The sequence below is a fragment of the Nonomuraea jiangxiensis genome, from assembly GCF_900099965.1.
Taxonomy (GTDB): domain Bacteria; phylum Actinomycetota; class Actinomycetes; order Streptosporangiales; family Streptosporangiaceae; genus Nonomuraea; species Nonomuraea jiangxiensis.
In genome coordinates this window covers 344243-399456 of record NZ_FNDJ01000008.1, presented here as the reverse complement: position 1 = coordinate 399456, position 55214 = coordinate 344243, and the positions used below count along the sequence as shown (strand labels likewise).

Here is a 55214-nt window from a genome sequence, read left to right as displayed (position 1 = left end):
CCGAATACTCCTCGTCGCTGAAGTTCGCCCTGATCATGATGGGTGAATACCTGCACACGTTCACGGCCTCCGGGATCGCGGTGACGTTGTTCCTGGGCGGCTGGCGGCCTCCGTTCCCGATGTCGTGGGAGTGGGCGTTCACGGGCTACTGGCCGGTGCTCTGGTTCTTCATCAAGTTCGCGCTGACCTTCAGCTTCATCATCTGGGTGCGGGCCTCGCTGCCGCGCGTGCGTTACGACCAGTTGATGTCGCTGGGCTGGAAGGTGCTGATCCCGGTCAACCTGGGCTGGATCCTCCTGGTCGCCGCGGTGCGCAACGTGATGGTCAACGAGGGCGACAGGGTGCTGGGCATCGCGGTCGGCGTCGTCATCGTGATCGGGGTGCTGGCCATCTGGATGCGGTTCGACACCGTCAACCAGCGGCGCAAGGAGGACAGGAAGGCGCAGGTGGAGGCCGAGTTCGAGGAACTGACCAACGAGCCGGCGGCCGGCGGCTTCCCGGTGCCGCCACTCGATCTTCCGCACTACCACGGCGTCCCCCGGTCCTGAAGGGGTGGTCGTGGTTCCCCTCATGGCGTTCGTGTGGGAGTTCGCCGTGGTGCGCCGCAAGCGGCTCGGCTACCGGGTGCAGATGGACACGCAGGGCTGGATGGAGATCGTCGAGTCCGACTACCTGACCCACGAGAGCGACAAGACCGGCATCCGGGTCAGGTTCCCGAACCGCAGGGTCGTCGGCATGGCGGTGACCGAGCCCGAGGAACTGAGCCACTTCTTCGTCACGGACACCGGCGACGGCACCAAGGAGACCGAGGGCTACGGGATGGGCGAGGAGAAGGACGCGGGAGTCCTCAAGTTACCCAAGGTGAAGCTGAACCCCGGCGCCCACTACAAGGTCCTGGCCGTGCTGGAACGCAAGTCGGGAACGCCGGGGAAGGGCTTCGACGAGCCGGTGTTCCGCGCCGAGGTGACCGGGCGTCCCGCCCGCTGGCTCGGCTGGCTGGCCCGGCTCAAGCTGGCGCGGACCGAGAGCCACACCTTCGCCTCCCAACCGGCGCTGGTGGGCATGGTCCTGCTGGTGGTGGCGGTCCTCACCCAGTCGGGCCTCACGCTGTTCTGGCGCGAGGATCCGACACGCTGACGGTCGGCGAGGTGCTCGCGGTGAGCGCCATCGGGCGGGTCACCCAGCTGGGCGGCCCGCCACCGGCGGACGGTACGGAGCTCGACACCCGTGACTTCGTCCGTCCGCGGTGGCAGGACGGTGTGCTGACCCTGGTCACGATGCCGGTGGCGGGTGGCCGGGTGGCCCCGTTCGAGGTGCCGAACCCGACCCCCTGCTGCGCCGACCACTAGCGCCCGCCTCGTTAGGGTGTGGTGGTATGACATCCTTCGACGAGGCGGCGGCACTGGGGCGTGCCGAGAGCGGGCTGGCGGTCGTCTCCACACTGCGGGCTGACGCGACGATCCAGACGTCCCTGGTGAACGTCGCCTTCATGGCGCATCCGCTGACAGGAGCGCAGGTCGCGGCATTCGTGACGTACGGCAAGGTGAAGCTGGCCAACCTCCGGCTGCGCCCGCAGATCACCGTGACCGTGCGCTCGGGATGGCAGTGGGCGGCCGTCGAGGGCAGCGCGGAGCTCGTCGGGCCGGATGACCCGCACCCTGCGGTCGACGCCGAGCGGCTGCGGGTCATCCTGCGCGAGATCTTCACGGCCGCGGGCGGCACGCACGACGACTGGGACACCTACGACCGGGTGATGCGGGAGCAGCGCCGCACCGCCGTGTTCGTGACACCGGCACGGATCTACAGCAACTGACTCACCCGTCCACGAGCAGCGGGAGAGGGCGGTCCTCGACCTGGAAGGGGCCGTCGCGCAGGACGCCCCGCACCCGGTCCAGGGTCACGTCCGGCGGGAAGTCGGGCATCCACCACGTGGCGCCCGCCGTGACGTACGGCTCCGGGTCGGCGCCGGGAGGCAGGGCGACGGCCAGGTCGTACGGCGTGGCCGCCGGGCCACGCAGGCCGGTGAGCGTGGCGGCGATCTCGGCCAACTGGTCGGCGTGTTCGAGGTCGATGGGGAAGAACCCGTCGTGGCGGGCGGCCCGGCGCAGCGGCCGGACCCGGCCGGGATACCCGGCGACCCACACCGGCACCCGAGGCCGCTGCACCGGCCGGGGGAGGAACCGCAGGCCGTCGATGGTGTAGTGCTCGCCGCGATGGTGCACCGGCTCACCGGACCACGCGGCGGTGAGGACCCCCATCGCCTCGTCGAGCATCTGGCCGCGCAGCCGGTCGTCGGGTTGCTCGCCGGTCCTGGTGAACTCGCGGCCGTAACGGTCGCTGCCCAGGCCGACGCCGAGGGTGAGACGGCCGCCGCTGAGCCGGTCGAGCGTGACGGTCTCCCGGGCCAGCTTGGCGGGCCGGCGGCGGGCGACGGGCGTGACCATGGGACCGATGCGCAGGCGTTCGGTGGCGGAGGCGACCGCGGCGAGCGTGATCCACGGGTCGGCGACCTGCCGGACCGGCCGCGGCCAGCTCAGGCGGTCCCACACGAAGAACCCGTGCCACCCGGCCGCCTCCGCCTCACCGGCCAGGCGCGCGGCCACCACCGGGTCGGCGAGATCGTCGAAGAGCGGCACCCAGAGGGCGGAGCGCACCGGCGGACGCGCGGACTCGGTCATCGTGGCCTCCCGCTCATGACCGCTGGGCCGGGCGTGACACGAGTACGGAGGATCGACAGGACGGTGGCGGCCACGAGGGCCACGCACACCGTCGCCAGGAGTCGATAGCCGCCAAGGGCCAGGAGCTGGCTCGACATGAGGGCCGCCAGCGCGGCGGCACCCCACACCCATGCCTCGACGCGGCCCTGGACGCGGAGCCGCTCGGCCGGTGGCACATCACGCACCAGCAGGGCGCTGCCCGCCACCATGGACATGCTCCAGCCGTAGCCGAGCGCGAACAGGGCCACCGCGAACCACGGTTCGCTCAGGTGGGCGGCGCCCACCAGCACGACCGCCGAGGCGCCGATCGTCGCCACGCCGGCGACCAGCACGCGACGGCTGCCGTACCGGTCGGTGAGCCGGCCGCTGAGCGGGGCCAGGGCGTACATCCCGAGGACGTGCAGGCTGATGACCGCCCCCACGGCGCCCAGGCCGTGGCCGTGGTGGTCCAGGTGCAGCGGGGCGGCGACCATGAGCGCGACCATCACCACATGGGAGGCGACCATCGCGACCAGCGCGATCCGGATCGCGGGGGCGGCGAGCAACCGTGGCGGAGCCGTCGCCTGCCCGCCGCGGCGGACCGGCGTGGCCGAGCGGTGCACGCCCGTCGTGACCAGACCGGCCACAGCGGCGGCGGCCAGCGCGAGCAGGAACACTCCGGCCATCGCCGGCAGCCCGGCCGCGTCGGCGACGGCGGTCGCGGGGGCCAGCATCGCCGGCCCGCCCACCGCGCCGATGGTCCCCGCCCACGCCACGGCACTGAGGGCGAAACCCTGGCGGGCAGCCGGATAGAGGTCGGCGCCCGCGTAACGTGCCAGCTGCGAACCGGCGTTGCCGACTCCGAGCAGGAAGAGCCCGGCCACCACGAGCAGGGGCTCGAACAGGACGCCCGCGACGGCCACCCCGGCGCCCGCCGCGGCGACGGCGTAGGCCGTGATCAGACCGGACCTGCGGCCGGTCAGGCGCATCAGCCAGGTGAGGCCGATCGACCCGGCGGCCACGCCCGCCACGCCGGCGGTGGGCGGCAGGCCGCCCCAGCGATCGCCGAAGGCGCCGGCGAACATCAACGTACTGGCCGTGCTCGCGACCATGACGGCCGCCTGCATCGTCGCCGCCCCCAGGGTCAGCACCGCCAAGGAGCGGCCCCGGCGGACGACCCGGCAGGTGCCGGGCACGGCGTGCGCCGGTACGGCGCTCATCGGCCGGCCGCCCGATGGCCCGGCTCCCGGAACCGCCAGCGGGTCGCCACGACGGGGTCGCCGGTGCCGATGCCGTAGGCGGTCGCCGGGATCACCTGGTAGACGTCGTAGGGCGGCGGGCCCGCGGTCGTCGCCCCACCGCCGGTGTCCAGCGCCCCGTCGCGGACGGTGACCCGCCAGCCGTAGGTCTCGTCGTACGCCCGCGCCACCCGGCGCAGCGTGTCCTCGTCACGCACCTTCGCGGCGGTGCCCTCGACGACGAGGTCGAGGGGTTCGTGCTCCACCGTGACCACGCAGCGGGCGTCGCGGGCGAGGTTGCGTGCCTTGCGGGTGCCCGGACCCATGCAGACGTACGGCCGGCCCTCGACCCAGACGGCCAGCACGGGCATGACATGCGGCGCGCCGCCGGGCCGCACCGTCGCCAGCCAGTAGGTCGCCGCCGATCGCCGTAGGTGCCCGCGTACCCAGTCCCATGGGGTGGGCTCCGCCCACCCGTTCATCGGCTCGGCGGACACCGGTTCGTGGCCCGCCGAGCAGGGGCTTGTGGTCATGTCCAGCCTCCTCTCGCTCGCGTACGGCCCCGATGCTACGGTCGAACTGGTGCAGTGAAGGGATCCAGTTCTTCCGCAATGGACGAGACCAGTCAGCCGATAGAGGTGCTGCTGTCCGTCTCCCGGGACGACCGCCGGGGGCTGGGCACGCAGATCGAGGCGCAGTTGCGCGGAGCCATCCGCGAGGGAAGGTTGCGGGCGGGCGCGCGCGTGCCCTCGACCAGGGACCTGGCGCGTCAGCTCGGCGTCTCGCGCCGGGTCGTGGTCGGGGCATACGAGCAGCTGGCCGCCGAGGGATACCTGACGCTGCGGCAGGGCGCCCGGCCGTGCGTCGCCGAGACGGCCCGGGCGCGCGTGTTCCCCACGCCAGCGGCGAGCGCTCCGGCCGCGGCGCCCCGGTTCGACCTGCGTCCGCGCGCACCGGACGTGTCGGCGTTCCCGCGCTCGGAGTGGCTGCGGTGCCTGCGCGACGCGCTGCAGGCCATGACCAACGCCGAGCTCGGCTATGGCGACCCGCGCGGGGTCGAGGCGCTGCGCTCGGCCCTGGCCGACTACCTCGGCCGGGTGCGCGGTGTGGTCGCCGCGCCGGAGCGGGTCGTCATCACCAACGGGTACTCCCAGGGTCAGGGGATCATCTGCCGGGTGCTGGCCGCCCGGGGTGCCCGACGGATCGGGTTCGAGAACCCCAGCCACCCTGACCAGCGTCGCATCGCCGAGAGAGCCGGCCTGGAGATCGTGCCGATCGCCACGGACGACGCCGGCATCCGGGTCGACCAGCTCGACCGGGCAGCCGTGGACGCGCTGGTGCTCACCCCCGCTCACCAGCACCCGACCGGCGCGGTGCTCACCGGCGAACGGCGGCGGGGCCTGCTGACCTGGCTGAGGCAGCGCGACGCCATCGTCATCGAGGACGACTACGACGCCGAATACCGCTACGACCGCGCGGCCGTCGGCGCCCTCCAGGGGCTGGAACCCGACCGGATCGTCTATGCCGGCTCGGCCAGCAAGACGCTCGCGCCGGCACTGAGGCTGGGCTGGCTGGTCGTCCCGGCGCGGCTGCTCGCCGCGGTCACCGACGAGAAGGACCTCGCCGACTGCGGCACCGCCCGCATCGAGCAGCACGCGTTCGCGACGTTCCTCGCGCGGGGCGAGCTCGACCGCCACCTGCGCCGCATGCGTGCCCGGTACCGCCGCCGCCGCGACCTCCTCCTCGACGAACTGGCCCACGCCCTGCCCGAGGCCACCGTCCGGGGCATCGCCGCCGGGCTGCACGCCACCGTCGAGCTGCCCGGCGACCACGACGAGCGAGCTATCCTCGACCAGGCCCGCCGCCGGGGGATCAACCTGATGACCACGTACGACTTCTGGATCCCGCCCGGCACCGGAGCCCCGACCCTGCTGCTCGGCTACGCGCAGATCCCCGTCCCCGCCATCCCCACCGCGATCCGGGCCCTGGCCGACGCCGTCCGATCCACCCGTGAACGCTGAGGCGAGACCTCCACCGTCCGGTGGGCGATGCGGGAACGCCGGTCAGATCTGCCATTCGTCGTCGCGGAGCAGCTCGATCGCGCCCCCATCGTGGCCGATCCCGGTGACGGTGACCTCGGGACCGCCCACCATGAAGTCGACGTGGACACCGGAGGTGTTGACCCCGGCCGCGTCGAGCCCGGCGGGATCCTCGGTGCGCAGACGCTCGGGCACGCCGGGAGGCAGTCCGGCGCCCCAGGCGAGATGGCAGGTGGCGTTCTCGTCCAGCAGCGTGTCGAGGTAGGTGAGGCCCGAGCGTCCCACCGGCGACGAACCGTCCACGAGCGCCAGCTCACCGAGCCGGGCCGCACCGGCGTCGGTCGCCTGGTGGGTCCGGACGATGTCGGCGCCGCTGGACGCCCGTACCTCGCTGACCACGCCCGCGGTGAAGGTCAGCTCCAGGTCGCGGATGACGCTTCCGTTGAGGGCGAGCGGTCTGGTCGAGCGAACGGTGCCCTCGACCCGGCGGTAGTCAGGAGTGGTGAACACCTCCTCCGTGGGGATGTTGGCCTGGAAGACGTGCCCCTTCACCGATTCCAGCCGCGCCGCCGTCCAGTGCGCGCCGGGCAGCAGCCCGATGGTCAGATCGGTGCCGGGCCCTTCCAGCCGTACGGCGTCCAGGCGCAGCTCGGTCAGCGTCTTCGCGCGGCCGAGCAGTTCGGCGATCCGCTGCTCCCAGGCGGCTCTGGGGTCGGGCCGGTCGAGCCGGAGAATGGGCCGCAGATACTGCCACAGCCGGGTCTCGTCGGGCTCCCCGAAGATCGCGCGAGCCCACTCCGCCGTGGGGCAGGGCACCATGACCCAGCGGACCAGGTTGCCGAGCTGCAACCGCTGCCTCGACGTGAGGTACGGCATACGATCGAGGCCCGCCCGGACCGGGTCGGACCCGGCCAGCAGATCGGGTGCCGCGGCGCCGCGGATGTTGACCAGGACGCCGCAGTGACGGGCCAGCTCCTCGTTGCGTGCGTCCAGCCAGGCCGGGACCTCGCTCAGCGTCGCCGCGTCCGCGTGCTGGACCCGGGACCGTTTGGCGTGGGGGTCGTAGTACCAGATGTCCACATAGCGGGCGCCCCGGGCGTATGCCGCCTCCGTCAGGGCGCGGGCGAGCGGCGCGTGCTCGATCTCGGCGTTGATCAGCACGCGGTCGTCGTCGAGGACCGGAACGGCGACGTCGAAGACGACATCGGCGTAGCCGGCGAGCTCAGCGGCGGGAATGGTCATGATCGTCGTCTCCTTGGGGTGACTTGTCATGCGCTTGGCGGTGACGAGCAAGGAACAGCAGCGGCGCCAGGGCCGCCACGCAGCCCGCGACGGCGAAGCCGTGGGCCAGGCCGAAGGACTGCGCGACGAAGCCGAGCGCGAGCGCGGCGGTCAGGAATCCGAGGTCGAAGAACGCCGTCGTGGTGGCCACCGCCGAGCCGCGCTGTTCGGCGGGCAGGCCGGCCACCGCCATCGTCAGGAACGCGGGCAGGCCCAGCGCCTGTCCCGTGCCGAGCACCGCGGCGGCGACCAACGCCCCGGTCACGGTGGGCCAGACGGCCAGCATGATCAGCCCCGCGGCGGTGAGCAGCAGGGCGGCGGCCGCCGTTCCGCGCGGGTGGACCCTGGACAGCAGCCTCTCGCCGCCGATCCGGACGGCGAGCAGCACGCAGCCGTAGAGGAGGAAGTGCGTGCCGCTGCCGCCGCCGCCCAGCGCGGCGACGTGCAGCGGGAGGAAGGCGCTGAAGGCGGTGTATCCCCACACCGACGCCCAGTACGCCAGACCAGGCAGCAGTCCTGCCCGGTGGACGAGCGGCGTGGCGGTTCCGGCCCGGGAGGCGGTGCGATCGGCGGTTCTGGTCCGGGAGGGGCTGTCACCGGCGGTTTCGGCTCGGGAGGGAGTGCCACTGGCGAAGGCTTTCGCCGTGACGCTGCCGGGGAACAGGCCGGCGACCAGGACTGCGACGGCCGCCGCCGCGGACAGGGCCCAGACGGCCGGCAGGCCGGCGGCGGAGCGGACGGCCTCGGCGAGCGGCGGTCCGGCGAGCAGCCCGGCGTTGACCGCGACGGAGAACCGGTTGATCGACTGGCCGGGACGGTCGTGGTCACTGGCCGCGGCGGCCAGGCCGACGTACATCAGCGCTTCCCCGGCCCCCGCGACGGCCCGGCACGTCAGGAACAGCGGCAGGGAGTCGGCGAGCAGCACCGCTGCGGAGGCGGCCGCCAGCAGCGCGGCGCCGGCACAGACGGCGGCTCGGCGACCCCGCCGGTCGGCCAGCCGGCCCGCGAAGGGGCGGGCGAGCAGGGCGCACACCGACGTGATCGCCAAGCAGGCGCCGACCATGCCCGGCCCCTGCCCGAGAGGACCGGTCACGTGTCCGGGAATCGCGGGGACGAGCAGCCCCAACGACAGGAAGCCCGCCCCGGTCCATAACAGGGGGAGGCGCGTCATCGCACGTCGTCGAGTTCCAGCAGCAGCGTGGTCATGCTCACCTTGACCCGGTCACCCGAACGGGGCGGCCCCGCCTTGTCGTGGACCAGCGCGACCGCCTGGTCGACCAGCCCGATGACCTCCTCCCACACGGACCGGTCCAGCCACACCTCGGCATCCATGGACAGGCGCTGGGTCCGGGCCTGCGCGAGACGTCGCTCCAGGTCCGCGTTCAGTGCCTCATGCAGGAGCCGGCGACCGTTCGCGCGATCCAGCCGGGCGCCGCTGGAGGGGTCGTAGCGGTAGCGCCGCCGGGGCCTGCCCCTGCCTCCTTGCGACGGCCGCTCCTCCACCATCTCGAGGAACCCCGCCTCAGCCAGCTGGCGCAGATGGTAACTGGCCGAGGCATGGGCGATGCCCAGCTCCTCGGCGACCTCCGTGGCCGACATGGACACGCCGGTGAGCAGCGACACCATGCGGATCCGGAGCGGATTGGCCAGCGCCCGCAGCGGCACCAGACCGTCATCGGATTCCCAAGACATGTTGGGATAATAACTTTCCCAACAGGCCTTGGGAATAGGTCTTCGCGTGCCGCCGACAGGTCAGGCGTTCGTGGCCAGGCGCGCGACGTGGACGGTGATGTCGGCGTTGACCTCGACCGTCGCGGGGAGAACCCGCATGATCCTGCTGAGCACCTGCTCCTGCTCCGAGGCGGGCAGGACAAGATACGCGGAGACGGTGGAGAGGTGGCCGACATAGGCGCGTGCGCTCATCGTCAGCCGCCGCTCGATCACGGACTGCCGAACGTCGGTGAACCATGCGGATCGCTGGAGCTCCGTACCCGGCCACTGCATGTCATGCTCCGGGGGCGTCCCGTCCGGAGACGGAATCTCGTCGCTGGCCAGGAACGGTGACCGTGCCGCGCGAACGGCCTCCCGCACGGCCTGGTCGGTCGGCTGTATCGGCCCGCCGAAGGAGGCGAACACGCCACCCGGCTCCAGCAGCGCGGCCATGCGTGTCCACCGCCCCTCCGGGTTCGTCCAGTGCAACGCCGCCGCCGCATAGACCAGCCCGTACCTCGTGCCCGGCCGCAGGTCCTCGAACGCGGCCCGCACGGTCCGGACGTTCGCCGGGACGTGCTTGCGCAGCTCGGCGAGCATGGCCCCGTCAGGGTCGGTGGCGGTGATCGTGACCCCTCGTTCGGCGAACAGGCGGGTCGCCTTGCCCGTCCCCGCCCCGATTTCGAGTGCCGTCCTGACCGGCTGAGCCGCGTACGCCATCACCAGGTCGTAGAGCTCCACGGGATAGCCTGGCCGGAACCGCTCGTATGCTTCCGCCATCGCTCCGAAGCTCAGTGCGCGCTCAGACATGCCGAGCATCCTGCGGCAGGCACGCTCGACGGTCAACTCGGCGTCGGTCGTTCCGGGTCTTCCGCTCGCGAGGCGGGGTTCTTTCAGCGGGGCGGGGTCACCCCGTTGAACCAGTTCTGAGTGGCGACGGCGGTGTCGTGTTCGCGCTCTCCGGTCACGGTGATGCGTTCGAGGGCGGCGATGTGGTCCTCGGTGAGGGTGAGGCCGGCGGCGAGGGTGTTCTCCTCGAAGAAGGCCGGCCGGCGGGTGCCGGGGATCGGGACGACGTCGGGTGCCTTGGCGAGCAGCCAGGCCAGGGCGACCTGGCCGGGGGTGGCGTCCAGGTCGGCGGCGATGGCGCGGACGACGTGGAGGGTCGACAGGTTTCCGTCGAGGTGCTCCTCGGAGTACCAGGGCAGGCCGCGCCGGTGGTCCTCCCCTTTCAGGTCGTCGCGGGAGGTGATGGCGCCGGTGAGGGCGCCGCGGCCCAGCGGGCTGTAGGGGACGATCCCGATGCCGAGTTCGCGAGTGAGCGGCAGGATCTCGTTCTCGATGCCGCGCTCCCACAGCGACCACTCGGTCTGGAGGGCGGTGATCGGGTGCACGGCCGCGGCGCGGCGGATGGTGTCGGGTGCGGCCTCGGACAGGCCGAGGTGACGTACCTTACCCTCCGCGACGAACTCGGCCATGGCGCCGATGGTTTCCTCGATCGGGATCGCCGGATCGGCACGGTGCTGGTAGTACAGGTCGATGTGGTCGGTGCCCAGGCGCCGCAGTGAGCGTTCAAGCCGCTCGCGCGCGTAGGCGGGGCTGCCGTCGATGCGCGCCTCGGCGCCGCCGAACGGGGCCGAGACGATGCCGAACTTCGTCGCGATGACGAACTCGTCGCGGCGGGCGGCGATCGCGCGGCCGATGATCTCCTCGCTGTCCCCGTAGACGTCGGCGGTGTCGATCATGGTGACGCCGAGCTTGGCGGCACGGTCGAGGATCTCCCGGGCCACTTTGTCCGGGTCGTACTCGCCGCTCTGCCCGTAGGGGTTGGCGAAACTCATCGCGCCGTAACCGATCGCGCCGACCTCGAGCCGGTCGGGTCCGAGGAATCGGGTAGTGATGCTCATGGCCAGGTCCTTCCGGGCGAGCAGACCTGTCCTCACGGGAGAGGGGGCTGCTCGCAGATATGTCCTCACTTGGGGACAAGCTTAGTCCTCAGTTGAGGACAACGGTCAAGGGGGGGCCTAGGATGAGAGGCATGGCCACTGGTACGTCCGCGTCCGAGTCTCGTCGCACGCGCGATGCCGAGGCGACCCAGCGCGCCATCCTCGACGCGGCGATCGACGCGTTCGCCCGCAGCGGCTACGACGGTGCGAGCACCCGCGACATCGCCCGCGACGCCGGCATCGACCCCCGCCTGATCACCCGCTACTTCGGGTCGAAGGAGGCGCTGTTCGAGCGAGCGGTGGAGGAGACCTACCGCCATCCCCTCATGATGGTCCCCGGGAACAACCGTGCCGTGGCCGCGGCGCTGCTCGGCGACGCACCGATGGAGCAGGCCAAGGGACTCCTGCTCACCATCCGCTCGGCCGGGAGCGAGCGAGCCGTGGAGATCATGCGCGACCACCTCGAACGCCACTATCAGCGCGACCTCGCCGACGCGCTGACCGGCCCCGATCCGGGGACGCGCGCCGCGCTGCTGATCGCCGTCTGCACCGGCGTGCAGATGCAGCGCAACGTCCTGGGCAATCGGGCCCTGCGGACCTCGGACTCGGACCTGATCGTCGACCGGCTCGCCGCCGCCCTCGACCTCATCGGGGCGAGCGACGCCCCCGCTCCCGAAGGCGGCCGGAGCACCTGAACCCAGGGGGCCGGCGCGGGCCGCGCCGGGGTCACCAGGCAGGTGACGGGCCGGTGGCGTGGAGGTCCGTCGCGATGGCGGCGAACTCGCCGATCAGCGGGTTCCGCCGGGCGCTGTCCCAGGCCAGGCAGACCTGGTTCGGCGGGAGGTCGGTGACCGGGACGTACGTCACGTCCGGCCGGGTGTAGAAGGCCACCACGGACAGCGGCAGGACGACGATGCCGTGGCCCGCGGCGACGTGTTCGAGCTTCTCTTCCACGGCGTGGAAGGCCGGTGCCGGGCGACGCCTTCCCGGACGTCGCAGCTCGGTGGCGATGTCCCGCCATTCGGGAACGGCGTCGGGGTCCTGGAGGAGGTGCTCGTCGGCGAGGTCGGAGATGCCGATCAGGTCCTTGCCCGCCAGCCGGTGCCCGCTGGGCAGCACGGCGACCCGCGGCTCGCTCGTCAGCGGCCGGACCCGCAGCCCGCGCTGGTCGATCGGCAGGCGTACGTAGCCGATGTCCACCCGCCCGTCGAGGATGACCTCGGTCTGGTCGTCCCAGGTCGTGCGGACCACCTCCACCGTCAGGTCGGGATGACGTTCGCGCAACGCCCGGACCGCCGGAGTGACGATGATCCCCGGCATGAACCCGACCGTGAAGGTGCCGGCGCCGCGGGCGGCGCGAGTGACGCGGCGGCGCAGCGCCTCCGCCGAGGCCAGCAGCGGGACGGCGTCGGCGAGGAGCTGCTCGCCCGCGGGGGTGAGCTCGGTGGCCCTTCTGGTGCGGGCGAAGAGCTGAACCTTCAGCTCCTCCTCAAGGGCCCGGATCTGGCGGGAAAGTACGGGCTGCGCGATGTGCAGCGCCTCGGCGGCCCGCCCGAAATGCAGCCGCTCGGCCACCGCCACGAAATATCTCAGCTTCCGCAGATCAACGTCCACCAGTGCGTTCTCCCACCTCTGATGCCTCCAGGGTATTACAGGCGTGGAAGAGGGTCTTGGACGGCGGCGACGGGCCGGGCCCATCGTGGAGAGGTCGGAATCCCCGTATCGCAAGGACCGAATCATGGATCTGCAGGGTCAAAGCGTCGTCGTGCTCGGCGGCACCTCGGGTATCGGGCTGGCCACCGCGGAGGCGGCCGCGCGACAGGGCGCCGTGGTCACGGTCGTCTCCAGCCGGCGGGCCGGCGTCGACCGCGCGCTCACCCGGCTGCCCGGCCACTGCGCCGGCCGCGTCGCCGACCTCACCGACGCGCGGGCGGTGGGCCGGCTCTTCGACGACCTCGGCGAGTTCACCCACCTGGTCTACACCGCCGGAGAGCCGCTGACGATCATGCCGCTGGACACGCTCGACCTGGACAAGGCACGGGACTTCTTCGCGCTGCGCTACTTCGGCGCGCTGGGGGCGGTCCGGGCGGCGCTGCCGTACCTGCGTAAGGACGGCTCGATCACCCTCACCACCGGCATCGCCAAGGACCGGCCGGGCCCGGGCTGGGCGGTCGCGGCCAGCATCTGCGGCGCCATGGAGGCACTGACCAGGGCGCTGGCCGTCGAGCTCGCGCCGATCAGGGTGAACGTCGTGTCGCCCGGCTTCGTACGTTCCCCGCTGTGGGCCGGGATGGGGGAGGAGGAGCGCGAACGGATGTACGCCGACCTCGGCGCCGCGATCCCGGTGGGGAGGGTCGGCGAGGTCGAGGACATCGCCCGGGCCTACATGTTCCTGATGACGGAGCCGTTCGCCACCGGAACCGTCCTCACCGTGGACGGCGGGCACGTCCTCGTCTGATCCGGATCGCACCCCCGCAGGTCCCCGGCAAGCGCGGAGGTGGTGAGAGGCTCGGGAACCGCATGCCTCCGGCGTGGCAACAACTGCTGTCCCGATCCATCGCCGAAAGGCCACAGCATGACCGATTCAAGCCGGGCGGAGGGCGATGACGCCTCCCATATCAGACGCTCCTTGCGCGAACCGGAGGCCTTCGCCGAGGTCTTCCGCCGGCATGCCTCCGACATCACCCGGTACGTGACCAGAAGGCTGGGGGCGAACGCCGCCGATGACGTGGTAGCGGAGACGTTCTTGACGGCGTTTCGGCAGCGCGGGCACTACGACGTGACTCGTCCCCATGCTCGCCCATGGCTGTACGGCATCGCCACCAACCTGATCGGCCGCCATGTGCGTACGGAGTTGCACCAGCTCCGCGTCCTCGAACGAACGGGCACCGACCCGGTGACGGCCCCCTTCACCGACCGCAGCGACGACCGGGTCAGCGCCGAGGCCTCCCGCCGCCGCCTGGCGGGGGCGCTGGCGACGTTACCCAAGGGCCATCGTGACGCGCTGCTCCTCGTCGCCTGGGCCGGCCTCACCTATCCGGAGGTCGCGGAGGCGCTGGGCGTGCGCATCGGAACCGTACGTTCGCGGATCAACCGGGCACGAGAGAAGCTGCGCAAGGAGCTCGGAGGAGTCAATCCCATGACCATCGTCAGCGAGGAGCCCGTCCATGAATGAGATGACCGAGCTCGAAAGCTTCCGCTCCGAAGTGCCCCCGCCCACGCCGGATGCCCTGACCGCCCAGGAAGGGCGTCTTCTGAAGGCCCTGGCCACCCCTCCCGCCGTCGAACGCGGGCGCCGCGGCCGTGCCGTGTTCGCCGGCCTGCTCGCCGCCGGCGTGTTCACCACGGCCGCCGTCCTGGGCCCGACGCTGATCGGTCAGGACTCGCGTCCCACCGCCTACGGCAACTCCGCCATCGACATCGAACTGCGTGGAGACGAGTACGTGGCCAGGATCAAGGACCCGTTCGCCGACCACGCCCTCTACACCGAGGCGTTCCAGGCGCTGGGCCTGAACGTCGCCCTGGACCTGCGGCCCGCTTCCCCCACCGGGGTCGGCCGCGTCTTCCGGCTCGGCTTCGCCGGCACCACCGAGAAGGACCGCATCGGGGGGAACCTGGAGCCGGAAGGCTGCACCTATGGCCGTCCCGGCTGCGCCCTGATCGTCACCATCGCCGCGGGCTTCAGCGGCAGGGGCACGATCTATCTGGGCCGCCCGGCCAGACCGGGGGAGACGTACCAGAACAACACGGACGCCGGCCGGAAGGGTGAGTCTCTTGAGGGCTACGACCCGAACGGGCGCACGGTCGCCGAGGTCCTCACCGAAACGCGCAGGCGTGGCCTGGAGGTGACGTATCAGATCATCCGACCCGCTCCCGATGGGAACGGCTTCTCGATGAATCCCCGGGAGCAGTCGGCCAAGGTGGGCGATCACTGGATCGTCTGGGCCGCCGAACCTTACCGGGAGGGCGCGGTACGCCTGCTGGTGTCGGAGAAGCGCGTGGCGAGGAACCCCGTCCACGGGGACTGACCTCACGCCCCGCGCCATCGCAGCGCCCGGGAGGTGGTGGAGGGCCTGCGTCAGGGGACCATCCAGGACAGCACCGGGGAGGCCTGGAGGACGGACAGGAAGCACAGCGCGAGGAGGAAGATCAGGCTCCACACGACGACACGGCGGAAGATGTCGCCTTCCCTGCCGTTCAGGCCGACCGCCGCCGCCACGATGGCGAGGTTCTGCGGCGAGATCATCTTGCCGAGCACGCCGCCCGAGCTGTTGCCGGCGGCCATGAGCACCTCGTTGAGCCCGGCCTGGCGGGCGGCGGCGACCTGCAGCACGCCGAACAGCGAGTTGGAGGAGGTGTCGGAGCCGGTGACGGCGACGCCCAGCCAGCCGAGGATCGGCGACAGCAGCGCGAACAGGCCGCCGGCTCCGGCCATCCAGGTGCCCAGCGTGATCGTCTGCCCGGAGGCGTTCATCACGAATGCCAGCGCCAGCACGGCCATCACGGTGACGATCGCCCACCTGAGCTGGTGAAGCGTCACGCCGTACGCCCTGACCGCCCGCGGCGGCGCGAGCCTGAGCGCGATCATGGTGATCACGCCCGCGACGAGCATCTGGGTGCCGGGTGTCGTGAACAGGTTGAGGGTGAACACCGGGAGCGAGGAAGGCTTCCCCTCCGGGCTGAGCAGGTGGAGCCCCGGCCACTGGATCGTGTACGTCGCCTTGTCGAGAAGGCCCTTGACCACGGGGACCTGGCAGATCACGAACACCAGAATGATGATCCCGTAGGGCGCGTAGGCCCGTACGACGTCCGCCCGGGAGTCGGGACGGGCCCCACGTTCCGCGAACTCCGGGCTCACGACCGGGGCGCTGGACGGCCGGCCTCCGCCCCGGAGGCGGACCAGGGCGACGACGGCCACCGCCGACAGGAGGGACGCGACCACGTCGGCGAGCGGCACCGAGACGAAGTTGGAGGTGGCGTACTGCGCGACACCGAAGACCACCCCGCAGCCCAGCGCCACCGGCCACGATTCCCGCAGGCCGCGCCGCCCGTCCACGATGAGGACCAGCACCAGCGGCACGAACACGGCGAGCACCGGAGTCTGCCTGCCGACCATCGCCCCCAGCGTGTCGCCTGAGATCCCGGTCACCTTGCCGAGCGTGATGATCGGGGTGGCCATGGCTCCGAACGCCACCGGAGCGGTGTTCGCGGTCAGCGCCAGCACGGCGGCCTTGAGCGGCTTGAACCCGAGGGCGATCAGCATGACCGAGGTGACAGCGACGGGCGTGCCGAATCCGGCGAGGGCCTCCATGAGCGCGCCGAACGAGAACGCGATGATGATCGCCTGAACGCGCTGGTCGTCGCTCACGCGGGCGAACGAGCGCCGTAGCACGTCGAAGTGCCCGGTCTCGACGGTCATCCGGAAGACCCAGATCGCGTTGATGACGATCCACAGGATAGGGAAGAAGCCGAACGCCGCCCCTTCGGAACCGGCCAGCAGCGCCTGCCCGAACGGCATGCCGTAGACGGCCACGGCGATCACGGCGGCCAGGGCGAGGGACACCAGCGAGGCCACCCAGGCGGTCACCCGCAGGATGCCCAGCATCACGAAGAGCACGAGCAGCGGCAGCGCGGCGACCAGGGAACTCCATGCGAGAGAGCCGGCAACGGGATCGAGCACCTGCCGATACACGGTGACCACCTCACGAACGCGGCTCTCCTGGCGATAACTACCTGGTCTACTCCCAGTCGGGTCGTCCGTAAAGATCAAATTGTGCAGTGTCGGTCACCCGTGCGGGGATCTCCGGTGAGCGGCGAGTGACCGGCGCGACAGCGCGCCGCGTCAACGTGTCCCACGACGGCAGGGCACGGACGCCCGGCCGGCGTGTCACGAGAGGGAGGAATTCCTTGTACAGAAACGCAGTCAGGATCGTGGGCGCGCTGATCGCGACAGCGATAATGATCACCTCGGCCGGGGCCGGCGCCGCATCGGCGCAGGCGACGTCCTTCTCGCGGGAGCTCTCGGCGGTGGCCCGGGCCGCGGGGGTCTCGGAGGCGACCGCCTACTCCATGGCGCTGTCGATCGCCCGCAGCGACCCCGCGGACGACTACCGGTTCCCCGACGAGGCGTTCAGCGAGGCTCCCAGAAGCTGGGGCTCGGTCGTGGCGTTCGTCAAGAGGTTCTGGCGCAAGATCGTCGACGCCGCCAAGGCCGCGGGCGCGTGGACCTTGTGGAAGGCGCATCGGTGTGCCACCGGCGCCGTGTCGGAGGTCATGAAGAAGTTCGGCGAGGATCTGACCGATGCCGACGCCGTGGTGGGGGTGGCCATCTACGGGTGCATCAAGGGCCTGCGCGGCTGACGACCCTCGCCCTCCGGTGGCGTCCCGATCCCATGACCGGGACGCCACCGGAGAACCGGCCGGCGGGGAGACCGGGTGCGGACGGCCCTCAGGCGCGGTGCTCACTTGGGGTCACCACTCCTGGCCGGGCCGCTCGCACTCCGGTCGCTCGCGCAGGCGAAGGGGATGACGTCCTCGATCCGGCTGCCGCGCTCGCGGGCGGCCTCGTACGCCTCGGCGCCCAGCTCCCGGCGTACGGCCGCGACGGCCTGGGCGTGCGCGTCGTGGAACGGGCGCAGGCCGACGAGCCGCACACCGGTCACCTGCCGCAGGTGGCCCGCGGCACCGAGGAGTTCGGCGGCGAGGATGTGGTCACCGGTGCGGGCGACGGCCCAGGCGAGCACCTCGGAACCCCACGCGGGACCCCAGCGGTCGTCGATGTCCTGCTGGCGGCGCAGGGACTCGCGAATCAGGCCGACGGACTCCCCGGCCGAGCCGTGCCGCTGCTCGACGAGGCCGAGCGTCCACAGGGCCCACGAGTAGGCCCAGGCCGCACCGCTGGCCTCGGCTTCGGCGAGGTAGGCTCCGGCCGCGGCGACCGCGGCGTCCCGCTCTCCGAGGAAGGCGCAGGCCATGGCCCAGAACATGGTGGCCATGTGGGCGTCGCCGTGCTCGCCTGCCTGCCGGAACAGCTGCCTGGCCCGTGCCAGCATCGGGATCGCCTCGGCGCTGCCGCGCACGAGCAGCGCCTGGACCCCTTCGACGTAGGCGACGGCGGGGACCGCCTGCGCCGCCGGGACCCTGCACTCCGCCAGGAACGCCTCGGCGCCCTGCCGGTCGCCCTGGATGAGCGACAGCCAACTCAAAGTCGCCGCCGCCCCGGCGCCCACCGCTCCCGTGCCCGCCGCTCCGGCCGGCGGCGTGCAGAGCCCGTACATGCGTTCCAGCCATTGGCGGCCTTCCGCGATGGTGCTGCTGAAGAACCAGAAGCGGTTGCGGGTGAGGTTGGCGGCGATCTCCAGGCCGGCGTGGGCCCGGCCGGGTTCGGTGACGCAGAAGTCGAGCGCCGAGCGCAGGTTGGGCAGCTCCTGCCGCAGCCGGCACAACCACTCCACCTCGCGGGCGCCGCACCAGCCGGCCGCCGACTCCGCGGCCAGCCGCCGGTAGTGGTCATGATGGCGGCGCCGTACGGCGGTCCGCAGGCCGAGGTCGTCCAGCCGCTGCCGGCCGTACTGCCGGATGGTCTCCAGCAGCCGGTAACGGGTCCGGGCGGCCTGGACGCGTACCTCGATGATCGACTTGTGGGCCAATCCCGTCAGGATGTCGAGCACCTCATGACGGGGGACGTCCGGGCCCGAGCACACCGCCTCGGCCGCCTCAAGATCGAACCCGCCGGAGAAGACGGACAACTGCGCCCAGAGCAGGCGCTCGGACTCGGTGCAGAGGTCGTGGCTCCACTCGATCACGTCGTAGAGGGCCTGGTGGTACCGGGGCGTGGGCGTGGCGTTCCCGTCGGCCAGCAACCGGAACCGGCCGTCCAGGCGCTCCAGGATCTCGCCGACGGACAGGGTGCTCAGCCGTACGGCCGCGAGCTCGATCGCCAGCGGGATCCCGTCGAGCCGCCGGCAGAGCTGGGCGACCAGCGCCTGGTTGTGCCGGTCGATCCGGAACGCCGCGCCGGCCGCCGCGGCCCGGTCGACGAGCAGCGCCACCGCGTCGTAGCCGGTCAAAGGCGGGCCGGTGCCCGCGTCCCGCCCATTGGCGTGCGGGGGCGGCAGGGGGAGCGGCGGCACCGGCAGAACGTGCTCACCCTGGAGGCCGAGCCGCTGCCGGCTGGTGGCCAGCACCTGAAGACCGGGACAGGCCAGGAGCAGGGTGCCGGCCAGTCCCGCCACGGCGGGCACCATGTGCTCGCAGTTGTCCAGCACCAGCAGGAGTCGTTTGTCGCGCAGGTGATCCCGCAGGATGTCGGCCTCGGGCCGCGCCGACTGGTCGCGGGCGCCGAGGGCGTGGTTGACCGTACGGATGAGCAGCCGGGGTTCGGCCAGCGCCGCGAGGTCGACCAGCCACACCCCGTCGGGGAACCCGCTGCCCAGCTCTTCGGCCGCCTGCCGCGCCAGCCTGGTCTTGCCCACCCCGCCCACGCCGGTGAGGGTGACCAGGCGGCCCGTGGCCAGGAGCCGCGCGAGCTCGGTTCGTTCCTGCCGCCGGCCGATGAACGTCGTCACCGGCGCCGGGAGGTTGCCGCGCACCTTCACGACGTGGTGGCTGATCAGCGCGGCGTCGGCGGACAGCAGCCGCTGGTGCAGCTCGCGCAGTTCGGTGCCCGGGTCGATGCCGAGCTCGGCGGCCAAGGCCCGGCGGGCCTCGTGGAAGCAGCCCAGGGCCTCCCCCCGGCGTTCGGACCGGTAAAGCGCCAGCATCCGCTGCGCCCAGAACCGTTCCCGCAGCGGGTGCGCGGCGGTCAGCTCCCGCAACTCCACGAGGACGCGCTCGTGGCGGCCGAGAGCCAGATCGGCCTCGATCCGGAGCTGGAGCGCGTCCAGCCTGCGCTCCCGCAGCGCCGGAACGACGTCCCGTCGCAGTGCCTCCGACGGGACGTCGAGGAGCGGATCGCCACGCCACAGCCGCAACGCCTCCCGCAGCAGCGCCGACGCCTGCTCCATCTCCTCGGCGGTGGCGGCCGTCCTGGCACGGCGGAGCAGGACGTCGAAGCGGTCGAGGTCGAGCGCCCCGGCGGTCACCTCCAGCTGATAGCCGTGGGGACGGGTCAGCAGGGGAACGCCCGCACCGGTGCCGGCGAGCAGACGGCGCAGCCTGAGCACGTAGTTCTGCAGGGTGTTGCGGGCGCCGGCGGGCGGGTCCTGGTCCCACAGGTGGTCCGTGAGCGTCTCGACGGAGACGACCCTGTTGGCGTTGAGCAGCAGGACCGCCAGCAGGATCCGTAGCTTGGCCGCCTTGACCGCCACGCGGTCAGGACCATGGAGCACGTCGAGGGGTCCCAGGATCCCGAACTCGAAACCGGCGCTGTTCACAACTGATTGTAATCATCTGGTAACGATGAGTGGTGGTCCGCCGCCCGGCCGAGTGCTGTACGGCTCGATCCCGGCGCAGACTGACCGGCGGAGTCCTGGCGGGTAAAGTCTTCAGTTGCCATCTGCTGGGATGCGGCCAGGGAGCAGGGGGGACGAGATGCCTCGGGGGGAGCGTCCGCTGGACGCGGGGGACAGCACGCTGCTGCGGTTCGCCGCCGATCTCCGCTTGTTACGCAAGAAAGCCGGGAATCCGACATACCGCCAGCTCGCTCGTAGCGCGCACTACTCCCCGGCCACCCTGTCGGAGGCGGCGGGGGGAAGGAAGGTGCCGAGCCTGGCCGTCACGCTCGCCTACGTACGCGCCTGCGGGGGCGACGAGGCGGAGTGGGAGAGACGGTGGCACGAGCTGAGCGAGGAATCAGCCGAGAGCGCCCCGCGCACGGCCGATGGTCCTTCGCCCTACCTGGGCCTGTCGCCGTTCCGCACGGAGGACGCGCTGCTGTTCTTCGGGCGCGAGCAGGCCGTGGACGGGCTGCTGACCCGGCTGGGCGACCAGCGGATCGTGATGCTGTTCGGGGCCTCGGGCGCGGGCAAGTCCTCGCTGCTGCAAGCGGGCCTGGTCGCCCGCGTACAGGCCGGGGAGCGGCCGTGGGACACCGTGGTGTTCACGCCGGGCGCCGAGCCGATGGAGGAGTGCGCGGTCCATCTGGCGCCGCTGGTGGGGAGCACGGCCGGCGCCGTGCGCGCCGAGCTGGCGGCCGACCGCCGCGGTCTGCACCGTCTGGTCCGCCAGGCGCTGGTGGAGCGTCCTGCCGAGACCGAGCTGCTGATCGTGGTGGACCAGTTCGAAGAGGTCTTCACGTTGTGCCGGGACGAGGAGGAACGCGCCCGGTTCGTGGAGTCGCTCGTGACGGCCGCGCAGGCGGAGGGCAGCCGCTGCCGCCTGGTCGTGGGGGTGCGGGCCGACTTCTACACCCACTGCACGCTGGAGCCGGGACTGCTGCGGGTCCTGCCGGAGGCGCAGGTGCCGCTGGGCCCCATGACCAGCGATGAGCTGCGGCAGGCCGTCATCAAGCCCGCGGCCGGCATGGACTGCATGGTGGAGGGCGCCCTGGTGTCGCGCGTCGCCGCCGACGCCGCCCAGCAGGCGGGCGTGCTGCCCCTGGTGTCGCACGTGCTGCTCGAAACCTGGTACCGGCGTCGTGGCAGCACGCTCACCCTGGCCGGATACGAAAGCGCGGGCGGCCTGGCCGGCGCCGTCGCGAAGACGGCCGAGGACGCCTACACCCGCCTCGCCCCCGAGCACCAGCGCCTCGCCAGGCAGCTCTTCCTGCGGCTCATCGTCGTGGGTGAAGGCACCCAGGACACCAAACGGCGGGTCCACCATCGGCGGCTCGACGGCGGCGACGACGGCATGGCCGCGGTGCTGGAACATCTCGCCGGCAGCCGGCTCATCACGCTCGACCACGACACCGTCGAGATCGCTCACGAGGCGCTCATCTCCTCCTGGCCCCGCCTGCGGGACTGGCTCGCCGAGGACCGCGAGGGACTGCGTACGCATCACCGGCTGACCGAAGCGGCCGACACGTGGGAGTCGCTGCGCCACGATCCAGGATCCCTCTATCGCGGCACCCGCCTCGCCGCCGCGCAGGAGTGGGCAGAGCGCAACGAGAAGGCGCTCAGCGGCCGGGAACGCGAGTTCCTGGACGCGAGCCTGGCCGCGCGCGCCCACGAGGAGACCCTGGCCCGCCGCCGCACCCGCCGGCTGCGGCAACTCGTCGCCGCGCTCAGCGTCCTGCTCCTGGTGACCGGCACGGCCACCGGCTACGCCCTGCACGCCGGGAGCGAAGCCGCCGAACAGCGCAACATCGCCCTGTCGCAGAAGGTCGCCGAACACGCGATCACCATGCGTGCCGTCAATCCGCCGCTGGCTGCCCAGCTCAGCCTGGCCGCACACCGGCTGGCGCCGACCTTCGAGTCACGCGGCAGCCTGCTGAGCGCCTTCACCTCTCCTTTCACCACCCGGCTCGACCACGAGATCAACACGGTGGCCTTCACCAGGGACGGCCGTACCATCGCGACAGGCGGCGACGACCGGACGGTCCGGCTGTGGGACCTCACCGCGCGCCCTCCCGCCGTGACCGCGGCCATTCCCCAGCTGTCCGGGGAAGTGGAGTCGCTGCGCTTCATCCACGACGGGCGGATCCTGGCCGGCGCCTTCTACGACGGCACCGTACGGCTGTGGGACACCTCCGACCGGCGGGCGCCCGGGCCGCTGGCCACCCTCACGGCCAGTGCCAAACCCCTGTTCACGGTGGCCTTCACCACCGATGAGCAGACCATGGCCACCGCCGGGGAGGACGGCACGGTGCGCCTGTGGGACCTGACCGCACCCCGCGCCCCCCGCCCCCTGAGCTCCTTCACCGCCCACCCGGCCACCATCTGGACCGCCGCCTTCGACCCTGCCGGGCGGCTGCTGGTGACCGCGGGAGACGACGGCACGGCTGGCGTGTGGGACGTCACCGATCCGGCCCGCCACACCCTGCGCAGCCGGCTGCCGCACAAGAACAGCAGGGTGATGTCGGCCGCCTTCAGCCCGGACGGGCGCACCGTCGCCACCGCGGGCTGGGACCACGTCACCCGGCTGTGGAACGTCACCGATCCGGCCCGCCCCGCGGAGTCCGGCCGGCTGCGGGGGCACACGGGCCCGCTCCAGACGGTCGCCTTCAGCCCGGACGGGCGCACCGTCGCCACCGCCGGTTGGGATCACACCGTCCGGGTCTGGGACGTCTCCGTACCCGGCGCGCCCGTCGCCGTGACGACGCTCACCGCGCACACCAACACCGTGTGGTCGCTGACCTTCAGCCCGGACGGCCGCACCCTCGCCTCCGCCAGCTCGGACCGTACGGCGCTGCTGACCGACCTGCCCGGCCCCATCCTCACCGGTGGCGCGGCGGCGCTGTCCACGGCCGCCTTCAGCCCCGACGGCCGTACGGTCGCCGCGGGCGGGGAGGACTTCGCCGCGCGGCTCTGGGACGTCACCGATCCCTACCACCCCCAGGCGCTGCCGGTGCTCACCGGGCACAAGGGACAGGTCAAGTCGGTGGCCTTCAGCCCGGGCGGCGACCTGCTGGCCACCGGCGGCATCGACGGCGCCGTCCGCCTGTGGCGGACCAGTGAGCCGAGCCGCCCCGCGCTACTGGCGGAGATCGACGCGCACGTCGAGGGGATCAGGTCGGTCGCCTTTCACCCGCTGGGCGGGCTGGTGGCCAGCGCCAGCCCGAGCGACAACGTCGTACGCCTGTGGGATGTGCGCGACCCCCGCCGTCCCCGCTCCGCCGGAGCCCTGCCCCCGCAGGGCAGCGGCACGCTGGCGCTGGCGTTCGCGCCGGACGGCCGGACGCTGGCGACCACCCAGGAGAAGGCGGTGGTCCTGTGGGACGTCACCGACCCCGGCCGGCCCACCCCGCTGGCCCGCGCCGAGGGGCATACCGACCACGTGCAGGGAGTGGCGTTCGCGCCCGACGGCCGTACCCTCGCCACCGCCGGGCTGGACAGCACGGTCCGGCTCTGGGACCTCTCCGGCCGGCGCAGGGTCACGGCCCTGTCGGTCTCGCACGGCCACACCGACGCCATCTCCTCCGTGGCCTTCGCCCCCCGGGGACCTCTGCTGGCCACGGCCGGCCTGGACCGGACCGTCCGGCTGTGGGACATCACCGACCGGCGCGCCCCCGTGGCGCTGGCCGCGCTGTCCGGCCACGCCGACCGCGTCTACTCGGCCGCGTTCAGCCGCTCGGGCGGGCATCTGGTCACCTCCGGCGAGGACCGCACCGTACGTTTGTGGCAGGTGGATCTCGAACAGGTCGCCGGCCGCGTCTGCGACCTGTCCTTCCCGCGGATCGCCGCTCCGGAGTGGAGCCGGCACTTCGCGGACCTCGCATACCGGCCGCCCTGCTAGATGTGCGGTGGTGCCCGGCTCGTCCCTGCCGGGCACCGCCGTGGGGTGTCAGCAGCTGTTCACCCACATGTGGGAGGAGATCTGGTCGTTGGCGTTCGTACCGTCGTTGAAGAGCTCCCAGCCCAGGCCGAGGTTCCCCCAGTCCTCGCCGTTGGCCAGGCACATCGACGGCCCTTCCTGCCCGATGTCCCGGTAGAACCGCACCTGGGCGTACTCGCCGGGGAAGCCGTTGTTCCACATCGACGAGGCGACGTCGTTGAAGGAGTGGCTCTTGGTCAGGCAGGTGCCCGGGGAGCCGTAGAGGCTGTTCCAGGCGTACTGCCACACCCGGTGGTGGCCGCTCCAGTAACACCACAGGCCGGTGAAGTCCATGTCTCCCCAGACATAGACGTTGCCGTCCGCCATCTGCACGCCCTTGGCGCCCTCCTTGTCAGGGGGGACCGGCGTACGCGGTGCGCCGCTCGCGGCGGGCGTCGGCGTGCCCGACGGTTCGGGGCTGGGTGGAGTGGCGAAGGCGGCCCCCGGAGCGCCGGCCAGAAACAGGCCCGCGATGGCCAGGCCGGCCAGGAATCCGACGGTTCTCTTCATGAATTGTCCTTTCCTTGGGTGTTTCGTAGGGGGTTGTCGATGAGGGTCTGGGTGGCGCCGCCGGCCGGTGACGGTCCGGCGGCGGTGATGGTGAGCGCGCGGGGGAGTGCGGCGCGCTGGAGGCGTCGCTCGGTCCGGACCTCTCGCCGGTATCGCTGGGCGATGTCGCGCGCGTACTGCTCGTCGAGGTCGCGTGCCACAGCCGCCAGACCGGCCGTGCCGGCGCAGGTCGCCTCCGCGACCGCGGTGGAGATCTCCTTCTCACGCGCCTCCGGTCCCGTCGGTGCCTGGGCGAGGGCCTCGGCGCGCGCATCCGACGGGTCGGCGTACGGGTGGCCGCGCTCGCGCATGCATGCCGACCAGGCCGCCACCGCCGAGGTGAAGCGTGGGTCCCGGTGCACGCGGGCCGTGCGGACGCTGTCGAGATTCTGCAACGTCCTGGTGGCCCGGTACCACTCGGGCAGGTCGCCGTACAGCTGGCGCTGGGCCTGCGAGGTGCAGCTGAGCGCGCTTCTCCGTACGACTCCTCCGGTGGGGAGCCAGACCTCCAGCTGGTCGGGCCGGCGTTTCACGGTCCCGGGCCGCGGGCCCTCGCCGTTGAGGGCGGTGAAGGCGGCCTTCCGGCGCTGCGCGGGCAACGCCTCAAGGTAGCGCCGGTTCGGGTTCTGGTCCCTGAGCCGGTCGATGCGGTCCACGATGTCGCTGCCGTAGCCGTGCCGGCGGGCCCAGCCGACGTCGTCGACCACGTAGGGGAAGTCACGGTCCTCGGGGATCGGGTCGTGCGGTGCGGCCCAGTACTCGAACCCGTGCCGCGCCATGCAGTCGCGCAGCAGCGACTGTTCGGCGTCCCAGAGCACGCGAGCCTCGTCGGCGGTCACCGGCGGTGGCGGCCCGGCGGAGCCTGCCGCCGTCGTCCCGCCTCCCGCCGAACAGGCCACCAGCGTCAGGAGACCGGCGACGACGGACGCCCGCGTGGTGCTCGGCCTGACACGCAACATCGCTCTCCTTGTGCCTCGGGGAGAGGCCGGCGGAGTCGCCGGCCGGAGTCGATGGTGTGTCTACCGCGAAGGCGTTGTACGGCGCCGACGGCCGCGTGGCGAACAATCAATGTCATACAAAGTTCGGCGCACCTATGGGCCTGCGACCTGCGGGGTTCTGGCCACGGCGAGGCGATGGCCATCGACGGATGAGAGCCCGTCAGGGACGGCTGGGAGGCGTGCGGGTCAGGCGAGGATCCTGACGATGCGGGTGAACAGGCCGGGCAGACGGCGGGCGGCGGGCACCACGAGCCGGGCCGTGCCGGGGCGGCGGGCGGCCTGCACCAGCGCGCCCGTCAGCAGCCGGTGGGTGCGGGACAGCCGGAGCCACGCGCCGTCATAGTCCTCGGGCCGGTCCTCGGCCAGGCACCTGACCAGCAGTTCGGCCGAGCGCACGGCCAGCGAGACGCCCTCGCCGGTGAGCGCGTCCACGTAGCCGGCGGCGTCGCCGACCAGCAGGACGCGGCCCGCGCGGCGGGTGCGCACGGCCTGGCGCAGCGGGCCCGCGCCGCGCACGGGGGTGACGGCCGGGCCGCTCAGGCGGCGGGTCAGGCCGGGGAAGCCGCGCAGGTGCTCGTCGTAGCCGCGGCGTACCGAGCTGAGTATCGCGACGCCGATCAGGTCCCGGGCGACGGGCGTGACGTACGCCTCGCCGGTGCCCGACCAGTGGACCTCGACGAAGTCGGTCCACGGCTCGATCCTGTAGTGCCTGCGCTGGCCGTACCTGCGGGGTCCGCGCGCGGGCAGGTCGAGGCCGAGGGAGCGGCGCAGCGGCGAGTGCAGCCCGTCGGCGGCCACCAGCCAGCGGGCCCGCAGCCCGGCGGCCTCCACGCCGTCCCGGTCCTGCTCGACGCGGGTGATCTTGCCGGTGACCGTCTTGACGCCCAGCTCGGCGGCCCGCCGGGCGAGCGCCGCATGCAGGTGTGTACGTCGTACGCCCAGCCCGGGGGCGGCGGCGAAGGCGGCCCGCACCTCCCGCCGCCCGTCGAGGTAGTGGATGCCGCGGAACCCGTGCCCCTCGACCTCCACCCCCATCGCCTTCAGCGCCGCCACCCCGCCCGGCATGACGCCCTCGCCGCACGCCTTGTCCACGGGCGAGGCACGCGGCTCGACGACCACCGCCTCCATCCCCGCCAGCGCCGCGTGCACGGCCACCGCCAGCCCCGCCGGGCCGCCGCCCGCGACGAGCACGTCGATCACGCCGTCACCGGCCTGGGGCGAGGGCGAGAGCCGCGTTCTCACATCGGATCCGCACCACCATCAGCGCGGCGTTGAGCACCGTGAACGCCAGCGCCGTGACCCAGGCCGTGTGCACCAGCGGCAGCGCGAGCCCCTCCACCGCCACCGCCACGTAGTTGGGATGACGCAGCCACCGGAACCGGTAGGGGCCGCGCGTCACCAGCGGCAGGCCCGGCACCACGATCACCTGCGTGTTCCAGCGCGGCCCGAGCGCGGTGATGCACCACCACCGCAACCCCTGGGCCGCCACGACGAGGGCGAGCATCGGCCAGCCGAGCGCGGCCAGGAAGGGCCGCCCGGTCAGCGCGACCTCCAGCGGCGCGCAGACGAGCAGCCCGGTGTGCAGGGCCACCATCCACGGATAGTGCCCCTGGCCGGTCAGGACGCCGCCGCGCGCCATGCTCCACGCGGCGTTGCGCCGGGCGACGACGAGCTCCGCCACGCGCTCCAGGCCGACCAGTACGACGAGCACCAGATACCAGGTCATAGGGCAGTCCCCAGCAGTCGGTTCATGGGTGTGGTCACCAGCGGATCAGGACGAGTTCGGAGCAGAAGCCCGGACCCATGGCGATGATCAGTCCCCAGGTTCCCGGCTCGGGCGACCGGGTGGCAAGGGTGTCACCGAGGACCTGCAGGACCGAGGAGGAGGACAGGTTGCCGTTGGCCGCGAGGGAGCGCCACGTCACGTCGAGCGCGCCCGCGGGCAGGCCGAGCGCGTCCGACACGGCTTCGAGCACCTTCGGCCCGCCGGGATGGCACACCCACGCCGTCACCTCCCCGGCCGTCACGCCGTGCTCGGCCAGCAGCCCGTGTACGTCGTCGGGCAGGTAACGTCGCACGACCGCCGGGACGCTCGCGTCCAGCATCACCCGGAAGCCCGTGTCACCCACCTGCCACCCCATGACGTGCTCGGAGCCCGGATACAGGTGGCTGCGCGTGGCCACGACGGTGGGCCCGCCCGCCGCGCGCCCGCCGCCGCAGGCCACCACCGCGGCCGCGCCGTCGCCGAACAACGCGCTGGCGACCAGGTTCGCGGGCGAGGAGTCGCCCCGCTGCACGGTGAGCGAGCACAACTCCACCGACAGCAGCACGGCCACGTGGTCCGGCCAGCCGCGCAGATAGTCGTGGATCCTGGCGATGCCCGCCGCTCCGGCCACGCAGCCCAGGCCGAAGACGGGCACCCGCTTGACGTCGGGCCGCAGGCCGAGCGCCGCCGCCAGCCGGGCGTCGATGGAGGGCGCGGCGATGCCGGTCACCGACGTGAACATGATCATGTCGACGTCGGTCGGCTCCAGTTCGGCCGCGTCCAGGGCGGCCTTCACGCTTTCGAGCCCCAGGTCCACGGCGACCGAGACGAAGGCGTCGTTGGCGGCGCCGAAGCCGTTGAGCTTCTCGTACTGCTCGATGGGCAGGGCGAGGTGGCGGTAGTCCACCCGGGCGCTGCGGTGCAGGCGGTCGAGGAGGCGCCGGTCGGCGTTCTCCGGCAGGCACACGCGGGCGGCCAGGTCGGTGAGTTCGGACTGCGGGTACCGGTGGGGAGGGAAAGCACAACGGACTGCGGCGATACGGGACATGCAGTTCTCCCTCAGCAGCCGACAACTATCACTCCCCGCACGTTTCCCTTTGAAATGGTCATTTAAGCCATGCGTAGGGCGTGGGAATTCTCCGCGGCGATCGCCCGGTCTACGATCACCTTGTGACTGATCCCGAACCCGCGGCCGCCGCCGTCGTGCGCGATCGGCCGGGGCGGGCGGCGCTCATTCGGGCCGCCGGGCTGGCGCGTGCGTGCCATCCCGGCCCGACCGCGGCCGTGACCGCCCTGGTCACCGCGCTGGCCGTGGCCACGGGGCGGGACGCGGTCGGATGCGTGCTGGCGGGCGCGGCCGTGCTGGCGGGGCAGCTCTCCATCGGGTGGTGCAACGACGCGATCGACGCCGAGCGGGACGCGGCGGCCGGGCGCGCGGGCAAGCCCGTCGCGGGCGGCACGGTGAGCGCGCGTGCCGTCTGGATCGCCGCGCTCGTGGCGCTGGCCTGCTGCGTGCCGCTGTCGCTGGCCTCCGGCTGGCTGGCGGGCGGGCTGCACCTCGCGGGGGTGCTGGCGGCCTGGGCATACGACTTCGGGCTGAAGGCGACTCTGCTGTCGTGGGCGCCCTACGCGGTGGGGTTCGGCGTGCTGCCGGCCTTCGTGACGCTGGGCCTGCCGGGTGAGCCGTGGCCCGCCTGGTGGGCGGTCGTGGCCGCCGCGCTGCTCGGTGTGGGCGCGCACCTGGCCAACGTGCTGCCGGACATCGAGGGCGACCTGCGCACCGGCGTACGCGGCTGGCCGCAGCGCCTGGGCGCCGGCCGCGTACGCCTCCTGATTCCCGTGCCGCTGCTGGCCGCCACCTGCCTGCTCGTCTTCGGCCCTGGAGGCGCCGCCCCCGGGGTGGCGGGCTGGTCGGCCGTGGCCGCCGCCTTCGCCCTGGCGGCCACGGGGCTGCTGCTGGCCGGCAGGTCCGCCCGGCTGCCGTTCGTCACCGCCGTCGCCGTGGCGGCCGTGGACGTGATCCTCCTGATCACCAGCGGCGCCGCGCTCACCGCCTGACCAGCTTCGCCTCGCGCCTCGCTCACCGGCCGGCGCGCAGGGATCCGCGCAGCCACCTCATCCCCACGGCCAGCGCGAGCGGCGGGGGCACCGTGCCGGCCCCGAGTCCCACCTCCACCAGCAGGTCGAACACCTCCTTGCGGTGCACGGCGACCTCGATCGCCGCGTCGATGAACCCGGGCGACTGGGCCAGCCGGGCCAGCACGTCGGTGGTGCGCAGATGCCGTCCGAGCGCCCCGCGCAGCTTGCCCCGGTACAGCGCCAGCGGATCGCCCGGCGACTCCACCGCCGCCTCGGCCGCCAGCCGCCCGGACAGCAGCGCGTAGTAGATGCCCTCGCCGGTGAGCGGGTTGATCAGCCCCGCGGCGTCACCGGCGAGCAGCACCCGTCCGGCGCCGGGCACGGGCCGCCCGGTCGAGAGCGGCAGGTGGTGGGCGCGCAGATCGCGGGCGGGCCGGTCGGGCAGCAGCTCGGCGAGCCTGCCGTGCAGCACCTGACGTCCTGGCGCCCCCGCCGCGCGCAGCCGGGGCAGCAGCATGCCGAAGCCGACGTTCGCGGTGCCGTCGCCGATGGGGAACGACCACGCATAGGCCGGCCAGCCCGCCTTCTGCATGGCGATGAGCTGGACGTCGTCCTCCTCGGGCACGTCGGCGTAGCCGCGTACGGCGATGGCGGTGTGCTGCTCGGCCGGGGCGGCCAGGCCGATCAGGCGGCGCACGACCGACCCGGCCCCGTCGGCGGCCACCACCGTACGGGCCCGCAGCCGCCCGTCGATGACCACCCCGGACCCGTCGAAGGCGAGATCCTTGACGCGGTGGCGGCGTACCTCGACGCCCCTGTCTCGCGCGGCGGCCACCAGCCGCGCGTCGAACACCCGGCGCGGCACCACGTGGTTGGGCCGCGCGGCCTCGGCGGAGACCCGCACCCCGCCCGGAGAGACGACGGTCAGGCGGGGAGTGGGCCGGTAGTCGTCGATGAGCGCTGGCAGCCCGAGCAGGGCCAGCTCGTCGCGCCCGTGCGCGGCGATGCCGTCGCCGCACGGCTTGTCACGGGGGAAGTCGGCCCTGTCCAGCAGGAGCACGCGCAGCTCCGGGCGTAGCTGGGCGGCCCGCAGCGCCGCCGCCGAGCCCGCCGGTCCCGCTCCCACGATCGCCACGTCCCACATGTCGTCCATGCACGGTCTGTCCCACCGCACGAACGATCAGAAACGCATCACGCCCGGATCGCGGGTGCTCACCGCCGGGCTGTCACGCCGCCGTCCGCGGGCACCGGGCGGGCGACGGCGGCCAGCCGGGTCGCCACGTCGGACAGGTTGAGCCGGTTGGCCTGCTCGATCCGGGCGACGGCCGCCGCCGGGACCGCGGCGATGCCGTGGAGCGCGCCCGCGATGGCCGCCGCCATGCAGCCGACCGTGTCGGAGTCGCCGCCCGCGGTGGCCGCCGCGACCGCCGTCCTGAACGGGTCGCCGCCGGCCGCCACCAGCAGTCCGATGGCCGCCGGGCACGCCTCCGCGGCGGGCAGGCCGGTGCCGATGACGGCGGTGATCCGCTCGATGGCGTCGTCCAGGTCGCGGGACTGGACGGCGAGCGTGACGGCGAGGTCGATCCGCTGGGCCACCGAGGGCCCGGGGACGTGCCGGCCCTGCTCGGAGCCCAGCCGCTCGCCCAGCTCGGCGCCGTACCGGGCCGCGCGCACGACCTCGAACAGGTCGGCGCCGTCCACGCAGGCCGCGGCGGTCGCGGCGGCGATGGCCCCGGCACCGGCGACGCCGATGTTGGTGTGGTGGCTGGGTACGCAGGTCAGGTGGGCGGCGCGGACGGCGCCCTCGACGTCGCCGGGATGCACCAGGCCGGCGGGTGCGACGCGCATGGCGCCGCCGTTGCTGGCGCCCTCGCTCATGACGCGCCCCGCCCTGCCCACCTCCCAGGGGTCGTCCCCGGCCTTGAGGCGTTCGATGGCCCGGCGCGTGGTGGGGCCGGCGAAGTGGGGGAAGTAGTCGGGGTTGCCGGACCAGCCGATGAGCAGGTCGGCCATGACCTCGGGGGTGACCTCGCCGCCGTGCGCGATGAACGCCTCGGCCAGCAGCAGCATCTGGCTGGAGTCGTCGGTGATCTGAGCGGGGCCGCGTCCGACCGCGTACGGGGCGTCGGGCAGCGGCGCGTGGAAGCTCTCCACCCGCCGGCCGAACAGCCGCCGGATCTCCGGCACTGAGCGTTCCTCGGTGGGGGCGCCGAGCGCGTCGCCGATGCAGGCGGCCGCCAGGCTGCCGTGGATGCGGTCCAGAAGTGTGGTCATCGAATTCCTTGTAGACGGGGCGCGGCGCCGAGGGTGACGTTCCGCGCGTAGGTGTCGATGCCGGTGCCGGCATCGAGGTAGGCACGTGAGCCGAGATGGCCGACGCAGAGGGAGCCGGTGGCGACGCCGGCGCGCAGGCTCTCGGCGAGGGAACGCCCGAGGATCCAGGACCCGGTGAACGCCCCGGCCAGCGCGTCACCGGCGCCGGTCGTGTCCACGACCTCGATCTCCGGTCCGCGCGCGGTCCAGCTCTCCTGCGGGGTGTGGCAGGTGGCGCCGTTCCGCCCGCCGGTCACCACGACCACGCGGGCGCCGGCGGAGATGAGCAGCTCGGCGCAGCGCGCGGGGTCGCCGTCCGCCAGCTCCCGGACCGCCCCCTGGTTGCAGAAGACGAGGTCGCTGTGGCGGGCGAGGGCCCACACCCGGTCCCGCCGCCCCGCGACGGCGCCGGGCTCCAGGTCCACGGCGACCTTCGCGCCGCTCGCCCGGGCCCGTACGGCCAGGCTGATCGCCCAGTCCAGATCGTCGGCCAGCGGGGCCACGACCCGTGCGGACCGGAGCAGGTCGTCGGAGATCTGCTCGGCGGCCGGGATCTTCACCTCGGTCACGGCGCCGACGAGGGACTTCTCCCCGGTGTGGTCGAGCTGGATCACGCAGAACCAGGTGTGCCCGCCGGGGACGGTGACGCTGGGGGAGACGTCCACGCCGTGGGCCGCGAGCCGGTCCAACGCCTGGCGGCCGGGCTCGTCGGAACCCACCGCGGTGGCCAGGGCGGCGCGCGCTCCGGCGAACGTGGCGGCGGCGGCCAGGTTGGCGCTCATGCCGCCGCCGTGCACCCCCGCCAGCCGTCCGATCGCCTTGTCGTCGGCCGTCGCGATGTGCGGCACCCGGACGAAGTAGTCGACGCTGGCGTCTCCCACGGCGAGCACGTCCACGGCGCGCGGCGCACCCGGGACGCCGGTCATCCCGCCGCCTTCCTGCTGATCAGGTTGTTCAGCAACGCCGCGCCGACCAGGACCAGGCCGAGAATGCCGGTCTGTACGGAGTTGCCGACCTGGGCCAGCTGCAGCCCCCAGGACAGCACCACCACGACGGCGAGCGCCAGCAGCACGCCGCTGAGGTGGCCGCGCCCGCCGAAGATGTCGATCCCGCCGAGCACCGCGATGGTGATCGCCTGGAGCTCCATGCCGGTGCCCGCGCTGGGCCGGGCGGTGAGCAGCCACGCGTTGGTCACCACGGCGCCGAGCGCGGCGAGCGCGCCCGACAGGCAGTAGAGGCGGAAGCGGAGCCGGTTCACGTCGATCCCGACCAGGCCCGCGGCCCTGTCGCTGGTGCCGACCTGGTGCAGGCGGCGGCCGAACGCGGTGCGGTTCTGCGCCCAGATCGCCAGGACGAACATCGGCGCCAGGACCAGCAGCACCTGGGTCGGGACGCCGAGGATCGCGCTCTGCCCGAGAGCCGCGAAGCCCTCCCGGTCGAACCCGCCGAGCTGGCCCCCCTCGGTCAGCACCTGGGCGAGCGCGCCGTACAGGAAGAGGGTGCTCAGCGTGACGATCAGCGGCGGCAGGCCGAGCCGGGCGACCATGACGCCGTTGACCGAGCCGAGCAGGGCGCCGAGGACGACGGCCGCGGCGGCGGCGAGCCACGGGCTGAGCCCGAGGTTCTGGGCGAGCACGCCCATGACGATCCCCGACAGGCTCAGCACCGACCCCACGGACAGGTCGATGCCGCCCCGCCCGCCGAGGATGACGAACGCCTGGCCGAGCGCCAGCAGGCCGATGACCGCGCCGTACTGCGTCATCGCCAGCAGGTTGCTCACTTGCAGGAAGTACGGCGACAGCAGGCTCATCACCGCGCCGAGCACGACGACGAGCACGGCGAGGAACACCCTGCGGTCGCCCACGCGGTCCCGGATCGATCGCCCGGCCAGGGCTCCCGTTGTCATTTCCGCTCTCCGATCCGCTTGTCGAGGGTGCGCCGGGTCAGCACGTCGAAGGCCACCGCGAGGGCGACCGCCACCCCCACGAGCACGCCGTTCCACAGCGGCGGCACGCCCATCAGCACGACGCCGTTCTGCAGCAGCGCGATGAAGACCAGGCCGCCGAGGGAGCGCAGCACGCCGCCCTCACCGCCCAGGATGCTGGTGCCGCCGACGACCACGGCGGCGATCGCGGGCAGGGTGAGCTCCTGGCCGGCCGTGGCCTGGACGACGCCCACCCGGCCCACGTAGATCAGTGCCGCGATGCCGACGAGGGCGCCCACGAGCACGTAGGCGGCGAACGAGGTGCGGCCGACGGGCACCCCGAGCAGCCGGGCGCCCTCCGCGTCGTTGCCGATGGCGAACAGCCGGCGGCCGAACACCCGGTGGCGCAGGACGTACGCGAAGATCGCGAACACCGCCAGGACCACCAGCCCCACGAGGGGGACGCCGCCGGCCCGCGCCGGCCCGAGCAGGGGCACCACGGGACCGGCGAAGACGTCCGTGCTGTTCCACAGGAGGAACAGCACGGTCTTGAAGACGGCCGCCGTGCCGAGGGTGGCGATGATGGGGGAGATGCGCCCGCCGACGATGAGGACGGCGTTGACGGCCCCGAGCGCGCCGCCGAGCAGCACCGCGACCAGCACCACGAGCAGCGGCGGCAGGCCCGAGACGAACAGGGTGGCGCCGACCCAGGCGACCACGCCCAGCATGGGGCCGACCGACACGTCGATCCCCGCCAGCAGCACGACCAGCGTCATCCCGGCCGCGAGCAGCGCCAGGTCGGCCGAGTTGATCACGACGTTGGCGAGGTTCGCCGCGGACAGGAAGGCGGGGGCGGCGACAGCGAAGAAGATCACTTCGGCGACGAGCAGGATGGGCAGCAGCGCGTCGCGCAGCAGGGTCAGCATCCGGGTGGTGGTCCCCGCCGCCGGGGAGAGAGCGGTCGCCGTCACCGGTTCACCCCCATCGTGGCGCGCAGCACGCCGTCCTCGGTCAGGTTCTCGCCGCTCAGCTCGGCGACCATCCGGCCCTCGCGCATGACGTAGACCCGGTCGGAGACGGCCAGCAGCTCCGGCAGCTCGCTGGAGATGACCAGCACCGCCTTGCCGTCGCGGGCGACCTCCACCAGGCGCTGCTGGATGTCGGTCTTGGTGGCCACGTCGATGCCGCGGGTCGGCTCGTCCAGGATGAGGATCCTGGGCTCGGTCGCGAGCTGCCGGGCGAACAGCACCTTCTGCTGGTGGCCGCCGGACAGCCCGGTGACGGGAAAGCCCAGTGTGGGGGCCTTGATACGCAGGGTACGGACCCAGGCGGAGCCCAGCTCGCGCTCCTGCGCCCGGCGGATGACGCCCAGCCTGCCGAGCAGGGCGGGCAGCCGGACGGCCGTGAGGTTGCTCAGCGTGTCCATGCCGGGGAAGAGGCCCAGCGTCTTACGGTCCTCCGGCAGGTAGGCGATCCCGCGCGCCATGGCGTCGCGCGGGTGACGCGGCGCGTACGGCCGGCCGGCCACCCGCATCGACCCCGCGCTCGGGCGCAGCATGCCGAAGACGGTCAGCGCCAGTTCGGTACGGCCCGCGCCGACGAGGCCGTACAGACCGACGACCTCGCCCTCGCGCACGGTCAGGCCGACGTCGGACAGCGCGCCCGGCACCGTGAGCCCGTCGGCCTCCAGCGCGACGGGACCGGGGTCGAAGGCCGGGCGGTCGATCGTGGCGTTGACCGGCCGGCCGGACATCAGCTCCAGGATCCTGTCGTGGTCGGCCGCCGAGGCGGGCAGGTCGCCGGCGAGCCGGCCGTCCTTCAGGACGATGAACCGGTCCGCGACGTGCTCCAGCTCCTCGAAGCGGTGCGTGATGTAGAGGATGCCCACCCCGGCCTCGGACAGCCGCCGGACGATGCGGAAGAGCCGGCGGACCTCGACGTCGGTGAGTATCGAGGTGGGCTCGTCCAGGATCAGCACCTTGGCCTCGACGTCGACGGCCCTGGCGATCAGCGCGAGCTGCTGCTCGGCCAGGCTCAGCGCGTCCATCCGCCGGCTCAGGAGCTCGACCGGGACGTCGAGCCGCCGGAACAGCTCCTCGCCCCGCCGGCGCATCCCGCGCCAGTCGACCTGCCCCAGCCGGTCACGGGGCTCGCGGCCGACGAAGAGGTTCTCCAGCACCGACATCCGCGGGAAGAACGACGGCTCCTGGTAGACGACGCTGACGCCGCCGGCCAGCGCGTCGCCGGGGGAGGAGGGCCGGTGCGGCGCGCCGTCCAGGGTCATCTCGCCGGCGTCCGGCCGGTGCACGCCGGCGACCAGCTTGATGAGGGTGGACTTGCCCGCGCCGTTCTCGCCGAGCACGGCCAGCCGCTCCCCGGCCCCCAGCACGAAGCCGACGTCGGTGAGGGCGGCCGTGGCCCCGAAGCTCTTGGACAGGCCGGAGACCGAGAGAATGCTCGTCACATCGCTCCTAGTAGTCGAACTGCGCGATGTTGGCCTTGGTGAAGACCATCGGCGGCCCCAGCACCAGGATCTTGCCGTCCGCGGCGTACTCCACCGGCTGCTGGAGGCCCGGCACGGTGGACTTCGCGGCGATCTGCTTGCCGTCCAGGAGCTGCTTCATCGCCCACACGGTCAGGACGCCCAGCTTGGGCACGTCCCAGAGGACCGTGGAGGTCATCGCGCCGGACTCCACGAACGTGCGCGCCGTCTTGGGCGAGCCGAACCCGGAGACCGCCACCTTGCCGGCCTTGCCGGCATTCTGGACGGCCTGCGCCACGCCGGGCACCGCCGTCGAGGGCACCGCGATGATCCCCTTGAGGTCGGGGTTCGCGGTCATGAGGTCCTGGGCCTCCTTCAGCGCCTGCGCGGTGTCGGTGGTGTAGCGCACGCCGCCCACGAGCTGGAGGCCGGGGTAGGCGGACTCCTGCCGCTTGCGCGCCTGCGCCACCCAGCTGTTGAACGTCTGCGTGTCGGCGGCTCCCGACACGATGCCGTACTTGCCCTTGCCGCCCATCGCCTTGGCGATCTCGTCCATGACCGTCGCTCCGAGCGCGGCGTCGGTGGCCTGCTGCACGAAGAGCTGGCGCCGGCTGTCGGGCGCGTCGGCGTCGGAGGTGATCACGACGATGCCCTTCTCCCGGGCCGCCGCGATGGCGGGGTTCATGGAACGGGGGTCGAGCGGGGACACCGCGATCGCGGCGTAGCCCTGCTGGACGAGGCTGTTGAAGATGCGCACCTGCTCGGTGGCGTCGGCGGTGGCCGGCCCCGCCTGGGTGTACGACAGCCCGAGCGAGCGCGCCGTCTGCTCCGCGCCCTGCTTGAAGGCGGAGAAGTAGGGGATCCCCTCCACCTGGGAGACGAAGGCCACCTTCGTGCCCCCGCCGCTGCCGGTGGGCGCGGCGCTGGGTCCGGCCGCACCTCCTACGGTCGAACAGGCCGCAAGCGCGACCGCTGTCAGGGCTGTCACAAGCCCGACTCTGAGGTTTCGCATAACACATCCCGACGAAGCGACGACAGGTTCCAAGGCGTGCCCCCTATCGCCTGTGCCGGACAGGCTAGGAATCAGTACCTATCGATGTCAATAGTTGTAGGTACAGATCCGACTTCTGTTGGTATAAGTTGTGCGCGTTGACCGTTCACTGGTACCTCGTTCTGCGCCGGCTTCGCGAGCGAGGGGAGATGGACCCGCATGACCAAGCGCCATGCGCACGAGATCGTCGCTGACTCTCTACGTACGCAGATCCTGGAGGGCCGGTACAAACCGGGCGAGCGCCTGCCATCCGAGGAGGCGCTCACCGACGAGTACGGCGTGAGCAGGAACACCGTGCGGGTGGCCCTGGACCGCCTGGTCGCGGCCAACCTCATCACCCGGCGCCGCGGCTCTGGCAGCTACGTCAACACGGAGATCGGCATCAGCCACTCGCTGGGCAATCTGCGCAGCTTCACCGCCCTGCTGCGTGACCTGGGGCTGGAGCCGGGCATCAGCGAGGTCGAGATCCGCCGGGACCCGAGCCCGCCGCTGGAGATCCTCGGGTTCCTGCCCTCCGAGGTCGTGTGGCTGATCCGCAGGGTGCGGACCGGTTCGGGCGCGCCCTTCGCGCTGCTGGACTCGTGGCTTCCCGACCGCATCGGCTCCCGCATCGACCCCGAGGTCCTGTCCCGGCGCCAGTCGCTCTACGCCTCGCTCGCCGAGGACCTCGACACCAAGGTCGCCGAGGCCACGGAGAGCATCCACGCCGAGGCCGCCGACGAGCGGGAGTCCCGCGTGCTCGGCGTCCCGCTCGGCAGCCCGCTGATCGTCATCAGGAGGTGGACGTACGACCGGGCGGGCCGGCCGGTGGAGTACACCCGCTCGGCGGCCCGCGGCGACCGCTACCGGTACGTGGTCAAGCTGCGCGCGTGAGCACGGCCGGCGTGAAATGCCCGGTGCATGGCCGGTTGTTGCCCTGGGGCCGCGCGTTGTCCGTGCGTAGATTCACGTCATCCCGCTTCGAGCGAAAGGACGTGCCGTGCGTAGACACACCGTTGCCGGACTCGCGTTGGTTCTCGGCGGCCTCGGCGCAGTGGTCGCACCCTCGACAGCCACCGCAGCATCGTCGGCGGCCGTGACCCTGCCTCAGGTCTGTAATCCGTCCTGCACGTGGAGGTCGGACGTGACGAGCCAGATGATCGCCCAGCAGATCCTCATCTTCGAGTACCAGATCCGTGTCCAGCAGGGATACACCATCATTTCCGCCCAGGTGCAGGCGGCGAGTGGCGGCTACAGGGCCGTCCTGGTGTACCGGTAACAGGAGCCGGGTGCGAGGTCCTACGACCAAGGGCGTACGACATACCCGGCTGTGGCCCGAGGCGGCAGCGGGTGCGACCGCCATAGCGTCAACGCCATGAAGATCGGAATTCTCGGAACGGGCAACGTAGGACGGGCGCTGGCCGTCGGCTGGGCCGGCGGGGACCATGACGTCGTCCTGGGATCGCGGCGGTCGGACGACACGGAATGGCGTGCCGAGCTGGCGGCCGCGCTGGGGAAGGACGTACCGGTCGTGGACCCGTCCTCGGCCGTCGTGGGCGCGGAGGTGGTGGTCAACGCGACGCCCGGCACCGCCTCCGTGCCGCTGCTCACCGGGATAGGCGCCCCTGCGCTGGCGGGGAAGGTGCTGCTCGACGTGTCGGTCGGCTTCACGGAGGACGGCGCCCTCTCTCATCCCGGAGAGAGCCTGGGAGAGGAGATCCAACGAACGTTCCCGGACACGATGGTCGTCAAGACGCTCTGCACCATCGACGCACGGCTCATGGTCGCGCCCGGCTCGTTGGAAGGCCCCAGCACGATCTTCCTCTCGGGGGATGACGCCGAGGCCAAACACACGGTCGCCGGGCTCCTGAACGAGCTGGGCTGGCCCACGGAGTCGCTGCTGGACCTGGGAGGCATCACCACGGCTCGGGGCCAGGAGCACTACAGCCTGCTCTTTCTGGGAATCGCCGGCGCCATCGGCTCGTACGGTTTCGGGATCCGGGTGGTTCCTCCGGCCCAGGGCTAGCCAGAACGACGGTGGCGAACCTAGCGGGCGAGATAGCCGCCGGTGGTGTCGAGGTCGTGGCCGACGACGGCGCTGGAGTCGTCCGAGGCGAGGAACATGACGACCCTGGCGATCTCGTCGGCGCCCACGATCCGCTTGATCGGGTAGTCCTGGGCGATCTGCTCGTACGTCACCCCGAACGCCTCGGCCGCGCGCCGCAGCATGGGCGTGTCCACGGCGCCGGGTGCCAGCGCGTTCACCCGGATGCCGTCGGCCGCGTACTCCAGGCCGGCGACCTTCGTCAGCGACGCGACGGCGTGCTTGCTGGCGTTGTACGGCGCGATCGTGGCCCAGCCGACCTCGGCGGACACCGACGCGGTGTTCACGATGGCGCCGCCCCGCTCCAGCATCCGGGGGAGCTCGTACTTCATGGCGAGGAAGACGCCGGCGGCGTTGGTGCGCCATACGGCCTCCAGGTCGGCGAGCGTCTGTTCGTGCAGGCGGACCGCGCGGGGGCTCTCGATCCCGGCGTTGTTGACGGCGATGTCGATCCGGCCGTGGCGGCGCGCGCACGCCTCGACGAAGTCGCGCACCTGGTCCTCCTCACGGACGTCGGCACGCCGGAAGGTGGCCTTGCCGCCCGCGGCCCGGATGCTCGCCGCGACCTGGTTGCCGAGCGCCTCGCGCCGGCCGCAGAAGAACACCGTCGCCCCCTCGGCCGCGAACGCGCGGGCGGTGGCCTCGCCGATGCCGGACGTCGCACCGGTGATCAGGACGACCTTGCCGGCGAACCGGTCCCGTGTCCGCTGGGGCGCGGGGGTGGTGCCGGCTGCGAGGGCGGTGCCGGTCGAGAGGGCGGTGGCGGCCACCGCAGTGGCGCCCGCGGTGAGGAGGTTCCTTCTCGACGGGGTCTGGGGGGACTTGTGCGTGGTCATGCCGACAGGCAACCAGCCGGTGGATGCCACGGGCCAATACCTGTGCTCATACATTTCAGGCATGGACGTGGATACCCGGGTGCTGCGCTACTTCGTCACGGTCGCCGAGCGGCTGAGCTTCACGGAGGCGGCGAAGGAGCTGTTCGTGGCGCAGCCGTCGCTGTCCCGGCAGATCCGGCGGCTGGAGGAGCGGCTCGGCGCCGACCTGTTCACCCGGCCCGGGGTCCGGCTCACGCCGGCCGGTGAGCAGTTGCTGGCCGCGGCGCGCCGCCATCTCACCGAGTGGCAGGAGACGACGCGGCTCGTACGGACCACCGCCGCGGCCGGCCGCAACGTGCTGCGGGTGGGGTTCGTCGTCGCGGGGGGCGGCCCGCTCGCGCGGCGGGCGCGGGCCGCCCTCACCGCCCGCCGTCCGGAGGTGACCGTCGAGCCGAAACGGTTCGAGTGGGCGGGCGAGACGCAGGCGCTGCGGGACGGGCAGGTGGACGTCGCCTTCGTATGGCTTCCCGCTGATTTGCACGGGTTGCGCAGCGAGGTGGTCGCCACGGAGCCCAGGTGCGTGGCGGTCGCCTCCACCCACCGGCTGGCCGCGCGGGAGTCGGTGGGCATCGCCGACCTGCGCGAGGAGCCGATCGGGTGGACGGAGGTGGCCCCGGCCGCGTGGGTCGACTGGTGGGCGGTGAATCCGCGTCCCGACGGGTCGGCGCCGGTGTGGGGGCCGAAGAACGACAACGTCGACGAGATGCTGGAGCACGTGGCCACCGGAGCGGCGGTGTGCATCGGCGCGCGCTCGATGGCCGAGTACTACGCGCACCCGGAGCTGAAGTGGCTGCCGATCACCGACGTCGAGCCGCTCCGGATCGCGCTGGCGTGGCCGACGGGCACGGTCAATCCGCTGGTGGGAGAGTTCGTCCGGGCCGTACGGGAGGTGGCCACGGGCTGAGCCCGCTTGGCCGGTCGGGTGGGGACGGCGGCCCGGCAGGGGCTTGCTCGGGAGGGAGCGCGACGTACAACCGGAGTACCCGCACCGTGTTCGAGATCTTTGCTCTGGCGTACCTGATCTTGCCTAGCATCCACGTGTCCAGCAGCGGACGTGACGTGCAGGGAGGAATCGGGCGATGCGGTTCAGAGAAGTGAGATCCGCGATCGTAGCGGCGATCGCGGGGATGGTGCTGGCGGGCGGGGTGCACGGCGTGGCGAGTGCCGACACGACGTCGCAGTTCAGCGTGGTCGACGGGGCGATCCGGCCGGCGACGGGCACGCCGGTGCCGGCGTCCGGCACGCAGGCGTCGCTGTGGAGCGACTCCAGCTACGCCACCACGGTCATCGAGGGCTCGGGCCGGGTGGCGATCGGGGCGATCGGTGACAACTGCGAGGGCTGGCCGACCGTACGGGTGACGGTGGACGGCAGGGTCGCCGGTGACACCACGATCGTCAGCGCCACCCAGTACGGTACCTACCCGGTGGGCTCGGCGCTCGCCGCGGGCAGGCATGAGGTCAGGATCCAGTTCGTCAACGATCTGCGGACGGCGTCGTGCGACCGCAACGTCCACCTGGCGTACGCGCGGATGGAGACGCCGGGCGTCACCGACACCACGTTCAGCTTCGCGGTCATGCCCGACACCCAGCAGGAGGTGCTGAACGCGTCCGACACCCGCTTCGGCAACCGCACCGACTGGCTGGCCAGGAACAAGTCCGCGCTGGACCTGCGGTTCGTGACGCACTCCGGCGACGTCGTCAACTGGGACACCCCCGACCACTCCCAGTACGTCATCGCGCAGAACGCGATGCGGGCGCTGGAAGCGGCGAAGGTGCCGTACTCGCTGGCGATCGGCAATCACGACACGCAGGCCACCGGTGTCGGCGGCTCCGCCAGGGACCCCGCCCGCACCCGGGAGCTGGTCCGGGACACCACCGTGTTCAACCGTTACTTCACCGCCGCGCGGTTCGGCGCGGTCGGGGGACAGTTCGAGCAGGGCAAGGTGGACAACTCGTACTCGACGTACGAGGCCGGAGGGTTGCAGTGGCTCGTGCTGACCCTTGAGCTGTGGCCGCGGGCCGAGGCGGTCACCTGGGCGAAGGGCGTCGTCGCCGCCCATCCCCGGCACAACGTCATCGTCGTCACGCACGACTACATCGACGGGAACGGCGCCATCGAGCAGAGCGCGAGCTACGGGGCCACCAGCCCGCAGTACCTGTTCGACAACCTGGTCAAGCAGTACGCGAACGTCAAGTTCGTCTTCTCCGGGCACACCGGGATCGCGGCGAACCGGGTGGACACCGGCGTGCACGGCAACAAGATCTACTCCTTCATGCAGACGTTCCACTCCAACACCACCAACCCGGTGCGCATGCTGGAGATCGACACCAAGGCCGACTCGGTGCGCACCTGGATCTACGCCCCGTACAACGACCAGTCGTTCACCGAGTACGACCGCTCCTTCACCGGCATCGGCCTGGTGCGGTAGGGCCGCCTTCGTCGCCTCCCCCGTCGGTCAGTCCAGGTCGGCGCCGGTCAGGGCGCGGCTGAGGTCCCACAGGCGGGCGGCGGCCACGGGATCGACCGCGTGCGGTGACACGCCCGCGGGCGGCACCTCCGCCGTGCCGTACTGCCACGCGTCGTACTCGCGCGGATCGGCGATCGTGGCGATGTTGTTGTCCAGGCAGTACACGCCGCCCTTGTCCGCAAGCTGGGGGCTGACCGCGCACCACACGCCCGTGGAGGCCCCCTGCTGGACGGTCTTCTTGCCCGTGTACGGGTCGATGATCGGGTTGCCGTCCTCGTCGAGGAGGCGCATCGCCCGCAGCGCCTCCGGCGGAGCGTGCTTGCTGAGGTTGGTGCCCAGGATGGAACCCGGGTGGACGGAGAGGCGCGGACGCCCTGCCCGGCTCCGCGCCGGTCGAGCTCCCGGGCGAAGAGGATGTTGGCGGTCTTGGACTGGCCGTAGCCGAGTATGGGGTGGTATTCGCGGTCCTCGAAATGGGGGTCGTCGAAGACGACGGGGGAGAGGCGGTGCGCCGCGGCCGACAGGGCGACGACCCGTGCTCCCTCCGCCCGGACCAGGGCCGGCCACAGCCGGGCGGCGAGCTGGTGGTGGCCCAGGTGGTTGGTGGCGAAATGGGACTCGTAGCCGCGCGCGTCGCGGGTGAGCGGGACGCCCATGATGCCCGCGCTGTTGACCAGGATGTGCAGCGCGCGGCCGGAGGACAGGAAGGCTTCGGCGAAGGCGTCCACCGAGGCCGGGTCGATCAGGTCGAGCCGTTCGATCTCGACGCCGTCGATTCCCCGTAGGGCCTCGGCCGCCCTGCCGGGATGGCGGACGGGGACGACGACCCGGGCTCCGGCCCGGCGCAGGACGCGGGTCGTCTCCAGGCCGATGCCGGAGTGGCCGCCGGTGACGACGGCGGTCCTGCCGGTCAGGTCGATGCCGTCGATGACGTCCTCGGCGGTGCTGGCCGCGTCGAACGGGGTGTCGGTGATGGGTTGCTGAGCAGTGGGCATGGCGGGGTCGCTCCTGAATACGGCGGAGGGTGCGCTACTGTACCGGAGAGGTCTCCGAATTGACCTCGAACGTACCGGAGACATCTCCGGTACGCAAGCGGAACCCTGCGGAGGACGACACGATGACGCCTGCCAAGGAGCGGGACGAACCGGTACGGGCGGACGCGCGCCGCAACCGCGCCCACCTCATCGAGGTGGCCCGGGACGTGCTGACCGCCTCCAGCGACGCCTCGCTGAACTCCATCGCCAAGAGGGCGGGCGTCGGCCCCGGCACCCTCTACCGGCATTTCCCCACCCGCGAGGACCTGATCGTGGCCGTCTACCTCCACGAGGTGGAACAGCTCGCCGCCCACGCCCCAGAGCTGCTGCGGACACATCCGCCGCTGGAGGCGCTCCGCCGGTGGCTGGACAGGCTCGCCTACTACGGGCGGATCAAGCACGGTCTGGCCGGCGTCCTGCACGCCCTCACCGACGAACGCCTGGCCGACGAGAACTACCGTCTCGTCATCGGCGCCCTCACCGCCCTGCTCGACGCCTGCAAGGACGGCAAGGCGATCCGGCCCGACGCCGACCCCGACGACGTCCTGCTGCTCCTCGGATTCCTGTGGCGCGTCAGCCCCGGGCCGGAGGGCGAGGCCCGCGCCACCCGCCTCCTCGACCTGGTCATCGACGGCCTGCGCCACGGCGCGGCGGAACTGTCGGGTCGCCAGGGCTCATAGCTCGCGCTGTCAGCCGCGCAGCAGGTCCCGTACCTCCGCCAGCAGGTCGACCTGTGCCCGCCAGTCGCCCCCCGAGATCCCGATGACCGCGTGGTCCGCCCCGGCCTCGCGGTAGGCGTTCAGTTTCTCGGCCGCCTCGCCCGGAGGGCCGGTGAGCGGGATGTCCATGACCTCGTCGAGCGGGCGGCCGTAGGCGCCGCTGATGCCGGCCGCGAGGTCGGCCCGGGACGGCACTCCGGGCCCGGCCCCCAGCGCCGCGGCACCGCCGATCGCGATGACCGGAACGGGCCGCCCGTATCTCCCGGCCAGTGCAACCAGCCGGGCCCGCCCTTCGGCCAGCTCGCGCGGGGGGATCAGCGAGGGGAACCATCCGTCGCCCAGCCGCGCGGCCCGCCGGATGGCCACCTGCGAGGCGTTGCCCACCCACACGGGCGGCATGGCGGCAGCGGGAGCCAGCGTGACCACCGGCCGCCCCGGCTCGTCCGGCAGCCGGGTCTCCGCGCCCGACAGCAGCTCGGGCAGCAGTTCCAGGGCGGTGTCCGTACGGGGGCCGCGCCGTTCGTACGGCACCCCGGCCGCCGCCCACTGCGACGGCCCGCCTCCCGAACCGACGCCCAGGACCAGGCGGCCGCCGGACACGTACTGCAGGGTCGCGACCTGTTTGGCGGCCCAGACCAGCGGGCGGATCCCCGGGACGAACACGCTGACCCCGATCCTGACCGCCGAGGTGGCCGCGGCGGCGGTGGCCAGCGCGATCGGCGCGTCCAGGGTCGGCCCGCCGACAGCCAGATGGTCCCCGTGCCAGACCCCGTCCAGCCCCGCGTCTTCCGCATGGCGGGCGGCCGCGCGCAGGTCGAGGCCGCTTTCACGTTGTGTGTTGACGCCCGGCAGGATGACGCCGATTTCGAAGCTTCCCATGCCCCCGACTGTGCAACCTCGCGTGCGGTTGAGGTCAACCGGTGAGCGCGGGCCCTGCGCCTCCGTGGGGAGGGCGGAAAAGGCCGTCCCGGCCGGTGCGGCACCACCGGCCGGGACGTGGGGATCGTCGGGAGTGAATTCGGGTCAGAGGCCGGCCTGGCTCGCGGCGTGGCGACCGCCGACCAGCGGCAGCCGGAAATTGCTGATCTTGGTCGTCACACTGATGTTCGCCCGGGTCTGGTCCGCGACGCTGGAGTAGCTGCGGTAGCTGCCCACCACGACCAGGCCGATCCGGTGGCCCGGCGCGAACACGTGGTCGACCGGCAGCAACGGCAGGTCGAAGTCGTACTTCTGGCCCGGGACGAGCGGCTCCGGAGTGGTGAGCGAGTTCCGGTTGAGCGCGTCCATGACGCCCTTGCTGATCCGCTCCCGGTCGCTGGTCACGACGTTCTTGGCCGTCTGCTTGTAGCAGGCGTCGTCGCTCGGGCTGCTCTCGCCCCAGCAGTCCTCGGTGGTCAGCGTCCTGATGCCCTCACCGGAGGTCTCCCAGCTGACCCGGGTCTGCGGGCCGTAGTCGACCAGGACGGCGCCGAGGTTGGTGTCGGTCTGGTCCGCCGACGCGTTCAGCCGTACGACCGGGGTTCCGGAGACGTGCAGCGGCGCGGTGAGCGGCTCGGAGAGGAACACCAGCCGGTTCGGGCCGACGTTGGAGGTGTCGCTGACCATCTGGGTCTCGTTCTGGGTGGGGCTGTCCTGGAAGGTCAGGTCGGCCGGGTTGCCCTTGACGGGCTTCACCGACAGGCCGGCGGGGCCGCCGGCGACCGCACCGGGCTGGAACCACAGGCTGGTCTCCCTCGCGCCGGGAATGGGCCAGTCGCGGTAGGACTCGAAGACGTCCGGCGACAGCTCGATGTCGACCCGGGGCTCCTTCGTGATCTTGTTGGGCACGCCCTGCAGCCAGTTGTCGAACCACCGGTGCAACGTGTCCACCCATTGCGTACGGCGGAAGTCGAACGGGTCGACGTGCCCTTCCTGCGAGAGCAGCAGCTTGCGCGGCACGTTGTGCCTGGCGAGCTCGGCCCAGAACTGGCTGAAGTGATCGGGCCGTACGTTGTCGTCGTTCAGGCCGTGCACCATGAAGACGCTGGCCCGCACCTTGGCGACGTCCTTGACGTAGTTGCGCTCCGCCCAGAAGTCCGAGTAGTCGCCGGTGGCGTCGCCGTCCGCCGCGCTGATCTCGGCCCGTACCGGAGCGCAGTGCTCGCGCCGGTCGGGGTCGGTGACGGTGTTCGCGAGGCTCGCCACGTAGTGGTTGGAGCGGGTCACGACGCCGTTCTTGCGGGTGTAGTCGTAGTAGTTCGACGGGCCGGCGATGTCGACGATCGTGGCGAGGCCCTTGACCCCGGTCACCGCCGTCGCGAGCGCCAGGTTGCCGTCGTAGGACTTGCCGATCATCCCGGTCTTGCCGTTGTGCCAGCGGGGGGAGGCGACCACGTTGCCGGCGGCGTCCCGCGCGGTGCCCCGGCCGTTCAGCCAGTCGATGGCGACCTTGGCGGACAGGTTGTCCGGCGTGCCGTTGGTGGTCGGGCAGCCGGTGGAGTTGTTGGTGCCCACCATGTCCAGCAGGACGACGGCGTATCCACGGGGCACGAAGTAGTTGTCGTAGAACAGCGGCCACTTGTCGAGCAGGCCGTCGCCGTCGGTGTCCTGCTTCAGCTCGGACTCGTTGCCCCGGCCGAGGGTGGAGTAGTACGGGCTGGCGTCCATGATGACCGGAACCTTCAGGCCCTGTTCGGTGGCCCGTGGACGCATGATGTCCACCGAGATCTGGTCCATGGCCCCGTCATGGTCGCTGTCGAAGGGGGCGTCGACCCAGACGTGCTCGCGGATCGCGTCGGCGTAGCCGAACACCGGTTGCGTGACCCCGTTCTCCACCACGATGCCGGGCCGGCTGTCGGCCGCGGCGGACGTGATCGGACCCTGCGATACGAGCAGTGACGCGGCGGCGAACAGTCCCACGCCGAATGCCGTCCTGCGACGTAGCGGGCTCATGCCTGTGCCGCCGATGACGCGGTTAAAAGGGATGCCATGCGACGAACCGTACAAACGACCGTTCTGCGGAGCACTGGGCGCCTGTCGCAAACGCGCGCCCGTGATTGCGACGGTTGCCGAACCCTGCCGCAGGGCGCCTGCTCAGAGCACGGGGTTCAGGTGCGGTTCGGGGGGATGCGGTAGACGGACACGTGCGAACGGGACTCGGCGGTGAACTCGGCCCCGTCCCAGTCGGCGTGCCTGGACTCCAGCTCGAACCCGGCCAGCTGGGCCATGAGGTCGAGCTCGGCCGGCCAGATGTAGCGGTGCGGACTGCGGGACAACTCGGCCCGTCTGCCGCCGTCGAACCTGAAGTGGTGCGACACGACGTGCTGGCGCAGCACGTCGTAGGTGTCCAGGCCGATGTAGCCGGGCTCGCAGTGCCAGACCGTGGCCTCCTGACCTGGTGGGAGCTTGCGCAGCTCGGGCACCCAGAGCTCGATGACGAACCTGCCGCCGGGAGTGAGGTGACGGGCGGCGTTGCGGAAGCACGCGACCTGCTCGGCCTGGGTGAGCAGGTTCGAGATCGTGTTGAAGACGAGGTAGACGAGCGTGTAGTCCCCCGGGGCCGTCGCGGCGGCCATGTCACCGACGATCACGGGGATCTTCGCGTCGTCCGCCTTCGTCCGCAGCCGGTCGATCATCGGCTGGGACAGCTCGATGCCGGTGACGGGCACTCCCCGCTCGCTGAGCGGTACGGCCACCCGGCCGGTTCCGATGGCGAATTCGAGCGCCCGGCCGCCGCCCGCGAGTCCGGCGAGACGGTCCACCGTCGGCCCCAGGACCTCGGGTGCGAACATGCCGATGCCCGGCGTGTCATAACGCTGGGCCGTCTCGACGTCCCAGATCTCTTCCTGTCGCATGGTCCCACGATGGCCAGAGACATGATCGCTGTCCACTGATTATGACGCGGCCCGGCTCGCCGGTATCCGTCGCGCCCGCCGGCATCCGCCGGATAAACAAGTGGCACGGCCGCCGTGCCGGCCTTTAACGTCGAGACAACGGAAACGCCGGGCGGAGATTCAGGGCGGCCTTTCTCTCTTTCCCCCGCCGGGAATTCTGACAACTCCATAGCGCAACACCAAGGGCTGATGGTGAAAAGGCATCACACCTGCCTTGCAAGCAGGAGTTCGGGTTTCGAGATCCCGTCGGTCCACATTGCCTCAGGGCCCGTCGTGGCGCGGATGCACGTCGCCGGAACGGGATGGAACTGAATGGAACGCCTAAAGGTAGACGACCGGATCGGCGGCTTCGGGGCCGCCTGACTGAAGGAGCCTCCTATGGGCGCCGACCACCGTGTCCATCGTTCCCCGATCCAGAGGAAGCGGTCCGGCCGCATCGGCCGGATGCTGATCGTCACCTCGGCGGTCCTCGTGGCCGCCGTCGCACTGGCAGGCCCCGCGTCGGCCGACCCACCCCCCGTGAACACGTGCACGGGCGGCACGGGCCACACGATCTGCTTCAGCCTCGACCGGCAGGACGACGGGAACATCGCCGTCCACCTCGGCATCGACGTGGCCATGAGCCGCGCGGACGCCCAGGCCATCATCGATCACCCCGGTGAGGAGTTCTCGGCCAAGATCTTCGGCGACGACCCCGTCTATGACAACGGCCTGGTGTCCGTACCGGTGACCTGGAGCGCCGCATGGGACGGCGGGCTGTCGGCCGAGTTCGACCGGGTGGCGACCTTCGCCCAGCTCAACGAGGACGACGGATACTTCGACGGTTACATCGACGAGCTGTATGGCCGCATCGAACTGGTCGACTTCCGGAGCGGCCAGACGCGCGGCTTCAACTCCGCCGTCATCACCGGCTACTACTGACCGAAGCCCCGCACGCCCACCGGCCGCCTCCTTAGCCCCTGCCACGGCCCCTTCCCGAACGGCCCGGTCCCGGTGGCGGCGAACGTGAGCACCGCCCCCAGGCAGAACACGTCACCGGCCGGTCCCACCGATACGGCCCCACCTTCCGCGGGTCCTCGGGATGCACCGGCCCTAGAACAGGCACGCGTGCCTCCCACGGACCGGCGTTCCGACACACCGCCTCATAACGATGCAAGGTCGGCGCATTACGCCAACGGACCGGGCCCTGAGTCGCCGCAGTGTGACGGTCTGCCGATGCTGGCGGACCGACCGGCGAGCTTGAGATTCAAAGCGATGGCGGTCATGATCCGGTGCCTTGTACAGTCCGGGTCGTGCTCCTCCGCACGCGCGACCGGCGACGCCGGGCTCGCCGTGCGTCTCCGGGCTCGATTCACCGCGATGGAGAACGTCATGTCCGAGCCTCCCCTCGACATCACCCACCTGACGACCGTCCTGCCGGACGGCGACGCCGACCTGACCTTTCTCCTCACCGAGATGGCCTGGGACGACCGCATGCGTGCGCGGCGCACCGCGAGCTTCGGCGTGCCGTACAACTACTCCGGCCAGCGGTACGACTCCGTCGACATGCCTCCGCGGATCGCGGCCATCGCCGACCGTGCCGCACGCTGTGCCGGTCACCCCTTCAACAACCCGCGCATCAGCCTCACCTTCCGGCTGTTCGCGACCTGATGGGCGTCGCGATGACCACGGCCGACGCTCCGGCCGCCGCGTCACGGCTGCGCCTCCGTCCTGCCGGCCGCGCGGAAGATCGAGGCTAGAACGCCACCTGCGCTATCTCGACCACGCTTACTCGCGGATCCTTGACAATCGTCGTCACATGGTCGGGCCAGGTGGTGCCGATCATTCCGTACCACAGGCCTTGCGCTGCCCTGGTTCGCAGCTCGGGGAGGTTGAGGCCGAACGAGGCCAGCGCTGCTCCGTCTTCCGTTGTCAGCTCGTCGGTCCAGCTTCTGAAGACCGAGGTCAGCGAATCCCTGATATCAGGATTGCAGTCATCGAGGCCACGAGCATTACAGTATCCCGAGTAGTCCCACGATATCGGCAGGCCGCCGCTATTGACGGGTGGGGAGAACAGGCCCACATCCGGGATCATTTTCCAGACCTGCCGCACCTCGCTTTCTTGCAGCGGCTTTTTGAAGCCCACCACTACCGTCACTTTCAAGTCTTCCACCCGTGCGAGTTCCTCGAGGCGGGCCACCGCCTCCTCAGTCGTCTGGGCCTGGGTTTCCGCGCTGGAGAAGGGAACCTGGATGGCATCGGTGAGCCTCCAGTGCCGCAGGACCGGCATGCTGACGTGGCCGTCCGGAGTCAGGCGCAACTCCAGGTTCTGCCGCCCGAACACCTCGGAGTGCGACCATCCTGGCCATCTGGGTTCCACCGCGACGCGAACGGTGTCCCGGTGCTCCCGGTAGGCCCGGGAAAGCAGTTGCTCTTCATGCACCACCTGGTAATCGGGCCGAGCCACGGCCAGTGCATTCACCCAGATGAGCGCCCTGCGGTCGATTCCTTGCGGAGTTGTGTCGGCGGTGCAACCCCCGGAGGTCAGGCAGGCGAGCAATAACACCGACAAAGCGAGGGCGCGCGCCATGCTGAGCTCACTCTCATTCGTTCTGCGGGCCAACCTGATCTTAGCTTCCAGCCCTGTGGGCGGGGCCCAGACCGATACCCCGCTACCGGGACGCAGCTGATTAGTGCGCATGCCGACCGGCCCGCATTGGATCAGCCGGACTGAACCGGGTGCCCTGCGCCGAAAAGACCGGGCAGGGCTGACATCAGCGTCCGCCCACATCCACGGAGAAGGATGTGGCAATCACTCGACCCGGCTAGACGTTCCCAGCCCGCACCGTGACGAACAGGGCGTCACTGGCGCCGGCAGCGACATCGTCGCCGAGGAACTCCACACTGTAGATGTACTCGCCCTCCTGGACGGGCCGATCACTGATCTTGAAGCCCCCGGTCTCGGAGACCTGCACCGTACCGAGCTCCGTGCTGGTGCCGTCGGGGTTCGCACGGATCACCGTCACCGACGGACCGGTGGTGGGCGCCTGATCGCCGAACTTCAGGGTGCCCAAGATTCTGAGCCCGTTCCCGATGACCAGGTCCGTGCGGCCGGTCAGGGTGAGCGATGCCGACTGACGGACGACGTCGACGGACACCGACGCCGTGCTGCCGCGGACGGTGGTGGAACCGCGCCAGCTCACGTCGTAGCCGACCGTGCCGGCCGTCGGCGGGGTGTCGCTGATGGTGAACGTGCCGTCCGTTCTCGTCTTCGCGTGGAAGAGCGCCGTGCTGGTCCCATCCGGGAGACGGCGGGTCACCGCCAGCGATCGCAGGCCCGGGGCCATGCCTTCGGGCAGGGTGAGCCGACCGGTCAGTGTGAGGGGTTCCAGCGCCGTCGCCCCTTCCGGGGCCGACAGGGTCACGGCCGACGGCAGCAGGGTGGCGTCCTCCAGCCGCCACAGGCGCAGGTTCGTGGTGCCGGAGGTGTAAAGGACGCTGAAGACATCGTTGCCGGCGATGACCATGGCCAGGATCTTGGGGGTCGGCCATCCGCTGGGGACCTTCTGCGTGTACGTGATCGCTCCCGTGGCCACGTCGTACAGTTCGACGCCTCGCCCCAGCCACCAGCCGCCTGCGAGGTGGTCGCCGTCCGGGCTGACGGCGAAGCCGCCCACCTGGCCCAGGACCCCCGAGTCCTTGCCGTAGTCCCGGAGTTTCGTCAGGCTCGCGAGGTCCCAGGACTCGAACCCGCTCGAAAATGCCAGGACGGCTGTGGAGCCGTCCTGGGTGATGGCGAGCCCCGGGCGGGAGTTCGTGGCCGGGCTGTCCCCGTCGATCTCACCGCGCAACGTGGCGGAACCGGCGCTCACGTCGTACACCAGGACGTCGGCCACGGCGGCGGCGTCAGGAGCGCCGAGCAGCAGGGTGTTCCCCGCGGCGGCGATCGTGGGCGCGGTGGCCTGCCCGGTCACGACCGCGACCGGTTGCGGGGCCGGGGCCGACACGTCGAGACGGGTGACACCGCCGGTGAACCACTCGCACCCATGGGCCGTCCACAACGTCTCCCCGGACAGTGCCAGGTCGGTCGGGCACGGGTAGGCCGTGAAGTCGATCCGCCGGGTGACCGCCAGGGCGGCGGCGTCGATCTCCACGACCTCGTGTGAGCCGGGCAGCGCCGCGTACGCGTGGGCGCCGTCCGGTGCCGCCACGAGACCTTCCACGCCTGCGAGACCGGTGACCGCGCCGAGCAGCACGCCTTCGGTGTCGGTGACCACGACGCGGTCCCCGGCGGTCACGAAGACCTTGTCTCCTCCCGTGACCACCTCGCTGTGGTCGCCGATGCTGAAGCGAACACCGAGGTCGGTCATCGAGTCGGCGGCCGAGCCGGCGGGCGCCGCGGCGACGACGAGCCCGGCCGTCATGGTCATGGAACCCATGAGGGCGATTAATCGACGGGCCCGTTTTGAGGGTGAGAAGCGCACGTGTACTCCGCTCTGAGCATGACCATGGGCAGATGGGAACCTCGTGATCAACTCAGATATCCGGTGGCCGGTCAAGATCCTTAGCAGGTGACCACGCGGTGCGGCGCCAGTGGATCGGTCGTCAGCGCGGGGTGCGGCCGAGGTAGCGGAGCAGGTCGTCGGCGACCGGAGTGGAGGAATGCCCGCCAGCGGCCTCGACCACGGGAGCGTAGGCGCCCCACTGGCGCAGCGGTTCGACGGTTCCCTGCGCGGCGGCGAGCAGGTGGCCCGCGAGCTCGTCGTCGAGCGGGGACGGTTGCCCCGTGGCGGTCGCGATGTCCCATGCGTGCACAGCGGCGTCGAGCGCGCACATGACCGCGGCGACCGGTGTGGGCAGGTCACCGTGCGGCAGCGGCGTCGGGACGGTCTCGGTGTCGTCGGACACCGTCGCCCACGCCGCGGCGGTCTGCTCGGTGGCGTCTTTCACCAGCTCCGCCGCAGTGCCGTCGACAGCGCCGGAAGGCGAGAAGGGGTCGTAGGCAGGACCGTTTCCCGATGCCGAGCATCTTCGCGTAGGCGAGCTGGTCGCCCGCGGCGTGCTGGATCACCTGGGTGACCGTCCATTCCGAACATGGGGTGGCGTTGTCCCACTGGTCGTCCCGCACACCCGCGACGCTGGCCTCCAGCGCCCGGTACGAGGCGGCCAGCACCGCACGCCAGACCGGCCGCAGGGAGGTGACAGTGGCGGTGGTGGTGTTCATGATCTCGCCTTTCGGTCTCTTCCTTGCTTGCGACTCCAGGCTATGGGCCTATTAGGCTATTTTCGTTCCTAATGATTCCCGGGGGTGAAAACACGATGGCTCCGACGACATCCCGAGTGCTGCGCCTGCTGTCCCTGCTGCAGGACCGGTCCTCCACCGGCCGCGAACTCGCCGAGCGCCTCGGCGTCACCGAACGCACACTGCGGCATGACATTCAGCGCCTCCGCGAACTCGGCTATCCCGTGCACGCCGCGCGCGGCGCGGTAGGCGGATACCGGCTCGGACAGGGCACGAAGATGCCCCCGCTGCTGCTCGACGACGACGAGGCGGTGGCCGTGGCACTGGCCGTCGGTCTGGCCGAGGACGGCTCCACCGGGATCGCGGACATCGACACCAGCCTCACCCGGGCGCTCGCCAAGCTCCAGCAGATCCTCCCGAAACGCCTGCAGCGCAAAGTAGCCGCCCTGCGATCGGCCACCGCCGTCGGGCCCGCCACGGTCGGCTCCCGGGAACCGGACGCCCCGGTGTCCGCCGACACCCTCACTGTTGTCGCGGGCGCGATCCGCGACGGCGCGACCCTGTTGGCGACCTGCGCCGACACCGAAACCGAGGTCGAGCCCTACCGCCTGATCAGCTGGCGCCGCCGCTGGTTCCTGGTCGCCTACGACCTCGGCGCGCACGCCTGGCGGGCGCTGCCCGTCGCCGACCTGACGCGCGTACGGTCCGGGTCCCGCCGCTTCGCCGCCCGCTCCCTGCCCGAGGACGACCTCGTCGCCTTCGTCCTGCGCGAAGTCGCGCAGACCGGCTGGAAAGTCCATGCCCGCGTCACCGTCCTCGCCCCCGCCGAGACCGTGATCGCCCGCATCAACCCCGCCGTCGGCGTCGTCGAAGCCGTCGACTCCCACACCAGCATCCTCGTCACCGGCGCCGATGCCCTGGAGACCATCGCCATCTACCTCAGCATGCTGATGATGGACTTCCGCGTCGACGGCCCACCCGAACTGGTCGCCCACATCCGCACCCTCGCCCGCCGCTATACCGAAGCCCTCGACTGACAGGCCGACCGGCATGCCCGTCGATGATCTCCCGGTCGAGGCCGTTCGGAGCGCTCCCGGCTCGCTCACCGGGATCACGGGATCGCGTCACTCCCCCTCGCAGATCGCAGACAGGTCTGCTGACCCTCCAGCTGCGCATGGCCCCCGCCACACGATGATGCCGGCAGGCTGGAATTCGTTCCGGACCTCTTCTGTGGGGGTCGTCCCGCATTCGTTCAGGTATGAGAGACACGAACTCTATGCCGCGCAGCCAAACCGGCTTCTGTACCGACTGGAAACGGGAATTCTCATCGGCGATCTCGAAATGAGTATTCACGTTCTCGGGAGCGAGCGTGTACCCCTCGGAGGCAGCCGGGATCGTGGGAGCGATCGTTATCTTGGGTAGTCAAGCAAAAGAGCTGGTCAGCTGCTTGAAGGCCTGTCA

53 protein-coding genes, 1 tRNA gene and 1 pseudogene are annotated in these 55214 nt (G+C 71.7%); 22 read left to right on the top strand and 33 right to left on the bottom strand.

Going from position 1 to position 55214, the window contains the following annotated elements:
• From BLS95_RS20150 to BLS95_RS20135, 4 genes are all read left to right on the top strand, one after another.
• On the top strand, positions 1-548 hold a 548-nt coding region (locus BLS95_RS20150; protein ID WP_176993283.1), incomplete at its 5' end, for a complex I subunit 1 family protein.
• Positions 549-558: 10 nt separating this feature from the next.
• A complete protein-coding gene (locus BLS95_RS20145; protein ID WP_143043806.1) occupies positions 559-1137 on the top strand; it encodes a hypothetical protein in 579 nt (192 codons plus the stop codon).
• Positions 1138-1157: 20 nt separating this feature from the next.
• The gene (locus BLS95_RS20140) at positions 1158-1349 is read left to right on the top strand and encodes a hypothetical protein (protein ID WP_143043805.1); all 192 of its coding nucleotides are present in this window, start codon (positions 1158-1160) and stop codon (positions 1347-1349) included.
• Positions 1350-1375: 26 nt separating this feature from the next.
• Positions 1376-1813 (top strand): TIGR03618 family F420-dependent PPOX class oxidoreductase, encoded by a 438-nt coding sequence (locus BLS95_RS20135; protein ID WP_090933402.1) that lies wholly within the window; start codon positions 1376-1378, stop codon positions 1811-1813.
• Between the two features lies 1 nt (position 1814).
• On the opposite strand, the gene BLS95_RS20130 is transcribed toward BLS95_RS20135, so the two are convergent.
• The 3 genes from BLS95_RS20130 to BLS95_RS20120 are packed head-to-tail and all read right to left on the bottom strand — an operon-like array spanning position 1815 to position 4467.
• Positions 1815-2678 (bottom strand): LLM class flavin-dependent oxidoreductase, encoded by an 864-nt coding sequence (locus BLS95_RS20130; RefSeq protein WP_090933400.1) that lies wholly within the window; start codon positions 2676-2678, stop codon positions 1815-1817.
• Complete coding sequence (locus BLS95_RS20125) at positions 2675-3916, bottom strand: MFS transporter (RefSeq protein ID WP_090933398.1); 1242 nt, start codon at positions 3914-3916, stop codon at positions 2675-2677. Before BLS95_RS20125 ends, BLS95_RS20130 begins: the two co-directional genes overlap by 4 nt.
• Positions 3913-4467, bottom strand: a complete 555-nt coding sequence (locus tag BLS95_RS20120; RefSeq protein WP_090933396.1) for a pyridoxamine 5'-phosphate oxidase family protein — start codon at positions 4465-4467, stop codon at positions 3913-3915. Before BLS95_RS20120 ends, BLS95_RS20125 begins: the two co-directional genes overlap by 4 nt.
• 78 nt (positions 4468-4545) lie before the next feature.
• Here BLS95_RS20120 and pdxR point away from each other — a divergent pair, with 78 nt between their 5' ends.
• Entirely contained in the window at positions 4546-5955 is a 1410-nt protein-coding gene (gene pdxR / locus BLS95_RS20115) for a MocR-like pyridoxine biosynthesis transcription factor PdxR (RefSeq protein ID WP_090933394.1), read from the top strand.
• A 42-nt stretch (positions 5956-5997) separates the two neighbouring features.
• Here the strand turns inward: pdxR and BLS95_RS20110 are convergent, their stop codons facing one another.
• The 5 genes from BLS95_RS20110 to BLS95_RS20090 form a co-directional block, all read right to left on the bottom strand.
• Positions 5998-7215 carry an aminopeptidase gene (locus BLS95_RS20110; RefSeq protein ID WP_090933392.1) on the bottom strand — a complete coding sequence of 406 codons (1218 nt, stop codon included), beginning with the start codon at positions 7213-7215 and terminating at the stop codon, positions 5998-6000.
• A complete protein-coding gene (locus BLS95_RS20105) occupies positions 7196-8425 on the bottom strand; it encodes an MFS transporter (RefSeq protein ID WP_090933390.1) in 1230 nt (409 codons plus the stop codon). The genes BLS95_RS20110 and BLS95_RS20105 overlap by 20 nt, the downstream gene beginning before the upstream one ends.
• The gene (locus BLS95_RS20100; protein ID WP_218135866.1) at positions 8422-8946 is read right to left on the bottom strand and encodes an ArsR/SmtB family transcription factor; all 525 of its coding nucleotides are present in this window, start codon (positions 8944-8946) and stop codon (positions 8422-8424) included. The genes BLS95_RS20105 and BLS95_RS20100 overlap by 4 nt, the downstream gene beginning before the upstream one ends.
• A 60-nt stretch (positions 8947-9006) precedes the next feature.
• Complete coding sequence (locus tag BLS95_RS20095) at positions 9007-9774, bottom strand: class I SAM-dependent methyltransferase (protein WP_090933387.1); 768 nt, start codon at positions 9772-9774, stop codon at positions 9007-9009.
• Between the two features lie 83 nt (positions 9775-9857).
• On the bottom strand, positions 9858-10871 hold the full coding sequence (locus tag BLS95_RS20090) for an aldo/keto reductase (RefSeq protein WP_090933478.1): 1014 nt from the start codon (positions 10869-10871) through the stop codon (positions 9858-9860).
• A 131-nt stretch (positions 10872-11002) separates the two neighbouring features.
• Between BLS95_RS20090 and BLS95_RS20085 the strand changes: the two genes are divergently transcribed.
• Positions 11003-11605 carry a TetR/AcrR family transcriptional regulator gene (locus BLS95_RS20085; protein ID WP_176993282.1) on the top strand — a complete coding sequence of 201 codons (603 nt, stop codon included), beginning with the start codon at positions 11003-11005 and terminating at the stop codon, positions 11603-11605.
• Positions 11606-11636: 31 nt separating this feature from the next.
• Here BLS95_RS20085 and BLS95_RS20080 read toward each other — a convergent pair whose 3' ends face one another.
• Positions 11637-12524, bottom strand: coding sequence for a LysR family transcriptional regulator (locus BLS95_RS20080; protein WP_090933383.1), 888 nt, complete (start codon positions 12522-12524; stop codon positions 11637-11639).
• Positions 12525-12648: 124 nt separating this feature from the next.
• Between BLS95_RS20080 and BLS95_RS20075 the strand changes: the two genes are divergently transcribed.
• The 3 genes from BLS95_RS20075 to BLS95_RS20065 all read left to right on the top strand — a co-directional run bounded on the left by BLS95_RS20075 (position 12649) and on the right by BLS95_RS20065 (position 14938).
• Positions 12649-13368: an SDR family oxidoreductase gene (locus BLS95_RS20075; protein ID WP_090933380.1), complete on the top strand. Its 720-nt coding sequence runs from the start codon at positions 12649-12651 to the stop codon at positions 13366-13368.
• Between the two features lie 117 nt (positions 13369-13485).
• Positions 13486-14085: an RNA polymerase sigma factor gene (locus BLS95_RS20070; protein WP_090933378.1), complete on the top strand. Its 600-nt coding sequence runs from the start codon at positions 13486-13488 to the stop codon at positions 14083-14085.
• Positions 14078-14938 carry a hypothetical protein gene (locus BLS95_RS20065; protein WP_143043804.1) on the top strand — a complete coding sequence of 287 codons (861 nt, stop codon included), beginning with the start codon at positions 14078-14080 and terminating at the stop codon, positions 14936-14938. Before BLS95_RS20070 ends, BLS95_RS20065 begins: the two co-directional genes overlap by 8 nt.
• A gap of 50 nt (positions 14939-14988) precedes the next feature.
• Here the strand turns inward: BLS95_RS20065 and BLS95_RS20060 are convergent, their stop codons facing one another.
• Positions 14989-16602, bottom strand: coding sequence for an L-lactate permease (locus BLS95_RS20060; protein ID WP_090933476.1), 1614 nt, complete (start codon positions 16600-16602; stop codon positions 14989-14991).
• 215 nt (positions 16603-16817) lie between these two features.
• On the opposite strand from BLS95_RS20060, the gene BLS95_RS20055 reads away from it, so the two are divergent.
• The gene (locus BLS95_RS20055) at positions 16818-17270 is read left to right on the top strand and encodes a hypothetical protein (RefSeq protein WP_143043803.1); all 453 of its coding nucleotides are present in this window, start codon (positions 16818-16820) and stop codon (positions 17268-17270) included.
• 101 nt (positions 17271-17371) lie between these two features.
• On the opposite strand, the gene BLS95_RS20050 is transcribed toward BLS95_RS20055, so the two are convergent.
• A complete protein-coding gene (locus tag BLS95_RS20050) occupies positions 17372-20284 on the bottom strand; it encodes an AfsR/SARP family transcriptional regulator (protein ID WP_090933372.1) in 2913 nt (970 codons plus the stop codon).
• A 157-nt stretch (positions 20285-20441) separates the two neighbouring features.
• On the opposite strand from BLS95_RS20050, the gene BLS95_RS20045 reads away from it, so the two are divergent.
• A complete protein-coding gene (locus BLS95_RS20045; protein ID WP_090933370.1) occupies positions 20442-24242 on the top strand; it encodes an nSTAND1 domain-containing NTPase in 3801 nt (1266 codons plus the stop codon).
• Between the two features lie 48 nt (positions 24243-24290).
• Here BLS95_RS20045 and BLS95_RS20040 read toward each other — a convergent pair whose 3' ends face one another.
• The 5 genes from BLS95_RS20040 to BLS95_RS20020 all read right to left on the bottom strand — a co-directional run bounded on the left by BLS95_RS20040 (position 24291) and on the right by BLS95_RS20020 (position 28680).
• Positions 24291-24830 carry a peptidase inhibitor family I36 protein gene (locus tag BLS95_RS20040; protein ID WP_090933369.1) on the bottom strand — a complete coding sequence of 180 codons (540 nt, stop codon included), beginning with the start codon at positions 24828-24830 and terminating at the stop codon, positions 24291-24293.
• Positions 24827-25828, bottom strand: a complete 1002-nt coding sequence (locus BLS95_RS20035; RefSeq protein ID WP_090933367.1) for a hypothetical protein — start codon at positions 25826-25828, stop codon at positions 24827-24829. Before BLS95_RS20035 ends, BLS95_RS20040 begins: the two co-directional genes overlap by 4 nt.
• Positions 25829-26053: 225 nt before the next feature.
• Positions 26054-27109 (bottom strand): NAD(P)/FAD-dependent oxidoreductase, encoded by a 1056-nt coding sequence (locus BLS95_RS20030; protein WP_245765166.1) that lies wholly within the window; start codon positions 27107-27109, stop codon positions 26054-26056.
• On the bottom strand, positions 27072-27593 hold the full coding sequence (locus BLS95_RS20025; protein WP_090933365.1) for an isoprenylcysteine carboxyl methyltransferase family protein: 522 nt from the start codon (positions 27591-27593) through the stop codon (positions 27072-27074). The genes BLS95_RS20030 and BLS95_RS20025 overlap by 38 nt, the downstream gene beginning before the upstream one ends.
• Before the next feature lie 34 nt (positions 27594-27627).
• Positions 27628-28680, bottom strand: coding sequence for a type III polyketide synthase (locus tag BLS95_RS20020; protein WP_090933364.1), 1053 nt, complete (start codon positions 28678-28680; stop codon positions 27628-27630).
• A gap of 122 nt (positions 28681-28802) precedes the next feature.
• Between BLS95_RS20020 and BLS95_RS20015 the strand changes: the two genes are divergently transcribed.
• Positions 28803-29690: a UbiA family prenyltransferase gene (locus BLS95_RS20015; protein ID WP_176993281.1), complete on the top strand. Its 888-nt coding sequence runs from the start codon at positions 28803-28805 to the stop codon at positions 29688-29690.
• Positions 29691-29712: 22 nt separating this feature from the next.
• Here BLS95_RS20015 and BLS95_RS20010 read toward each other — a convergent pair whose 3' ends face one another.
• The 7 genes from BLS95_RS20010 to BLS95_RS19980 are packed head-to-tail and all read right to left on the bottom strand — an operon-like array spanning position 29713 to position 37418.
• Positions 29713-30864, bottom strand: a complete 1152-nt coding sequence (locus BLS95_RS20010; protein WP_090933361.1) for an NAD(P)/FAD-dependent oxidoreductase — start codon at positions 30862-30864, stop codon at positions 29713-29715.
• 59 nt (positions 30865-30923) lie between these two features.
• Complete coding sequence (locus tag BLS95_RS20005; RefSeq protein WP_090933360.1) at positions 30924-31985, bottom strand: ADP-ribosylglycohydrolase family protein; 1062 nt, start codon at positions 31983-31985, stop codon at positions 30924-30926.
• Positions 31982-32950, bottom strand: coding sequence for a carbohydrate kinase family protein (locus tag BLS95_RS20000; RefSeq protein ID WP_090933358.1), 969 nt, complete (start codon positions 32948-32950; stop codon positions 31982-31984). Before BLS95_RS20000 ends, BLS95_RS20005 begins: the two co-directional genes overlap by 4 nt.
• Complete coding sequence (locus tag BLS95_RS19995; RefSeq protein ID WP_090933356.1) at positions 32947-33930, bottom strand: ABC transporter permease; 984 nt, start codon at positions 33928-33930, stop codon at positions 32947-32949. Before BLS95_RS19995 ends, BLS95_RS20000 begins: the two co-directional genes overlap by 4 nt.
• Positions 33927-34919, bottom strand: coding sequence for an ABC transporter permease (locus BLS95_RS19990; protein WP_090933355.1), 993 nt, complete (start codon positions 34917-34919; stop codon positions 33927-33929). The genes BLS95_RS19995 and BLS95_RS19990 overlap by 4 nt, the downstream gene beginning before the upstream one ends.
• Positions 34916-36412 (bottom strand): sugar ABC transporter ATP-binding protein, encoded by a 1497-nt coding sequence (locus BLS95_RS19985; protein WP_090933354.1) that lies wholly within the window; start codon positions 36410-36412, stop codon positions 34916-34918. Before BLS95_RS19985 ends, BLS95_RS19990 begins: the two co-directional genes overlap by 4 nt.
• A gap of 7 nt (positions 36413-36419) precedes the next feature.
• Positions 36420-37418, bottom strand: coding sequence for an autoinducer 2 ABC transporter substrate-binding protein (locus BLS95_RS19980; protein ID WP_176993280.1), 999 nt, complete (start codon positions 37416-37418; stop codon positions 36420-36422).
• A gap of 222 nt (positions 37419-37640) precedes the next feature.
• Here BLS95_RS19980 and BLS95_RS19975 point away from each other — a divergent pair, with 222 nt between their 5' ends.
• The 3 genes from BLS95_RS19975 (at position 37641) to BLS95_RS19970 (ending at position 39486) form a co-directional block, all read left to right on the top strand.
• Complete coding sequence (locus BLS95_RS19975) at positions 37641-38354, top strand: GntR family transcriptional regulator (RefSeq protein WP_090933348.1); 714 nt, start codon at positions 37641-37643, stop codon at positions 38352-38354.
• 250 nt (positions 38355-38604) lie between these two features.
• Positions 38605-38739 (top strand): hypothetical protein, encoded by a 135-nt coding sequence (locus BLS95_RS59045; RefSeq protein ID WP_281250014.1) that lies wholly within the window; start codon positions 38605-38607, stop codon positions 38737-38739.
• Between the two features lie 96 nt (positions 38740-38835).
• Positions 38836-39486: an NADPH-dependent F420 reductase gene (locus BLS95_RS19970; protein ID WP_090933346.1), complete on the top strand. Its 651-nt coding sequence runs from the start codon at positions 38836-38838 to the stop codon at positions 39484-39486.
• Positions 39487-39506: 20 nt separating this feature from the next.
• On the opposite strand, the gene BLS95_RS19965 is transcribed toward BLS95_RS19970, so the two are convergent.
• Positions 39507-40400, bottom strand: coding sequence for an SDR family NAD(P)-dependent oxidoreductase (locus BLS95_RS19965; RefSeq protein WP_090933470.1), 894 nt, complete (start codon positions 40398-40400; stop codon positions 39507-39509).
• A gap of 61 nt (positions 40401-40461) precedes the next feature.
• Between BLS95_RS19965 and BLS95_RS19960 the strand changes: the two genes are divergently transcribed.
• Together BLS95_RS19960 and BLS95_RS19955 are read left to right on the top strand one after the other, a co-directional pair.
• Positions 40462-41343: a LysR family transcriptional regulator gene (locus tag BLS95_RS19960; protein ID WP_090933344.1), complete on the top strand. Its 882-nt coding sequence runs from the start codon at positions 40462-40464 to the stop codon at positions 41341-41343.
• 175 nt (positions 41344-41518) lie between these two features.
• On the top strand, positions 41519-42868 hold the full coding sequence (locus tag BLS95_RS19955) for a carbohydrate-binding domain-containing protein (RefSeq protein WP_090933342.1): 1350 nt from the start codon (positions 41519-41521) through the stop codon (positions 42866-42868).
• A gap of 27 nt (positions 42869-42895) precedes the next feature.
• On the opposite strand, the gene BLS95_RS59550 is transcribed toward BLS95_RS19955, so the two are convergent.
• The gene (locus BLS95_RS59550; protein ID WP_342742736.1) at positions 42896-43198 is read right to left on the bottom strand and encodes an SDR family NAD(P)-dependent oxidoreductase; all 303 of its coding nucleotides are present in this window, start codon (positions 43196-43198) and stop codon (positions 42896-42898) included.
• A gap of 155 nt (positions 43199-43353) precedes the next feature.
• Positions 43354-43755 (bottom strand): annotated as a pseudogene (locus tag BLS95_RS59545) (SDR family NAD(P)-dependent oxidoreductase); the annotation flags it as partial.
• A gap of 269 nt (positions 43756-44024) precedes the next feature.
• On the opposite strand from BLS95_RS59545, the gene BLS95_RS57995 reads away from it, so the two are divergent.
• Positions 44025-44621, top strand: coding sequence for a TetR/AcrR family transcriptional regulator (locus BLS95_RS57995; protein WP_090933340.1), 597 nt, complete (start codon positions 44025-44027; stop codon positions 44619-44621).
• 9 nt (positions 44622-44630) lie between these two features.
• Here the strand turns inward: BLS95_RS57995 and BLS95_RS19940 are convergent, their stop codons facing one another.
• The 3 genes from BLS95_RS19940 to BLS95_RS19930 form a co-directional block, all read right to left on the bottom strand.
• Positions 44631-45539 (bottom strand): LLM class flavin-dependent oxidoreductase, encoded by a 909-nt coding sequence (locus BLS95_RS19940; protein WP_090933338.1) that lies wholly within the window; start codon positions 45537-45539, stop codon positions 44631-44633.
• Between the two features lie 144 nt (positions 45540-45683).
• Positions 45684-47591, bottom strand: coding sequence for a CocE/NonD family hydrolase (locus tag BLS95_RS19935; RefSeq protein ID WP_090933336.1), 1908 nt, complete (start codon positions 47589-47591; stop codon positions 45684-45686).
• A gap of 155 nt (positions 47592-47746) precedes the next feature.
• Positions 47747-48493, bottom strand: coding sequence for a class I SAM-dependent DNA methyltransferase (locus BLS95_RS19930; RefSeq protein ID WP_090933334.1), 747 nt, complete (start codon positions 48491-48493; stop codon positions 47747-47749).
• A 222-nt stretch (positions 48494-48715) separates the two neighbouring features.
• Here BLS95_RS19930 and BLS95_RS19925 point away from each other — a divergent pair.
• The 3 genes from BLS95_RS19925 (at position 48716) to BLS95_RS55770 (ending at position 50182) form a co-directional block, all read left to right on the top strand.
• A tRNA-Ala gene (locus BLS95_RS19925) sits at positions 48716-48786 on the top strand.
• A gap of 124 nt (positions 48787-48910) precedes the next feature.
• Complete coding sequence (locus BLS95_RS19920; protein WP_090933332.1) at positions 48911-49453, top strand: hypothetical protein; 543 nt, start codon at positions 48911-48913, stop codon at positions 49451-49453.
• Positions 49454-49903: 450 nt separating this feature from the next.
• Positions 49904-50182, top strand: a complete 279-nt coding sequence (locus BLS95_RS55770) for a hypothetical protein (RefSeq protein ID WP_176993279.1) — start codon at positions 49904-49906, stop codon at positions 50180-50182.
• An 85-nt stretch (positions 50183-50267) separates the two neighbouring features.
• Here the strand turns inward: BLS95_RS55770 and BLS95_RS19905 are convergent, their stop codons facing one another.
• The 4 genes from BLS95_RS19905 to BLS95_RS59840 form a co-directional block, all read right to left on the bottom strand.
• Positions 50268-51101 (bottom strand): hypothetical protein, encoded by an 834-nt coding sequence (locus BLS95_RS19905; RefSeq protein WP_090933326.1) that lies wholly within the window; start codon positions 51099-51101, stop codon positions 50268-50270.
• Between the two features lie 235 nt (positions 51102-51336).
• Entirely contained in the window at positions 51337-52941 is a 1605-nt protein-coding gene (locus tag BLS95_RS19900; protein ID WP_143043802.1) for a YncE family protein, read from the bottom strand.
• A 175-nt stretch (positions 52942-53116) separates the two neighbouring features.
• Positions 53117-53461, bottom strand: a complete 345-nt coding sequence (locus BLS95_RS19895) for a DinB family protein (protein WP_176993255.1) — start codon at positions 53459-53461, stop codon at positions 53117-53119.
• Positions 53373-53735, bottom strand: a complete 363-nt coding sequence (locus BLS95_RS59840; RefSeq protein ID WP_090933320.1) for a maleylpyruvate isomerase N-terminal domain-containing protein — start codon at positions 53733-53735, stop codon at positions 53373-53375. The genes BLS95_RS19895 and BLS95_RS59840 overlap by 89 nt, the downstream gene beginning before the upstream one ends.
• A 95-nt stretch (positions 53736-53830) precedes the next feature.
• Between BLS95_RS59840 and BLS95_RS19885 the strand changes: the two genes are divergently transcribed.
• Entirely contained in the window at positions 53831-54790 is a 960-nt protein-coding gene (locus BLS95_RS19885) for a helix-turn-helix transcriptional regulator (RefSeq protein WP_090933318.1), read from the top strand.
• Positions 54791-55214 lie beyond the last annotated feature (424 nt).

Bases quoted from the DNA above. Each gene is read 5' to 3' on its own strand.
- BLS95_RS20035 (WP_090933367.1), bottom strand. From the start codon at position 25,828: ATGTTGCGTGTCAGGCCGAGCACCACGCGGGCGTCCGTCGTCGCCGGT.
- BLS95_RS20105 (WP_090933390.1), bottom strand. From the start codon at position 8,425: ATGACGCGCCTCCCCCTGTTATGGACCGGGGCGGGCTTCCTGTCGTTG.
- BLS95_RS20070 (WP_090933378.1), top strand. From the start codon at position 13,486: ATGACCGATTCAAGCCGGGCGGAGGGCGATGACGCCTCCCATATCAGA.
- BLS95_RS19960 (WP_090933344.1), top strand. From the start codon at position 40,462: ATGGACGTGGATACCCGGGTGCTGCGCTACTTCGTCACGGTCGCCGAG.
- BLS95_RS59840 (WP_090933320.1), bottom strand. From the start codon at position 53,735: ATGAACACCACCACCGCCACTGTCACCTCCCTGCGGCCGGTCTGGCGT.
- BLS95_RS19920 (WP_090933332.1), top strand. From the start codon at position 48,911: ATGGGCGCCGACCACCGTGTCCATCGTTCCCCGATCCAGAGGAAGCGG.
- BLS95_RS59550 (WP_342742736.1), bottom strand. From the start codon at position 43,198: ATGCGCCTCCTCGACGAGGACGGCAACCCGATCATCGACCCGTACACG.
- BLS95_RS20085 (WP_176993282.1), top strand. From the start codon at position 11,003: ATGGCCACTGGTACGTCCGCGTCCGAGTCTCGTCGCACGCGCGATGCC.
- BLS95_RS55770 (WP_176993279.1), top strand. From the start codon at position 49,904: ATGTCCGAGCCTCCCCTCGACATCACCCACCTGACGACCGTCCTGCCG.
- BLS95_RS19965 (WP_090933470.1), bottom strand. From the start codon at position 40,400: ATGACCACGCACAAGTCCCCCCAGACCCCGTCGAGAAGGAACCTCCTC.
- BLS95_RS20040 (WP_090933369.1), bottom strand. From the start codon at position 24,830: ATGAAGAGAACCGTCGGATTCCTGGCCGGCCTGGCCATCGCGGGCCTG.
- BLS95_RS19935 (WP_090933336.1), bottom strand. From the start codon at position 47,591: ATGAGCCCGCTACGTCGCAGGACGGCATTCGGCGTGGGACTGTTCGCC.
- BLS95_RS19995 (WP_090933356.1), bottom strand. From the start codon at position 33,930: ATGACAACGGGAGCCCTGGCCGGGCGATCGATCCGGGACCGCGTGGGC.
- BLS95_RS20120 (WP_090933396.1), bottom strand. From the start codon at position 4,467: ATGACCACAAGCCCCTGCTCGGCGGGCCACGAACCGGTGTCCGCCGAG.
- BLS95_RS57995 (WP_090933340.1), top strand. From the start codon at position 44,025: ATGACGCCTGCCAAGGAGCGGGACGAACCGGTACGGGCGGACGCGCGC.
- BLS95_RS20130 (WP_090933400.1), bottom strand. From the start codon at position 2,678: ATGACCGAGTCCGCGCGTCCGCCGGTGCGCTCCGCCCTCTGGGTGCCG.
- BLS95_RS20075 (WP_090933380.1), top strand. From the start codon at position 12,649: ATGGATCTGCAGGGTCAAAGCGTCGTCGTGCTCGGCGGCACCTCGGGT.
- BLS95_RS20005 (WP_090933360.1), bottom strand. From the start codon at position 31,985: ATGACCACACTTCTGGACCGCATCCACGGCAGCCTGGCGGCCGCCTGC.
- BLS95_RS20000 (WP_090933358.1), bottom strand. From the start codon at position 32,950: ATGACCGGCGTCCCGGGTGCGCCGCGCGCCGTGGACGTGCTCGCCGTG.
- BLS95_RS20095 (WP_090933387.1), bottom strand. From the start codon at position 9,774: ATGTCTGAGCGCGCACTGAGCTTCGGAGCGATGGCGGAAGCATACGAG.
- BLS95_RS19975 (WP_090933348.1), top strand. From the start codon at position 37,641: ATGACCAAGCGCCATGCGCACGAGATCGTCGCTGACTCTCTACGTACG.
- pdxR (WP_090933394.1), top strand. From the start codon at position 4,546: ATGGACGAGACCAGTCAGCCGATAGAGGTGCTGCTGTCCGTCTCCCGG.
- BLS95_RS19885 (WP_090933318.1), top strand. From the start codon at position 53,831: ATGGCTCCGACGACATCCCGAGTGCTGCGCCTGCTGTCCCTGCTGCAG.
- BLS95_RS20065 (WP_143043804.1), top strand. From the start codon at position 14,078: ATGAATGAGATGACCGAGCTCGAAAGCTTCCGCTCCGAAGTGCCCCCG.
- BLS95_RS20100 (WP_218135866.1), bottom strand. From the start codon at position 8,946: ATGTCTTGGGAATCCGATGACGGTCTGGTGCCGCTGCGGGCGCTGGCC.
- BLS95_RS20010 (WP_090933361.1), bottom strand. From the start codon at position 30,864: ATGGACGACATGTGGGACGTGGCGATCGTGGGAGCGGGACCGGCGGGC.
- BLS95_RS19900 (WP_143043802.1), bottom strand. From the start codon at position 52,941: ATGACCATGACGGCCGGGCTCGTCGTCGCCGCGGCGCCCGCCGGCTCG.
- BLS95_RS20020 (WP_090933364.1), bottom strand. From the start codon at position 28,680: ATGTCCCGTATCGCCGCAGTCCGTTGTGCTTTCCCTCCCCACCGGTAC.
- BLS95_RS19940 (WP_090933338.1), bottom strand. From the start codon at position 45,539: ATGGGAAGCTTCGAAATCGGCGTCATCCTGCCGGGCGTCAACACACAA.
- BLS95_RS20135 (WP_090933402.1), top strand. From the start codon at position 1,376: ATGACATCCTTCGACGAGGCGGCGGCACTGGGGCGTGCCGAGAGCGGG.
- BLS95_RS20110 (WP_090933392.1), bottom strand. From the start codon at position 7,215: ATGACCATTCCCGCCGCTGAGCTCGCCGGCTACGCCGATGTCGTCTTC.
- BLS95_RS20090 (WP_090933478.1), bottom strand. From the start codon at position 10,871: ATGAGCATCACTACCCGATTCCTCGGACCCGACCGGCTCGAGGTCGGC.
- BLS95_RS19905 (WP_090933326.1), bottom strand. From the start codon at position 51,101: ATGGCGCGCGCCCTCGCTTTGTCGGTGTTATTGCTCGCCTGCCTGACC.
- BLS95_RS20045 (WP_090933370.1), top strand. From the start codon at position 20,442: ATGCCTCGGGGGGAGCGTCCGCTGGACGCGGGGGACAGCACGCTGCTG.
- BLS95_RS20125 (WP_090933398.1), bottom strand. From the start codon at position 3,916: ATGAGCGCCGTACCGGCGCACGCCGTGCCCGGCACCTGCCGGGTCGTC.
- BLS95_RS20025 (WP_090933365.1), bottom strand. From the start codon at position 27,593: ATGACCTGGTATCTGGTGCTCGTCGTACTGGTCGGCCTGGAGCGCGTG.
- BLS95_RS19955 (WP_090933342.1), top strand. From the start codon at position 41,519: ATGCGGTTCAGAGAAGTGAGATCCGCGATCGTAGCGGCGATCGCGGGG.
- BLS95_RS19970 (WP_090933346.1), top strand. From the start codon at position 38,836: ATGAAGATCGGAATTCTCGGAACGGGCAACGTAGGACGGGCGCTGGCC.
- BLS95_RS19930 (WP_090933334.1), bottom strand. From the start codon at position 48,493: ATGCGACAGGAAGAGATCTGGGACGTCGAGACGGCCCAGCGTTATGAC.